Raw genomic sequence first — 55,913 nt, 5'->3', positions numbered from 1 at the left:
GGGCGGCGCCTTGTCGGGGGCGACCGGCGACATCTGGGCGATCATCTTCTCGATGAGGTCGCGCCGGCGCCAGAACAGCCGGAAAGCCTCGGCGAACAGGGCCGAATGCTCGCGCCGGCGCACCAGCACGGCGTGCAGCGTCCAGTAGAGATCCTCGCGGGTACCGATGGCGGCGGCGTCGACCGCCGCGACGGCGTCGATCACGTCGCCGGGCCCGACCGGCACCCCGGCCGCGCGCAGGGCCCGGGCGAAGTAGGCTATGTTGTCCGGGAGCCGGCCGGAGCCCGCTTGCGCCTCGCTCATCCGGCGGAGGACCGCACCTCGTCGAGGAGCGCCTTCGCCCGCCCGCCCTGCATCGCCTGGATGTCGTCCTGGTACTTCAGGAGAACGCCGAGCGTGTCGATGACGAGCGCCGGATCGAGGGCGACGGCGTCGAGTTCCACGAGGGCGGTCGCCCAGTCCAGCGTCTCGGCGACGCCCGGCGCCTTGAACAGGTCCTCCTTGCGGATCGCCTGCACGAAGGCGACGACCTGGCGCGACAAGGCCTCCGGCGCATGCGGCAGGCGGGTGCGCAGGATCTGCAATTCACGCTCCGCGTCCGGGTAGTCGACCCAGTGGTAGAGGCAGCGGCGCTTCAGCGCGTCGTGGATCTCGCGGGTGCGGTTCGAGGTCAGGATCACCAGCGGCGGCTCGGGCGCGCGGATCGTCCCGAGCTCGGGGATTGTGACCTGGAAGTCGGACAGCACCTCCAGCAGGAACGCCTCGAAGGCCTCGTCGGTGCGGTCGAGCTCGTCGATCAGCAGCACCGGCGCCCCGCCCTCGCCGGGCTCCAGCGCCCGGAGCAGCGGCCGGCGGATCAGGTAGCGCTCGGAGAAGAGGTCGGATTCGAGCCGCTCGCGGTCGACGCCGCCGCCGGCCTCGGCCAGCCGAATCGCCATCATCTGGCCGGCATAGTTCCACTCGTAGACCGCGGCCGCGACGTCCAGCCCCTCGTAGCATTGCAGGCGGATCAGCGGCCGGCCGAGAGATTTGGCCAGCACCTTGGCGATCTCGGTCTTGCCGACGCCCGCCTCGCCTTCGAGGAAGAGCGGACGCTGCAGCTTGAGCGACAGAAAAACCACCGTGGAGAGCGCCCGGTCGGCGACGTAGCCGGCCGACGTGAGCATCGCCTGGGTGGCGTCGATGGAGGGGGGCAGGGTCATTCGGCGGAGGGGGCTTCTCGCGGGTGATGGATGGCTTCCGCCAGCTTGCTTTGACGATAGCTATTTGGAGCGGAACGCCGCCGATCAAACCCTCCCCCCTCTGCGGGGGAGGATGGCCCCCGCGTCAGCGGGGATCGGGAGAGAGGACGCCGCTTCCGGAGAGGCCGCGCGCTTCATGACAGTCGCCCGCTGGAGCAGCGTCGCGCTGCCCCTCTCGGCGGGACTGCGTCCCGCTGCGCCTACTCCGTAGGCCGCCCTCCCCCGCAGAGGAGGGAGGGTTGGGGTGGTGCCCTACCGATCCGCCGCCTTCTGCACCGCGCGGCGCGCCATCACGCCGATCAGGTGGGCCCGGTAATCGGCGTCCGCGTGGATGTCGCTGTTGAGCCCGCTCGCGGACGGCGACATCCCCTCCAGCGACTTCGCGGCGAAGCGCTTGCCCAAAGCCTCCTCGGCCTCGGTCCAGCGAAACACGCCGTTGGACCCGGAGCCGGTCACCGTGACGCGGATGTCGCTCGGGCGCTTGGCCACGAACACGCCGACGAGGGCGTAGCGCGAGGCCGGGTTGCGGAATTTTTCGTACGCCGCCTTGTGGGGGATCGGGAACGAGACGCCGGTGACGATCTCGCCCTCCTCGAGCGCGGTCTCGAACAGGCCGGTGAAGAACTCTTCCGCGGCGAGCTTGCGCTTGTTGGTGCTGATCGTGGCGCCGAGCGCGAGGCAGGCCGCGGGATAGTCGGCCGCCGGGTCGTTGTTGGCGACCGAGCCGCCGATCGTGCCGCGGTGGCGCACCGCCGGGTCGCCGATCAGCGCCGCGAGTTCGGCGAGCGCGGGGATCGCCTCCTTCACGTCGGCCGAATCGGCCACCGCGCCGTGGGTGGTCATCGCCCCGATGGTGATCGAGCGCGGGCTGCGCTCGATGCCGACGAGGTCCGGCACCTTGCCGAGGTCGATCAGCGTGCCGGGGGCGGCGAGGCGCTGCTTCATCGTCGGGATTAGGGTGTGGCCGCCGGCGACGAGCTTGGCGTCCTCGCCAGCGAGCAGGCTCGCGGCGTCCTTGAGGCTGGTCGGCTGGTGATAGGCGAAAGCGTACATGATGCTCTCCAGACTTGATCTTATTCGGCGGCTTCCGGGCGCAGGTGGGGGCTGGCCTGCGCCGCCCGCCACACCGCCAGCGGGGTCGCCGGCATCGCGATGTTCTCGTGGCCGAGCGCGTCGGTGAGCGCGTTCATCACGGCGGCAGGCGCCGCGATGGCGCCGGCCTCGCCGCAGCCCTTGATGCCGAGCGGATTCGACGGGCACGGCGTCACCGTCATGCCGACCTCGAACGAGGGCAGGTCGGCCGCCCGCGGCATGCGGTAGTCCATGAAACTCGCGGTGACGAGCTGGCCGTCGGAATCGTACAGCGCGCCCTCGAACAGGGCCTGGCCGACGCCTTGCGCGATGCCGCCATGGACCTGGCCCTCGACGATCATCGGGTTGATGACGTTGCCGAAATCGTCCACCGCCGTGAACTTCTCGATGGTGACGACACCGGTATCGGGATCGACCTCGAGCTCGCAGATGTGCATGCCGGCCGGGAAGGTGAAGTTGGTGGGATCGTAGAACGCTCCCTCCTTCAGCCCGGGCTCGAGCTGCGCACCGCTGAACTTGTGGGCGACGTAGGCCTGCAGCGCCACTTCCCCGAAGGCGAGCGACTTGTCGGTGCCGGCGACCGAGAAGCGGCCGTCCTTGAACTCGATGTCGTCCTCGCCCGCTTCCATCGCGTAGGCCGCGACCTTGCGGCCCTTGGCCACCACCTTGTCGATCGCCTTGGCGATGGCCGACATGCCGACCGCGCCGGAGCGCGAGCCGTAGGTGCCCATGCCGAACTGCACCTTGTCGGTGTCGCCGTGCACGATGGTGACGCTCTCGATCGGCACGCCGAGCCGGTCGGAGACGAGCTGGGCGAAGGTGGTCTCGTGCCCTTGCCCGTGGCTATGCGAGCCGGTCAGCACCTCGATCGACCCGGTCGGGTTCACCCGCACCTCGGCCGATTCCCATAAGCCGACGCCGGCACCCAGCGACCCCACCGCCTGCGACGGGGCGATGCCGCAGGCCTCGATGTAGGACGAGAAGCCGATGCCGCGTAAGCGGCCGTTGCGGGCGCTCTCGCGCCGCCGCCGCGCGAAGCCCTTGTGGTCGGCGATCTCGAGTGCCTTGTCGAGGGAGGCGGAATAGTCGCCGCCATCGTACATCATGATGACGGGCGTCTGGTGCGGGAAGCTCTTGACGTAGTTCTTGCGCCGGAACTTCGCCGGGTCCTGGTTCAGCTCGCGCGCCGCGACCTCGACCAGCCGCTCGATGACGAAGGTCGCTTCCGGCCGCCCGGCGCCGCGATAGGCGTCGACCGGCGCGGTGTTGGTGTAGACCCCGTCCACCTCGCAGTAGATCGCCGGGATGTTGTACTGGCCCGACAGGAGCGGCGCGTAGAGGTAGGTCGGCACCGACGACGAGAAGGTCGAGAGATAGGCGCCGAGATTGGCGATGGTATGGACCTTGAGGGCCAGAATCTTGCCGCCCTCGTCCATCGCGAGTTCGGCATGGGTGACGTGGTCGCGGCCATGGGCGTCGCACAGGAACGCCTCGGTGCGGTCGCTGGTCCATTTCACCGGCCGGCCGACCTTCTTCGCCGCCCAGACGCAGACCGTCTCCTCGGCATAGATGAAGATCTTGGAGCCGAAGCCGCCGCCGACATCCGGCGCCACCACCCGGAGCTTGTTCTCCGGCGCGATGCCGATGAAGGCCGAGAGGACGAGGCGGGCGACGTGCGGGTTCTGGCTCGTGGTGTAGAGGGTGAAGGCTTCCTCTGCCTCGTCGTACTCGCCCACCGCCGCGCGGGGCTCGATCGGGTTCGGCACCAGGCGGTTGTTGACGATGTCGAGCTTCGTCACATGCGCCGCCCGGGCGAAGGCCGCCTCGACGTCGGATTGGTTGCCCAGATGCCAGTTGAAGACGGTGTTGTCCGGGGCGACATCGTGGACGACCGTGCCGGCGCCCGCGGCCTTGGCGGTCTCGACCACCGCGGGCAGCACGTCGTAATCGACGCTGATCGCCTCGGCGGCGTCCTTGGCCTGGGCCAGAGTCTCGGCGATCACCACCGCGACGTGGTCGCCGACATAGCGCACCTTGCCCTGGGCGAGAGCCGGATGCGCCCCGGCCTTCATCGGCGTGCCGTCCTTGGAATGGATCATCCAGCCGCAGATCAGGCCGCCGACCTTGTCGGACGCCAGGTCCTCGCCGGTCAGGATGCCGACGACGCCCGGCATCGCCGCGGCGGCGGCCGTGTCGATGCCCCGGATGGTGGCGTGGGCGTGGGGGGAGCGCAGGAAGTAGGCATAGGCCTGGCCCGGACGATTGTAGTCGTCGACGTAGCGGCCCTTGCCGGTGATGAAGCGCTGATCTTCCTTGCGGCGCACCGAGGCGCCGATACCCGTGGCGGTCATGGCGTTGAGTCTCCCGGATCTGGCCTCATGGGCTGGCGCGTCGGGGCCGGCCTCGTTCTTGGTGTTTTGTTATGGGTCCGTATGGCGCGGACGGTCTTTTCGTAGAGCGCAGGCCTTCAACCCTCCCCCCTCTGCGGGGGAGGGTGGCGAGCGTAAGCGAGCCGGGAGAGGGGCAGCGCAACGCCGATTCAGGTGGCTGCCTTCATGAAGCGCGCGACATCTCCGGAAGCGGCGTCCCCTCTCCCGCCCCGCATCCGCGGGGCACCCTCCCCCGCAGAGGGGGGAGGGTTCACAGCGGCGCTACTCCGCCGCGACCTTCTGCGGCTCGCCCGCCATGTTCTCGGCCCCCGCGGCGATCGCCTTGACGATGTTGTGGTAGCCGGTGCAGCGGCAGATGTTGCCTTCGAGCTCGTCGCGGATGGTGTGCTCGTCGAGGGAATTGCCCTTGCGGCGCACCAGGTCCACGGCGGTCATGATCATGCCGGGGGTGCAGTAGCCGCACTGGAGGCCGTGGTGCTCGCGGAAGGCCGCCTGCATCGGGTGCAGTTCGCCGCCGGAGGCCAGGCCCTCGATGGTGGTGACCGACCGGCCGTCGCACTGCACGGCGAGCACGGTGCAGGCCTTGATCGCCTCGCCGTCGAGGTGGACCACGCAGGCGCCGCACTGGCTGGTATCGCAGCCGACATGGGTGCCGGTGAGGCGAAGGGTCTCGCGCAGGTACTGCACCAGCAGCGTGCGCGGATCGATGTCGGCGGTCACGGCCTTGCCGTTCACCGTCAGGCTGACAGCGCTCATGGGTGACGTCCTCCTCCTGGACCAGGACACTTGGCCGAAGACCCGCGGGCCCTTCTGGTGGACCCTGTCGCTCGTGGTGGCCGGGCCGGCCGTGCCTCTCTGGAATCGCTCGAATTCGAGTGTCGACCGCCCGGAAGCGCCGGTCAAGGCGCGGCGCCCCGGCTTTTTGGCGCGCAAACCGGCCATTTCCGGCCGATTCCGGTCACGGTGCCCGTTCGCCTCGCAACAAGTTGATCGCGGACGATCGAAAACCGCCTCAGGCCGCCGAGGTCTCGTCCGCGGCGCCGCCCTGGACCTCCTTGGCGAACGTGTCGAAGAAGTTGTCGGCGTACTTCTTCGCCACGCCGTTGATCAGGCGTCCGCCGAGCTGGGCGATCTTGCCGCCGACGCTGGCCTCGACGTCGTAGGTCATCTTGGTCTGGCCGCCCTCGGCGGGCTCCAGCCGCACCACCGCCCCGCCCTTGGCGAAGCCCGCGACGCCGCCCTGGCCCTCGCCGCTGATGCGGTAGCCGTTCGGCGGGTCGATGTCGGTGAGCGTCACCTTGCCCTTGAAGGTCGCCTTGACCGGGCCGACCGCGATCTTGGCCGACGCCTGGAGCTCGTTGTCCCCAACCTTCTCGAGCGTCTCGCAGCCCGGAATGCAGCGCTTGAGCACGTCCGGATCGTTGAGCTTCTCCCAGACGGTCTGCTGGTCGGCGGGCAGCACGACCTCGCCGGTCATCGTCATCGCCATGGCGGCGTCCTCCTCCCCAATGTGGTTGCCGGTCTCGTGACCGGACGTCGCCGGGAAGGGTAGCGGAGCCGTAGCGTCAGGACCAGCCGATCAATCGCACACCTACCCGGCGGCACCGGATTGTAGAGTGGTGCGGTGCTTGCTAAGCCTCGCCGCAAGGGACGGCCGTGACACCCGGATGACGGGGCGCGGCTCGGGGAGGTCCGGGCCGCGAGGCCCGCGAACGGAGAACGTGACCGCATGGAGGTCTTCGCGCAGCAGCTCATCAACGGGCTGACGCTAGGGTCGATCTACGGCCTCATCGCCATCGGCTACACGATGGTGTTCGGCATCATCGGCATGATCAACTTCGCCCACGGCGACGTGTTCATGCTCTCGGCTTTCATCGCGCTGATCACCTTCCTGATCGTGACGACCTGGCTCGGCATCTCGTCGATCGCCCTGGCGCTTCTGATCGTGCTGATCGTCGCGATGGCGCTCACCGCCCTGTGGGGCTGGTCGATCGAACGGATCGCCTACCGGCCGCTGCGCGGCTCGTTCCGCCTGGCGCCGCTGATCTCGGCGATCGGCGTCTCGATCTTCCTGTCGAACTTCGTCCAGGTGGTGCAGGGCGCCCGCAACAAGCCGACCCCGCCGATGATGCGCGACGTGATCACGCTGTGGACCGGCGAGAACGGCTACGCCGTGGCCCTGTCCTACAAGCAGATCATCATCATGCTGACGACGGTCGTGCTGCTCGCCGGGTTCTGGTACCTGGTGCAGAAGACCCCGCTCGGCCGCGCGCAGCGCGCCTGCGAGCAGGACCGCAAGATGGCGGCGCTTCTCGGCATCGACGTCGACCGCACCATTTCGCTCACCTTCGTGCTCGGTGCGGCGCTGGCCGCGGTCGCCGGCACGATGTACCTCCTCTATTACGGCGTCGTCTCGTTCTCGGACGGCTTCACGCCCGGCGTGAAGGCCTTCACGGCCGCGGTGCTCGGCGGCATCGGCAGCCTGCCCGGCGCGGTGCTCGGCGGTCTCCTCATCGGCCTGATCGAGACCTTCTGGTCGGCGTACTTCTCCATCGAGTACAAGGACGTCGCGGCGTTCTCGATCCTCGCGATCGTGCTCATCTTCATGCCCTCCGGCATCCTTGGCCGGCCCGAGGTCGAGAAGGTCTGATGGCGAACCCGGCCAACACCCTGGCGGCCACGCCCGCCGCCGACCGCTCCGCCCCCGACATGGCGGCGATCGTCAAGGACGCGGCGCTGTTCGCGCTCGTCACCTTCGGCCTGTGCGTGCCGATCATCGCCTTCCGCACCGATCTGAGCCAGACGGCGGCCCTCGACCTCGTGCCGCGCTGGGGCCTCGTCGCGATCCTGTGCGGGCTCGTGTTCGCGGCGCGGCTCGCCCAACGGCTGATCGTCGCCAACCGCGACGCCCGACGGGCGCTGACCCCCTCGCCGACCCAGGCGACGGAGGCGGTCCACGCCGAGCCGAACGCCTCGCAGAAGGTCTCGTCCTACGCGCTGCCCGCCTTCCTCGGCGTGACGCTCGCCTTCCCGCTGCTGGCGGTGCTCGGCACCGGAGGCCTCGGCGAGTCGCGCTACTGGATCGATCTCGGCATCCTGATCCTCACCTACGTGATGCTGGGCTGGGGCCTCAACATCGTGGTCGGGCTCGCGGGCCTCCTCGATCTCGGCTACGTCGCGTTCTACGCGGTGGGCGCGTATTCCTACGCCCTGCTGTCGACGGTGTTCGGTCTGTCGTTCTGGGTCTGCCTGCCGCTCGCCGGCCTGTTCGCGGGCCTGTGGGGCATGGTGCTGGGCTTCCCGGTCCTGCGCCTGCGCGGCGACTACCTCGCCATCGTGACGCTCGCCTTCGGCGAGATCATCCGGCTGGTGCTCATCAACTGGACCGATTTTTCCGGGGGCGCCGCCGGCATCTCGTCGATCCCGCGCGCCACCTTCTTCGGGGTCCCGTTCACGGCGGACGAGGACGGGTTCGCGGCCAAGTTCGGGCTCGACTTCAGCCCGATGCACCGGGTGATCTTCCTCTACTACCTGATCCTGGCGCTGGCGCTGATCACCAACGGCGTCACCCTGCGGCTGCGCCGCCTGCCGATCGGCCGGGCCTGGGAGGCGCTGCGCGAGGACGAGATCGCCTGCCGCTCGCTCGGCATCAACACCACCAACACCAAGCTCACGGCCTTCGCGCTCGGCGCGATGTTCGGCGGCTTCGCCGGCTCGTTCTTCGCCGTGCGCCAGGGCTTCGTCAGCCCGGAGAGCTTCAACTTCCTCGAGAGCGCGATCATCCTGGCGATCGTGGTGCTCGGCGGCATGGGCTCGCAGATCGGCGTCGCCATCGCCGCGGTGGCGATGGTCGGCGGTCCCGAGCTCCTGCGCAACCTCGGCTTCCTCAAGGCGGTGTTCGGCGACGGATTCGATCCGAGCGAGTACCGCCTGCTCCTGTTCGGCCTCGCCATGGTGGTGATGATGATCTGGCGCCCCCGCGGCCTGATCTCGGAACGCGCGCCCTCGATCGTCCTCAAGGAGCGCAAGCGCATCTCGGGCTCCCTCGTGAAGGAGGGCCACGGCTGATGTCGGCCCCGATGTCCTCCTCGTCCCTCGCCTCCCCCCGCATGGCCGACCTGGTCCTGACGGTGGACCACGTCACCATGCGGTTCGGCGGCCTCGTCGCCGTCAACGACCTGTCGTTCAAGGTCGGCCGCGGCGACATCACGGCCTTGATCGGCCCGAACGGCGCCGGCAAGACCACGGTGTTCAACTGCATCACCGGCTTCTACAAGCCGACGGAAGGCATGATGACCCTGCGCCACCGCGACGGGTCGGAATACCTCCTGGAGCAGCTGCCGGGCTACGCGGTGAACCGGACGGCGCGGGTCGCCCGCACCTTCCAGAACATCCGGCTGTTCACCGGCATGACCGTGCTGGAGAACCTGCTGGTGGCCCAGCACAACCCGCTGATGGTCTCGTCGGGCTTCACGATCGGCGGGCTGCTCGGCCTGCCGTCGTACCGGCGGGCCGAGGCGGCGGCGGTGGAGCGGGCCAAGGACTGGCTGACGCGCATCCACCTGATGGACCGGGCCGACGATCCGGCCGGCGCCCTGCCCTACGGCGACCAGCGCCGGCTCGAGATCGCCCGCGCCATGTGCACCGACCCGGTCCTGCTCTGCCTCGACGAGCCGGCCGCCGGCCTCAACCCGCGGGAATCGCTGCTGCTCAACGACCTGCTGCGGGCGATCCGCGACGACCACGACACCTCGGTCCTGCTGATCGAGCACGACATGTCGGTGGTGATGGAGATCTCCGACCACGTCGTGGTGCTCGATTACGGCACCAAGATCGCCGATGGTACGCCGTCGGAGATCCAGAGCGACCAGAGCGTGATCGCCGCCTATCTCGGCGTCGAGGACGACGAGGTGGAGCAGGTCGAGGCGGAGGTGGGAGTATGAGCGTCGCCGGCATCAACGTCCTTCAGGACGAGACCCGCGCCCGGGCCGCCGGCACCCGGGCCCCGCTCCTCACGGTGCGGGGGGTCAAGACCTATTACGGCAACATCATCGCGCTCAAGGGCGTCGACCTCGACGTCAACGAGGGCGAGATCGTCACGCTGATCGGCGCCAACGGCGCCGGCAAGTCGACCCTGATGATGACGATCTTCGGCAGCCCCCGGGCGCGCGAGGGCACGATCACCTATGCGGGCCGGGACATCACGAAGATGCCGACCCACGAGATCGCCCGCCTCAACCTGGCGCAGTCGCCGGAAGGGCGGCGGATCTTCCCGCGGATGACCGTCTACGAGAACCTGCAGATGGGGGCGGCCGTCAATGGCGGCGCGCATTTCGAGCAGGACCTGGAGCGGGTCTGCGTGATGTTCCCGCGCCTCAAGGAGCGGCTCTACCAGCGCGGCGGCACCATGTCGGGCGGCGAGCAGCAGATGCTGGCCATCGCCCGTGCGCTGATGAGCCGGCCGCGGCTGCTCCTCCTCGACGAGCCGTCGCTGGGGCTGGCCCCGCTCATCGTCAAGCAGATCTTCTCCGCCATCAAGGAGCTCAACGAGCGCGACGGCATGACGGTGTTCCTCGTCGAGCAGAACGCCTACCACGCCCTCAAGCTCGCGCATCGCGGCTACGTCATGGTGACGGGCACCATCACCATGTCGGGCACCGGCAAGCAGCTCCTCGACGACCCGTCGGTGAAGGCCGCCTATCTCGAGGGAGGACGGCACTGATGCAGGGGATCCTCTACGAGGAGAGCACGATCTGGCTCTTCCTCCTCGTCACGGTGGTGATGGGCGGCTGGATGGCCTGGATGATCGGGCGCGGCATCGCGCTCGGCTGGAAGCCGTACTGGCAGGCGATCCTGTCGCTGCTGCTGCTGGGCGTCGCCGTGCGCTTCATCCACCACGCCCTGTTCGAGGGCTCATTCCTGTCGCCGCACTACTATGTGGTCGACACGATCGTGCTCCTGCTCATCGGCTCGGCCGGCTACCGCGCCACCCGCGCCCGGCAGATGACGACCCAGTACCGCTGGCTCTACGAGCGCAGCAGCCCCTTCTCCTGGCGGGCGAAGGCGGGAGCCTGACCCCCAGGCGTCCACGCCCGAGCGCGTCCGCGCCACCTTCCGCGCGCCCGGCACCGGGCGCGCCACAGATCCGGGACGACGTCCCGGTACCGATCCGGGGCCCCACGCCCCGGTCTCCCGGCCGAAAGGGCCCGCGAGCCCGACCTTGGTTGTTCCAGAGGAGTACTGAGATGAAGCGCACGCTGTTGGCCGGCTTCGCCCTCGCGGCCACCTTCGCCTTTGCCGGATCGGCGCAGGCGCAGATCAAGATCGGCGTGGCCGGCCCGATCACCGGCAACAACGCCGCCTTCGGCGCCCAGCTCAAGAACGGTGCCGAGCAGGCGGTCGCCGACATCAACAAGGCCGGCGGCATCAACGGCCAGAAGATCGTCCTCGTCATCGGCGACGACGCCTCCGACCCCAAGCAGGGCGTCTCGGTCGCCAACAAGTTCGCCGCCGACGGCGTGAAGGCCGTGGTCGGCCACTTCAACTCCGGCGTCTCGATCCCGGCCTCCGACGTCTACGCCGAGTCCGGCATCGTCGAGATCACCCCGGCCTCGACCAACCCGAAATACACCGACCGCAAGCTGTGGAACACCTTCCGCACCTGCGGCCGCGACGACCAGCAGGGCGCGGTCGCCGGCGCCTGGCTTGCCGAGAAGTTCAAGGGCAAGAACATCGCCTTCGTCCACGACAAGACCCCGTACGGCCGCGGCCTCGCCGACGAGACCCTCAAGGCCCTGAAGGCCAAGGGCGGCAAGGACGTGGTGTTCGAGGGCATCAACCCGGGCGAGAAGGACTATTCGGCCCTGGTGTCGAAGCTGAAGCAGGCCAAGGCCGACGTGGTCTATTACGGCGGCCTGCACACCGAGGCCGGCCTGATCGTGCGCCAGATGCGCGACCAGGGCCTCAACGCCCCGCTGATGAGCGGCGACGGCATCACCGACAAGGAGTTCGCCCAGATCGCTGGCCCGGGCGCCGACGGCACGCTCATGACCTTCTCGCCGGACGCCCGCAAGAATCCGAACGCCAAGGACGTGGTCGCGGCCTTCAAGGCCAAGAACATCGATCCCGAGGCCTACACCCTCTACTCCTACGCCGCCGTCCAGATCCTGAAGGCCGCGATGGAGGCCACCAAGTCGACCGACGGCAAGAAGGTCGCCGGCTACATGCTCGAGGGCAAGCCGTTCAAGACCGTGATCGGCGACATCTCGTACGACAAGAAGGGTGACATCACCCGTCCCGACTACGTCATGTACATGTGGAAGAAGGGTGCCGACGGCCGGATCGACTACACCGGCAACGAGCAGACCCAGTAAAGTCCGGTCTCTCCGGACCGGCCCGGCGCGCCCGCGCGCCGGGCCTTTTTCCGTTGACGAAGCCGTGCGTTCGTCACGTCCACGGCTTGCGCGTCCCAACGCCTCACCTTACATGCACGGGTAAGCGTTAGAAGGCCATCAGCGCGCCCGGCACCTCGGCCGAGCACCCGTACGGCCGGCCGCGTCGCGACCCAGTTTCGAAGATGTGCTCCCGGCGGCGCCGACCGCGACGGCGACCCGGGTGGAGAGTGTGAATGGCGAAAGAAGAGTTGATGCAGTTCGACGGTCTCGTGCTCGAGATCCTGCCGGACGCGCGTTACCGCGTGCAGCTCGACCAGGGCCACGAGATCGTGGCCTACACGGCCGGCAAGATGAAGAAGAACCGCATCAAGACTCTGGCCGGCGACCGCGTCACCGTCGAGATGTCGCCCTACGACCTCGAGAAGGGCCGTCTGGTGTTTCGCCACAAGGACGAGCGTTCCTCGGGCCCGCGTCCGCCCTTCCGCGGCGGCAGCCAGTTCCGCCGGCGCTGATCCGTCCGTCCATAGACCTGTGTCTGCGCTGGGCTGGGGTGTGAACCCTGGCCTTTTGCGCGTTTGCGTCCCTGCGTCCCTACCCTTGCGAGGCCCGCCATGACTCGTCCCCTGGTGATCGCCCCCTCGATCCTCTCGGCCGACTTCGCGCGGCTCGGCGAGGAGGTCCGCGACGTGGTCGCGGCCGGGGCCGACTGGGTCCATATCGACGTGATGGACGGGCATTTCGTGCCCAACCTCACCTTCGGCCCGGTCGTGGTGAAGGCTCTGCGCCCGCACACCAGCGCGGTGTTCGACGTCCACCTGATGATCGCCCCGGCCGATCCCTATCTCGCGGCCTTCGCGGAGGCCGGCGCCGACATCATCACGGTCCATGCCGAGGCCGGCCCCCACCTGCATCGCTCGCTGCAGACCATCCGGGCGCTCGGCAAGAAGGCGGGCGTGGCCATCAATCCGGGCTCGCCGGCGAGCCTGGTCGAGCCGGTGCTCGACATGGTCGACCTCGTGCTGTGCATGACCGTCAATCCCGGCTTCGGCGGCCAGAGCTTCATCGGCTCGGTCTGCGAGACCGTCTCGCGCGTGCGCGCGATGGTCGGCGGCCGGGACATCGACATCGAGGTCGATGGCGGCGTGACCGCGGAGACCGCGCCGGCCGTCGTGAAGGCGGGCGCGAACGCGCTGGTCGCCGGCTCGGCCACCTTCAAGGGCGGGCGCGAGGCCTACGGCCCCAACATCGCCGCGATCCGCCGAGCGGCGGAGGGGGCCATGGGGCAGTGGGTGTGAAGCCGGCTCGCGGGCGGATCGTCACTGGCCGCAGGTAATCGCCGGCTCTCGGTTTCGGACTGCGACTTGACGATCCGGTTCATCGCACTCGATGCCGTGGCGGAATGTCCGCCTGGCATGCTCGATCGAATCGTCGGGTGCCTGGACGCCGCAGCCGCCGGGATCGTCCCACGTCTCGGCCTCGACCGGGTTGATGTCGTCGTCGCTGCGACCCACTGGCTCATCCCGGGCTGGAACCTCAATGCCTACGCGCATGGCATCGCGGGCCTGACGATCGGCGTCGATACGGCGGACCTGGACGCCTGGACTCCCTCCTGATCGGAACAGCTGACGACGACGCTGGCCCATGAACGGCATCACATGAGCCGATTCCCTGGGCCGGGTCCGCACGGCATGCTCGGCGCCAATCTCCTGGCCGAAGGGCTGGCGCAATGCTTTCAGGAGGAGGTCGGTTGCCCGACACAACTACGCCCTCGCAGTGCGCGGTCCTCGCCTGGCGGCACATGCCGGCCTCGCACGCGAGGGGTGGGCCAGGTCCAGGCACGATTACGACCCTAACCGCTGCTTCTCCGGCGACCGTTCCGATCCCGCCCGGCCGTGGAGCGGCGGCTACTCGCTCGGCTACGAGCTTGGTCCGGCGGTACCTCGCTACCCGAGGCATGACCGCCTCGGAGGCCGCGACGCTATCGGCCGAGGAGGCGTGGCCGGTGCTCGCGCCGATCTTGGTGCTCGTGCCGATCTTGGAAACGCTGGCGGTGGAGCAGCGGGACCTGCACTGGCTGCATCGTGAACGGTGCTGAGACGGACGAAGATTCGACTACGCCGACGATGCCTTGGTCCGCTGCCAGCGTCGCGCGAGTCCGGCTAGCAGGAGCGGCGTGAGGAGCAATGCCGCGGCCGTCGCTCCGCTCTCCCAAAGCAGGGCCAGCTCCCCTTCCCGCCTGATCTCGCCGGACCATTCCCAAACCGTCCAGAACACGATCGAGCTCCAGATCGCGGTGACCGGCCATAGCAGCAACGCCCGGCGCCATCCGCTCGCTGCCGCAACCACGGTCATCGCGAGAAGGGCCCAAGTGACGTTCCACTGACCCGCGCGTGTCTCCTCAACTTTGTCCGAGACTTCGGCGAATGCCGTCGCGACCGGAAGGACGACGGCCAGGACGGCCGCTGCGGGACGGGCCGTCCGCATCCCGACGGTCAGCGCCCGATCGCCCGCCGGACCGCCCCCGGATTCACCCGCGGGGTCCGGGGCGGGGCGGCCTCCACCGCGACCTTTGCCGCCCGCCGGTCGAGCCGGGCGGCGGAGCGGCGGAGCGTCATCAGGCCGAGCGCCGCGGTGCCCGCAACGAGGCACGGCACCAGGACCAGGGCGTAGGTCGTCAGGCTCATCATCGCAGGGTCGTCAACGTCAGCCTCGCACCGAAGTGTAGACCAACGCCGAGCACGAACCAAACGGCCATCAGCGCCAGGGCGGGCGCAGTGACGCGGCCCGTCGCCGCCATGGCGGCGGTGAGCGGGGCGACGATGCCCGTGATGGTGAAGCCCGCCGCTCCGATATTCATCAGGTTGGCGGTCAGCTTCACCTGCTCGTTGTGGACGAGGATGTCGCGGGCGAGCTCGGCCCTCTCGCGCGCCTCGTCGGATTCCGGGTCACCCTCCCGGTCGCCGTCCCCTCGGGGTCGCGGTCCACCCACCATGCGCGATCCGGGCCTCCGTCACGGACGACCGGCCTTGCTCGGATCGACCTTGGGATAGCCCCGGGGCGCCATCGTCCCGGCGCCCCCGCGATGGCCGATCCACTTCGCCAGCTCCTCGCCCGCCACAGTCCGGGTGCGCCCGGCGCTGTCGGGCCAGGTGAGGCCGTCGGCGAGGCGGAAGATGACGACGGAGTCGAGGGCGCCGTCGCGGTACTTCTGCAGCCGCACGCCCTTGCCGCGGACCATCTCGGGAATTTCCGCCAGCGGGAACACCGTCATGAGCCGGTTGGTGCCGCAGGCGGCGACGTGGTCGCCCTCCCCCACCTCGACGACGAGGCTCGCGGTGGCCGGCTCGTCGAGGCCGATCACCTGCTTGCCCTTGCGGGTGTTGGCGACGAGCCCGTCTGCCGGGGTGACGAAGCCGCGCCCGTCGGTGGTGCAGAGCAGGAGCTTCACCCCGGGCTTGTGGGCCCAGACGGTGACGATCTCCGAGCCCTCGTCCATGTCGACCATCAGGCGGACCGGATCGCCGAAGCCGCGCCCGCCCGGAAGCTTGGCGGCCTCCAGCGTGAACACCTTGCCGTTCGAGGCCAGCACCAGGATCTTGGCGGTGGTCTCGGTCGGGAAGCTCACCTTCAGGGTGTCGTCACCCTTGAACTGCACCGCCGAGAGGTCGGCGACGTGGCCCTTGAGCGCGCGGATCCAGCCCTTCTGCGACACGATCACGGTGATCGGCTCGCGCTCGACCATCGCCTCGGAGAAGTCGATGCCCGAGGTGTCGGGCGGGTTTTCGAGCGTGGTGCGGCGCCGGCCGAGTGGGGTCTCGGGACCGTAGGTCTTGCGCACGCCGCGGATCTGCTTGGTGATCGCCTTCCACTGCAGGTCGTCGGAACCGAGCAGGCCGTCGAGGTCGGCCTTCTCGGCGGTCAGCGTGTCGAACTCACGCTTCAGCTCCATCTCCTCGAGCTTGCGCAAGCTGCGCAGGCGGGTGTCGAGGATGGCGTTGGCCTGCAGCTCGGTGAGTTCGAAGACCCGCATCAGCTCGGCCTTCGGCTCGTCCTCCTCGCGGATGATCTGGATCACCCGGTCGAGGTCGAGATAGACGATGAGCAGGCCGCCGAGGATCTCGAGCCGCCGCTCGATCTGGGCGAGGCGGTGGCGCGAGCGGCGCTGCAGCACGACACGGCGATGGTCGAGCCACTCGCGCAGCGCCTCGGCGAGGCCGATCACCCGCGGCACCGTCCCGCCGACGAGCACGTTCATGTTGAGCGAGATACGGCTCTCCAGCTCGGTGAGCCGGAACAGCGATTCCATCAGCACCACGGGGTCGACGGTGCGCGAGCGCGGCTCGAGCACCACCCGCACGTCCTCGGCCGATTCGTCGCGTACGTCGGCGAGCAGCGGCAGCTTCTTCTCGTGGAGAAGCTCGGCCATCTTCTCGATCAGCCGGGCCTTCGGCACGCCGTAGGGAATCTCGGTGACGACCACCACCCAGGTGCCGCGGCCGAGATCCTCCTTCTGCCAGCGCGCCCGGACCCGAAAACCCCCGCGCCCGGTGCGGTAGGCCTCGGAGATCGAGGCGGCGGAATCGATGACGATGCCGCCGGTCGGGAAGTCCGGTCCCTTGACGAAGGTAGTCAGCTGCTCCGACGTCGCGTCGCGGTGGCCGATGAGGTAGAGCGCCGCGTCGCACAGCTCCGCCACGTTGTGGGGCGGGATCGAGGTCGCCATGCCGACCGCGATGCCCTGCGAGCCGTTGGCGAGCAGGTTCGGGAAGGCCGCCGGCAGGACCACCGGCTCCTCTTCCTGCCCGTCGTAGTTCGGGCGGAAATCGACCGCGTCCTCGTCCATCCCCTCGAGGAGGAGGCGGGCAACCTCGGTCATCCGGCACTCGGTGTACCGCTGCGCCGCCGGGTTGTCGCCGTCGATGTTGCCGAAATTGCCCTGGCCGTCGACCAGCGGGTAGCGCTGGGCGAAGTCCTGCGCGAGGCGCACGAGCGCGTCGTAGACCGCGACGTCGCCGTGGGGATGGTACTTGCCGATCACGTCGCCGACGACGCGGGCGCACTTCTTGTAGGCGCTACCGGGATCGAGGCGCAGCAGCCGCATCGCGTGCAGGATGCGCCGGTGCACGGGCTTGAGGCCGTCGCGGGCGTCGGGCAGCGCCCGGTGCATGATGGTCGAGAGCGCGTAGGCGAGGTAGCGCTCCTCGAGCGCCGCCTTCAGGTCGACGTTCTCGATCCCGTCGCGATCGGAGGGTGGCTCGAAGGGCTTTCCCATGGGCGCAGATCAACTCACGATTTCGGCGGTCTCAAGACCAGAACATAACACGAACATCGACCGATGGCCAGGAACGCGACCAGGAACGCGGCCCGCGGCCGGGACCGCGGGTCAGTCCGCCCCGGCGGTCCCCAGGGCCACGAACCGCACCCGCTCCTCCGGCTCGGCGAGATCGTTCGGCCTCCAGATGTGCTGGTCGAGGAAATAAGCCGTTAAGGTAAAGCCTTGCTTGACCTCCCGGGGCGTCGGCACGTTGAGGCCGCGCCGGTCCGGCCGGTCGACCAGGAAGTCGGGCAGCGCCAGGAGCCGGTCGCGCCAGGGCTCGCCGGCCGCGGCGCTCACCGCCCGCCCGCTCCGCGGCGAGACGTAGGCGAGGTACTCGTTGGTGCCGGTGGCGGCGCAGGCCGACAGGTCGAGACCGAAGCCGAGCTCGGCGAGCATCGCCAGCTCGAAGCGGACCATCAGGGCGGGGGCCAGCTCGGGCTCGTGCAGATGCTCGATCAGCACGCGCGCGGCGGCGAACAGGGCCGGGTGCGGATCGCGCTCGGGCAGGAGCCGCATCAGCCCGGCGGCGTAGCCGATGCCATAGAGGGCGATCCGCGAGCCGATCAGCCGGGCACTGGCGCTCTCGATCGGCTCGACCGCGTAGGCGCCGAGCGACTCATCGAGCCGCGCCCGCCACACCGCCCGCACGAGGTTGCCGGGCTGGAGCACCGGCTGCATCCGCCGCGAGCGCCCGCCATGGACGAGCCCGAGATGGCGGCCGTGCTCGGCCGTCATCAGTTCGAGGACGACGCCGGTCTCGCCGTGCCGCCGCGCCCCGAGGACCAGCCCGTCATCCGTCCATTGCATGGGCTGGTCAATAGCCGCTCGGAGACCGGAATTGAACCGGGTTTCGCCACCGGGGCTCGACCCGTCTCGCGCCAGCCGGCACATCGCCTTCGACGCGATGCCTACTTCGAGAATTGTGCCTCGCTCATTCGAGCATTCGTCGCACGTCGTGCAGATCGGACACGACGCGATGGCAGAGACGCCACATCTCGTCGGTGGCAGGAAGCAAGTCGGGAACCATCACGGTGCGCATGCCCGCCGCCGAGGCCGATCGCACGCCATTGTGGGAGTCTTCGAGAGCCAGGCACTCTTCGGGCTTTACGCCCAGCACCTCGGCGGCTCGCAGGAAAGGATCCGGGGCCGGCTTGCCATGCACGTAGTCGCCAGCGGCGACGATCGCCTGGAAGCGTCCAGTCAAGCCATGCAGTGCCAGATTGTAGTCCACATCGACCCGACTCGACGATGTGCAAATGGCGCGAGGCAAACCCAGATCGTCAAGCTGCGCCAGCAGATCCATCACCCCCGGCTTCAAGGTGAGCGCACTTCTCAGGCCGACGCAATGGCGTTCCCACACCGCTTCGAACATGTCCACGTCACCCTGCGAACCGAGACGCGCCTGCAGCAACGCGCGGTTGGCGGACGATGGTCGTCCGACCAGCGTCAGGAAATCCTCCGTCGTGAACCCGCCCCCCAACTCCTTCGACGCAGCCATCATGGCGTCGTGAGCGAGCACCTCACTGTCGAACAAGAGCCCGTCCATGTCGAAGATCACGGCGGCTGGCAATGTCGACACACCGGTTGCTCTCATCGGAATGTCGCCCGCATCTTGGTGCACCTCACAAAACTCCCGCCGCAATGTCGCCACCACAGCAAGCCGAGGCGGTGATCGGGAGTTTTGTGAGAGACACTTAATCAGCCCTCGCACAGCATAACTCGAGGACCACCCTGCACGACCGGCGGTCCTTCGCATCGACACATCGATAGGATTCGACGCTGCACCGGCTCCGACCCCAAATCGGCACCGGCCCTCAGGCCGGCGGCAGCATCACGGCGAACCAGATCCGCGTGCCGCGCCCGGGTTCGCTCGCGACGTCGATCCGCCCGCCCATCAGTTCGACGAGGTGGCGGCAGATCACCAGGCCGAGGCCGCTGCCGCCGTAGCGGCGCCGGATCGACTCGTCGCCCTGGCCGAAGGGCACGAACAATCGCTCCTGCTGCGCCGCCGACATGCCGATTCCGGTGTCGCTGACCGCGAACAGGATCCGCCCCTCCCCGCTCCGCCCGGTCTCCGGGCTCACCGACAGGACGACCCGCCCGGCCGGCGTGAACTTGACCGCGTTGGTCAGGAGGTTGAGCAGCACCTGGCGCAGGCGCCCGACATCGCCGAGCACCATGGGTGGGGTCGCGGGGTCGCGCACCACCTCCACCGCCACGCCCTTGCGGGCGGCGGCGCCCCGAGCCACGGCGGCGGTGCCCTCCAGCAGGTCGGCGAGCAGGAAGGCTTCCGGGTCGAGGACGACCTGGCCGGCCTCGATCTGCGCGACGTCGAGCACGTCGTCGACGACCCGGATCAGGATCTCGCCGGCCTCCTGCACGGCGGCGAGGTGGCGCAGGGTCTCGGGCTCGCGCGAGCGGGTGAGCATGTGCTCGGTGTAGCCGAGGACCGCGTTGAGCGGGTTGCGGATCTCGTGGCTCATCATCGCCAGGAAATCCGACTTGGCGCGGTTGGCCTGCTCGGCGCCCTCCTTGGCGGTCGAGAGGGCCTGCTCGGCCCGCTTGCGCGGGGTGATGTCGAGGGTGAGGCCGACGATGCGCCCGCTCATGCCGTGGGCGTCGTCGAGAACGCGGCCGAGGCTCTGGATCCAGCGGGTGCCGCCGAGCTCCGAGGTCACCCGCACGTCGACCGAGAACGGGGTGCGGGTGGTGACCGCCCGGGTCACCGCGTCCCACAGCATGGCGCGGTCGTCGGCGTGGACCAGCCCGGTCCAGGCCGAGGAGGTGATGGTGCAGGCCTGGGCCGAGAGGCCGTGCAGCCGGGCGCCCTCGGCCGAGAGGGAGAGCGCGCCGGTGCGCATGTTCCAGTCCCACAGTCCGACGCCGGCGGCCTTGTGGGTGAGGAGCAGCAGGTTGGTGGTGGCCTCGAGCGCCTGGTTGTCGGCCACGACGTCGTCGACGTCGGCGGCGGTCATCATCCAGCCGGTGACGGCGGCGCCCTCGCGGATCGGCACCAGGTCGGTCTGGTGCCAGTGCCAGCGCCCGCTGGCGTCGCGCAGGCGGATCGTGAGGTCGTAGGGCTGGCCGGAGCGGATCGCCGAGGCGCGGGCCGCCGCGACCCGGTGGCGGTCCTTGGGATGGACGGCGCCGTCCCAACCGTCGGGCTCGCCGTGGCCGGACCCGATCTCCCGCGCCGCCCGGTTGGCGAAGCTGACCGCGCCGGCCTGATCGAGCACCCAGACCTTCTGCGGCAGGGCGTCGAGCAGCGCGTGCGACGCCGGTGAGGCGGGTCCCGGCGGGCGCTCCGGCGGCGCACGGCCGAGGGCGTCGTCCGGTCCGGCGACCGGTACGCCCTCGATCGGATGCGCGGTGCGCGCCGTCATCTGCTCTCCTCTCCGATCGCCCGCGGTGGGGAGACCGGCGTCCGCCTCGGCGGCTGCCACGCGGCCGGACGCCTTTCGCGTCCCGCCGAATCGGGTAAATCCCGACACAGGCTTCTGCTAACCTAGGGGCGCGTTTTGTCCAAGAGCATTACGGAGACTTCCAAAGCTTTCCCGGGTAAATTCGCCGCGATGTCATGACCTGTCGCCGGGGCTCCGACATCACGCGGGCACTTGCGGCCCTCCTGCCGGAAATAGCCTGGGCGAGCGAGGTCCGAACCGGGCTCTGCAGTCTCCGGGCGGCGCCCGGCAGGCAACGGCGCACCCGTTGAAGTAGAGGCGGGGCCTGTCATGGCCTCGCTGCTTGCATCCTGCCCGGTTACGGCGCGCGGGCGGCGAGCCCCGGGCAGGCGGCAGCCTCGATCCGCCCAGCGACGCGGTCGCGGGACCGCGCATCGAGGCCGAGATGGACCCCGTCCGGCGACAGCCGCATCCCGGCCGGGTCGCGCAGGTCCGCGAAGGCGTCGACGAACCGGCAGCCGGCCCGGCGGCACTCCTCCTCGATGATGCCCGAATAGGTGCCGGCGGCGGCGACGTCGTAGAAATGCGTCACGCCGGGGCGCCCGGCATCGAGGGGCGGGATCGGCGTCGCCACGACGGCCTGCGCCCGGGGCACCAGCTCGGCGAACAGCGCCCGCACCTCCGCCCGGAACTGCTCGGCCGCCCCGGGATGGCCGGCGCGCTGGCGCTCGGTGAGGTCGTTGGTGCCGATCGTCACCACGATCGCGTCCGGAGGCCGCGGCAGCGTGATCCAGCCGGCCACGGCCCGCAGGCCCGAGGTCCGCGTGCCCGCGATGGCGCCGTTGACGGCGGGGTGCCCGCACAGGGTCGGCAAGTAGAGCCGCTCCATCTGCGAATCCCCGAGGAGCAGGCTGTAGGGCCCCACGATCTGCTTGAGCACCCCGGAGACCGCGAAGGCCCGCGCCTCCCGGAACGCGGCCACGCCCTGGCCGCCATCGGACCGATGGCCGACCAGCAGGTATCCGCCGAGCCCCACCGCCACCAGGACGGCCGCCGCGGCGACTCCCAAAATTCTTTTTCGCACCCGCCGCGTCCGATCCCGACGCCCCCGATGCGGGCGCACAAGCGCTGACGGACGCGGGCCTGTCAATCGCGACGCACGCCGGCTGCCGGCTCGTCATCCGCCGGTTATCCACAGGCACGGCGTTTTCCCCCGACATCTTCACGCCTGATTCGGTGGTTCTGATCATGGTTGAGGGCAGGTCAACGGAGAGCCCGCGCCATGAAGCCTGTGGAGATCGACCCGTCCGAGGTGCGCGCACCCCGCCAGGACGCGTCCGAGCGCGCGACGCCGCGCCTCGGGCGTCCGGCGGTGCTGGCCGCCCTGGCCGTGGCCGGGATCGGCGGCTGCGCGGGGCTGGCCGTCGCGGCCTATCCGACGGTCAGCGCGCTGCTGCGGCCCAAGCCGACCGAGGTCCATTTCGGCCGCGTCGCCGACATGCCCGAGATCAAGGACGGCATCCCGGCCCTGCGGACGGGCCCGGCTCCGACCGTGCGCAAGGTCGAGATCCCGCCGGCGACGCCGCCGGCCGCAGCCGTCGCCCTGCTCGATCCGAAGCCGGCCGCGCCGCCGGCCTCCCTGTCCGTTCCGGCGCCTTCCGCCGACGTGGCCGCGACCGGAACCGCCCTGGTCGCGCCGCCCCCGCCCCCCGCCAAGGTCCCGGAGACGCCCCGTCCGGCGCCGGCGGCCAAGCAGGTCGTCGCGGCCCGGGAGGTGGCGACGCCCCGCGAGACCCCGGCGCCGGTGCGCCCGCGCGCCACCGAGCCCGCGCCGCTGCCCCCGGCCCGCGCGGTGCAGGCCAAGCCCGCCGCCCCGCGCGAGAAGACCGCCGAGGAGAAATCCGCGAAGGGCGAGACGTCCGCAAAGCCCGCCCATGCCCGGGAGGCCAGAGCGGAGACGCCGCGGCCCGCGCCGGCCAAGCCGGCGTCCGAGAAGGCCGCGGCCGAGAAGCGCCCGGCCGAGCGCACCGCCGAGAAGCCAGCCACCCGGCGCGAGAAGACCGACGCCGCGCAACGCACGGCCTCCGCTCAAGTCCCGGCTGCCGCGCCGCCGGAGGAGCCGACCCGCTTCCTGGGCGTGCCGCTCCCGGACCTCGCGCCGGCCGGCCGGGCGATCAAGGACACCGTGAAGGATACGGTGGACGCCGTGATCGCGTTCCCGAGCCGGCTCTGACCGGATTGCACGGGAACCGCCGGCTCGGGTGAGCCGGCGGCGTTCGTGATCGTGACGCGGTCGTCGGTCGTCCCGGGCGCTATCCCGCCCGGGCCGCGCCGTCGAGGAGTTCGAGCACCAGCCCGTCGCGATGCGGCCGGCCGTACTCGTCGATGGCCTCAACGGTGAGGCGATGGGTGCCTGCGCGCAGGTCCCGCGGCAGGCGCGCGGTCCAGAGATGCGAGCACGGCTCGGCCTTCACCCACGATTTCTTGGTCGCGGCGTTGCGGGCGTAGAGCGCGGCGACGAACGGGTCCGGCCGGCGCGTCCGGGTCATCGGGATGAGCGGCCCGTCGCCGATGCGGAACGCCACCATGCTGCGCGGCCCGCCATCGAACAGGTTGACCACCACGTTCGTGCCGCCCGCGCTCTCGGCCGGGATCGTCGCGCCGAGGAGCTCGTAGAGGCGCGTGTCCGGCAGCCGGGCGAGGTCGTCGCCGTGGAACTGGCTCTCCAGCACGATCCGCATCTGGCGGCCCGCATCGTCGCTCGCCGGGACGTAGCGGGTCGTGTAGGTCCGCCCGCCGGCGATGCTCAGCACGTGGAAGCCGTGCGGGGTGCCGTCGCGGCTGTCGGCGGTGGCGATGCCGCGCCGGTCCGGCGGGCCGCTCCACCACGAGCCCGAGACCGCGGTGAGGACGTGGTGGTGATGAGCGTCCCCACCCTCGGCGCCGGCCCGGCCGTCGGGCCCGAGGTAATGGTGCTCGGTGGTGTGGGTGTGGCCCGAGACGCTGACGGACGGGCGTCCGGCCAGCAGCCGCAGCAGCTGCGCCCGGTCGGCGGTGCTGTTGGCCGGATCGTCGGGCCCGAGATCGTTCGTCAGCGGGATATGCATCGCCACCACCACGAGGCGGTCGGCGGGCACCTGCTTCAGCAGGTTCTCCACGAAGGCGAGCTGGCGCTCGCCGATCCGGCCCTCGTAGCGCCCGCCCCGGCTCGCCGTGGCGGTGCGGGCACCGAGATAGTTTACGTTGTCGAGCATCAGGAACAGCACGCCGCCGTGTTCCAGCGCGTAGTACGGCGCCCCGAAGGTGCGCTTGAAGGTCTCGCGGGAATGGCGGGCGTCGGGCGCCTCGAAGTTGAGGTCGTGGTTGCCGCCGAGATGGAACCACGGCACGCCGATCTGCGCCATGATGCGGTTCTGGCGCGGATAGAGCGAGAGGTCGTCGAACAGCACGTCGCCGGTCGTCATGCCGAATGCGACCTTGCCGAATGCGACCTTGCCGAACGCACCCCGCGTGCCGAGCACCCGGGCGACCGCGGTGTCGCGCACGAAGGTCAGCTCGGCGTGGCTCTCCGGCTGGGGATCGGTGAACAGCACGACGTCGAAGTCGCCGCTCTCGGGGCTCCGCGTCAGGCCGAAATCGACGGATGCGGGCAGCGGTCCGGTCGGCGCGATGCCGGGATAGCGCAGGGCGAGGTCCGGCGGCGTGCCGGCCGGCTGGTGCAGGTAGGAGAAATGCGGCAATCCGTCGGGTCCGGGCGGCAGGGAAAATCCCGTCGGCTTGATCACGAAGATCACCGCCTCGTCGCCGATCGGCAGGGCGTAGCGCCCCTGCGCGTCGGTGCGGACCACCTCGCGACCGTTCGAGACCAGCACGTCGGGCAGGCCCGGATCGTCGGGCCCGCGCCGACCCTTGGCACCGCGATCCTCGTAGACGATGCCGGTGGCCTGGCCGGCGGCTCGACCGTCCCCTTGGCCGACGCTCGGCCCGCCGGTTCCGCTCCCCTGGGCCCGGGCCGCGAGGGGAGCCAGGGCCAGGGCCGTCGCTCCGGCCAGGGTGGTGCGACGGGTGAGGGTGTGGTGGTCCGTCATCGTGGCCTCGTCCTCCCGGCCGCCCTGCCCGCCGGGGCGGAGCGAGGCGACGCGCTGGTGCGGCCCGGAGGCAACCACGGCTCCTTGACGGTTCGGTGACGGCAGGGCTCAAGCCGCCCGCACGTGCTCCAGGAAGCGGGCGACGCCCCGACGGAGGTCCTCGGACTGGTGCGACAGGGCGGACGCGGCGGCGAGCACCTGGTCGGCGGCCACGCCGGTCTCGCCCGCCGTGCCGGCAACGCTGTCGACGGTCTGCGTCACCACCCGGGCGCCGTTCGCGGCGTGCGAGGCGTTATCGACGATGTCGCGCGTGGCGGCCCCCTGCGCGTCGACCGCCGTGGCGATCGCACTCGTCATCCGGCTGACCTCCCGGATACGGTCGGCGATGCCGCCGATCGCCGCCACCGCCTGGCCGGTGGCGCCCTGGATGCGGCCGATCTGGCCGCCGATCTCCTCCGTCGCCCGGCCGGTCTGGCTGGCGAGCTCCTTGACCTCGGCGGCGACGACGGAGAAGCCGCGCCCCGCCTCGCCGGCCCGGGCGGCCTCGATGGTGGCGTTGAGCGCGGGAAGGTTGGTCTGGCTCGCGATGGCATCGACGATGCCCACGACGTCGCCGATCTTGGCGACAGCCCCGTTCACCTGCTGCACCAGGGCGGCGGTGCGGCCCGCCTCGTCGGTGGCCGTGCGGGCAAGGTCCGCGAAGGCCGCGGCGCGCTGCCCGATCTCGGCGACCGAGGTGCCCAGACGGCCCGCCGCCTCGGCGACGACGCCGCCGACCGGCGCCTCGAAGCGGTCGGCCATCTCGCGCGACCCGGCGCGCCGCTGCGCCTCGGCCGGGGCGAGGTGCGAACGCAGTGAGCCTCGGAGGAGGGATCCAGTGATCTCGGAGGCTTCTGGAGCCCTCCTTCGAGGTCAGTCGATCAGAAATCGCGTGCGATCTCTGATCGCCGACACCTCAGGATGAGGTTGCTGGTGGGATAGGCTATATGGATCGGTCGAACAGTCTCTACCAGTTCTCAACCGACCATTACGGCAGGACTATCAGCGCTCCTCAATCGAACCCGGTCTTGCCGCCACGCAGCTTCTTCACGTCGCCGCGGCGGCCCTTGTCCTCCAGCCGGCGCTTCTTCGAGGCGAGGGTCGGGCGGGTCGGGCGGCGCGGCGTCGGCGGCACGGCGGCCTCGCGCACGAGGTCGACGAGGCGCTCGCGCGCCTCGGCGCGGTTGCGCTCCTGGGTGCGGTGGTTCTGCGCCGTGATGACCAGGACGCCGTCCGAGGTGAGACGCCGCCCGGCGAGCTTCATCAGGCGGATCGCCACGGCGTTCGGCAGCGAGGGCGAGCGGCGCACGTCGAAGCGCAGCTGAACCGCTGACGACACCTTGTTGACGTTCTGCCCGCCCGGGCCGGAGGCGCGCACGAAGCTCTCGTCGAGCTCGGACTCGTCGAGGGTGATCCAGGGCGTGCATTCGAGACCCAACGACCGGCGCTCCCGAGAACCTGTGCGAGACGATAATTCCCGCCGCCATCCCACGAAACCGGCGCGCGCGCTACATCCCGGTCGTGCCCAGACCCTCCGCCCCCGCCGCACCGACCCGCAAGGCCCGCTCGCGCAAGGCCCCTTCGCGCAAGGCGCCCTCCGACGAGGTGACCTCCGGCGAGGCGCCCGTTCCCGCGCCGGCCGCTCCCGAGCCGTCTCCCGCCTCGCCAACGGCCTTGCCGCCCGCCTTCGCGGAGTGGTTCGCGGCGCGCGGCTGGGCGCCGCGGCCGCACCAGCTCGCGCTGCTGGCGACGGCGCAAGACGGGCGCTCGGCCCTGCTGGTGGCGCCGACCGGGGCCGGCAAGACGCTCGCCGGCTTCCTGCCGACCCTGGTCGAGCTGGCCGAGGGCGGCGGCAAGGGCGGCCTGCACACCCTCTACATCTCGCCGCTGAAGGCGCTGGCGGTCGACATCGCCCGCAACCTCGAGGCGCCGGTCGCCGGGATCGGGCTGGAACAGACGATCCGGATCGAGACCCGCACCGGCGATACCCCGTCGCACAAGCGGACCCGGCAGGTTGCGCGCCCGCCCCACATCCTGCTGACCACCCCCGAGCAGCTGGCGCTGCTGATCGCCCACCGGGAGGCCGCCGCGCTCTTCCGCGGCCTCAAGCGGGTGGTGCTCGACGAATTGCACGCCCTCGTCACCTCGAAGCGCGGCGACCTCCTGAGCCTCGGCCTCGCCCGGCTGCACCGCCTCGCTCCGGGGCTCGCCACCACCGGCCTGTCGGCGACGGTGCGCGAGCCCGACGCGCTGCGGCGCTACCTGGTGCCGCAAGTCGCCGAGCGAGGCTCCGAGCCGGCGATGGCCGACCTGATCACCGTCGAGGGCGGGGCCCGCGCCGACCTGCACATGCTGGAGACCGGCCGCACCCTGCCGCTCGCCGGGCATACCGCCTGGCAATCGATGCCGGCCGTCTACGACCTGATCCGGGGCCACAAGCTGGTGCTGGTCTTCGTCAACACCCGGCTCCAGGCCGAGTACACCTTCCAGGAACTCTGGAACCTCAACGACGACGGGCTGCCGATCGCGCTGCATCACGGCTCCCTCGATGCGACGCAGCGCCGGAAGGTCGAGGCCGCGATGGCGGCCGGCGTGCTCCGCGCCGTGGTCTGCACCGCGACCCTCGACCTCGGCATCGACTGGGGCGATGTCGACCTCGTGATCAACATCGGCGCGCCGAAGGGCGCGAGCCGGATCATGCAGCGGATCGGCCGGGCCAACCACCGGATGGACGAGCCCTCGAAGGCCTATCTGGTGCCCGCCAACCGCTTCGAGATGCTGGAATGCCGCGCCGCCCTCGACGCGGTCGAGGAGGCGGCGCAGGACACGCCCGATCCCCGCATCGGCGCCCTCGACGTGCTGGCCCAGCACGTGCTCGGCATGGCCTGCGCCGGGCCGTTTTCCGAGGACGAGCTCTACGAGGAGGTCCGGGCTGCCTCGCCCTACGCCGACCTGACCCGCGAGGATTTCGCCCTCGTCCTCGATTACGTCGCCACCGGCGGCTACGCGCTCAGGGCCTACGAGCGCTTCGCCAAGATCCTGCGCGGGCCGGACGGGCTGTGGCGGGTGCGCGACGCCCGCACCGCGCAGCAGTACCGGATGAATGTCGGCACGATCATCGAATCGACCAAGGTCAAGGTGCGGCTCGCCCGGCGCAACCGGACGAAACCCGGCGCCGTTCTGCCCGCGGGCGGCCGGGTGCTCGGCGAGATCGAGGAGGATTTCGCCGAGACGCTGACGGTCGGCGACACCTTCCTGTTCGCGGGCGAGATCCTGCGCTTCGAGGGCCTGCACGAGGACGAGGCGCTGGTCACCCGCGGGCCACCCGGCACCGATCCGGCGATCCCGAGCTATGCCGGCTCGAAGTTCCCGCTCTCGACCTTCCTCGCCGCCCGGGTGCGGGCGCTGATCGCCGACCCGTTCGAGTGGGACCGGCTCCCGGCCCAGGTCGCCGACTACCTGGTGCAGCAGCGCCGCCGCTCGGTGCTGCCGGGCCCCCGTGACCTCCTGGTCGAGACGTTTCCGCGGGCCAACCGCCACTACCTCGCCTGCTTCCCGTTCGAGGGCCGCCTCGCCCACCAGACCCTCGGCATGCTGCTGACCCGCCGCCTGGAGCGGGCCGGGATGCGGCCCCTGGGGTTCGCCGCCAACGATTACGGCCTCGCGGTGTTCGGCACCCGCGATTTGTCGGACCGCATCGCCCGCGAGCCCGGCTTCCTCGATGGGCTGTTCGCCGAGGACATGCTCGGCGACGACCTCGAGGAATGGCTCGACGAATCCGCGATGATGAAGCGCACGTTCCGCCAATGCGCCGTCATCGCCGGCCTGATCGAGCGCCGGCATCCGGGCCAGCGCAAGACCGGGCGCCAGGTCACGATCTCGACCGACCTGATCTACGACGTGCTGCGCAAGCACCAGCCCGGCCACCTGCTGTTGCGGGCGGCGCGCCAGGATGCGGCAACCGGACTCCTCGACGTGACCCGCCTCGGTATGATGCTTGCGCGCATCCAGGGGCGAATCATCCACCAGGCCCTCGACCGGGTCTCGCCGCTCGCCGTCAACGTCATGCTCGAGATCGGGCGTGAGCGGGTCTACGGCGAGGGGGCGGACGAGATCCTGGCCGAGGCCGAGGCCGCTCTCCTCGGCGAGGCGCTGGCATGACGGAACAGAGACCGGAGGGCGCCCCGCTCCGGCACAGGAAGACGATCACCGTGGCCGTGTCGCTGAAGCTCGAGAAGACCCACAAGACCCCCGGCGTGGCGCTCGCCGGCGAAACCCTCGTCCTCGACCTCAGCGGCGCCCTGTGGCTGCCCGAGCACCGGACGCTCGTCGTCTCCGATCTCCACCTCGAGAAGGGCTCGGCGTTCGCCGCCCGCTCGGGCCAGTTCCTGCCGCCCTACGACACCCGCGAGACCCTCGCGAACCTGCACGAGGCGGTGGCCCGCCTCGACCCGGCCCGCGTGGTGTGCTTGGGCGATTCCTTCCACGACGCGCAGGGGCCGGCCCGCCTCGACGTCGCCGACCGGGCGCTGATCGCAGCGCTGCAGGAGGGCCGCGACTGGGTCTGGATCTCAGGCAACCACGACCGGGCGGTGCAGGACGGTGTCGGCGGCCGCTTCGCCGACACCCTGGCGGTCGGCGGCCTGACGCTCCGGCACGAGCCCGCGGCGGCGCGTGAGCCCGGCGAGGTCGCGGGCCACTTCCACCCGGTCGGCAGAGTGGCGATGCGCGGCCGCGCGGTGCGCCGGCGCTGCTTCGTCCTCGACGGCACCCGCCTGGTGATGCCGGCCTTCGGGACGCTGACCGGGGGGCTCAACGTCCGCGACAAGGTCTTCGACGAGCTGTTTCCCGGCGGGTTCACTGCGCACCTGATCGGGGACGGGCGGGTCTTCGCGATCAGCCGGACGATGCTGACGCGGGAGTGAGCTACGGCGAGCCGAGAAACCCCGCCGCCAGCAGCGCCAGCCCAGCCACGCCCGAGAGCGCCAGCCGCAGCCGCCCGAGCCAGGCCGGCACCAGCCCGCGCCGCGGCAGGTCCTGGTCGACGAGGCCCCAGGCGAGGACCAGGGCGCCCAGCGCCCTGAGGTCCCAGGGGGCCGGCGCGAACAACGCCGCCCAGGCGACGAGCGAGGGCACGATCGCCACGGCGTAGTCGGCGCCCCGCCCCGCCGGCGAAGCGGCGGCCGCGCCCCAGCGCAGGCCGCCGAGGAACGAGGCGATCACGGCGCCGTAGGCGGCCAGCAGCGGGCGCGGCGACACCCCGAACAGCGACTGGCCGAGGATCACCAGGGCGGAGAGACCCAGGAACGGGATCAGGCCCCCGGCCCCGAGGACGAGGGCGGCGGGGGGAGCGGTGCGGGGCATCAGTCTCTCCGGAAGATCACGCTGGCGAGCCAGCCGGAGATGAGCGCCAGCGCCCCGACGGCAAGCCCGTAGGCCAGCGACCAATCGCGGGCGGCATCGGCGAGCCCCTGCTCGATGCCGGATTTCACCAGGTCGAACCGCGCCTCGTGGCGCGCGAGCGGCACGCCGCCGGCGAGCAGCACCACCTCGACGTCGTAGGCGCCGACCGGCGCGGTGGCCGGCAGCGGCGCGGTGGCGCGAAACACCGTCGGCGCCAGGAAGCGCACGCCGGATGCGGTCTCGGTGAACAGCCGCTCGCGCCGGCGCAGGCGCAGCAGCGCCTCGCGGAACGGATCGTCCGGCACCGGCGCCGCCAGGGTGAGGTCCGGCGCGGCGACGATCGCCGAGAGCCCGAGCCGCAGGCGCCGGCGCGTCGCCTCGTCGGCGAGGTCGGGCAGGGCCCGCGAGGACAGGACCGCCAGGAAGCTCGGCACCTCGGCGAATTTCTGCTGCGCGCGGTTGACCCAGACCGGGCCGAGGGCCTCCTTCTCGCGCACCGTCAGCGACTGGCGCGGCCCCCGGATCGTCACCACCACGTCGTAGCCGCCGGACCGCGCCGCCGCCTGGCCGTCGCGCTCGACCGCGCCGAACACCGCGACCGACGTGCCGGTATAGGTTGAGGTGACGGCGAGCCGGTTGAACGACAGGCTGACGACCAGGGATTCGGCCCGGGCCGGGCCAATGGAGAGCAGGCCGAGCAGGAGCAGGTGCGCGCGTGCCGGCACTTTGTTCGGACCGTGCCCGGGGCGCATTCAGCGCGCCTCCTGGACCACGATCGAGAACGGCTCCGCGGGCCGTAAGCCCAGCTCGACCGCGAAGCGCAGGCCGACCGCCAGGACCAGGATGGCGAGCAGGAACCGGAAGTACTCCGAGCGCAGGTTGCGCCCGGCCCGTGCGCCGAACTGCGCGCCGAACACCCCGCCGACGATCAGGATCACCGCCAGCACGACGTCGACCGCCTGGTTCTGCGTCGCGTGCAGCACCAGGGCGACGAAGCTGGTGCACAGGATCTGGAACTGCGAGGTGCCCACCACCACGCTCGTCGGCACCCGCATCAGGTAGAGGAGCGCCGGGACCAGGATGAAGCCGCCGCCGATGCCGAGCACCGCGCCGGCAAAGCCCACGAACAGCGCGAGGCCGAGGATCGGGATCACGCTGGCGTAGAGCCGCGAGCGGGGAAACCGCACCCGCAGCGGCCAGGCCATGTAGGCGGCATGATCCCCGCCGAGCCGCGCGGGCCGCGCCCGGCCGTGCCGGCTCGCCCAGAAGCCGCGCACGGATTCCGTGAGCATCAGCCCGCCCACCACCGTGAACAGCGTGACGTAGGCGACGGTGATGACGAGATCGAGCTGGCCCGCCCGCCGCATGGCGGCGAAGAACCAGACGCCGAGGCTCGTCCCGGCGAAGCCCCCCAGCACCAGGACGAGGCCGAGACGCCGGTCGAGGGCGTTGCGGCGGAGCGCCGCCAGCACGCTGGTGGTCGAGGAGGCGACGATCGGCGCGGTCTGGGTCGCGACGGCGACGGCCGGCGGGATGCCCATCACGATCAGGATCGGCGTCATCAGGAAGCCGCCGCCGATGCCGAACAGGCCCGAGATGAACCCCACCGCCGCGCCGAGCCCGATGAGGACGAGGACGCTGACCGGCATCTCGGCGATCGGGAGGTAGATCTGCAACGGAGGAGCGGTCCGGGACGGCGCGGGACCCCGATCCTAGACCATGTTTTCGCCGCTGGGGAAACCGGGCGGCAGGAAGGGCAATGAGTCCCTGTCCCGGAACGACGAAGGGCGCGGATCGCTCCGCGCCCTTCGTCGTTCCTCGGTCCGTTCAGACCTTGCCGGTGCTCCGGCCCGCTGCGAGCGGCGGCGGCGCGCCGATCAGCGACATGCCGCCGGCCGGCGAGGCGGTCTCGACCCGCATCGGCGGGGGATCGTTCGCCACCGGATCCGGCGTCTTCGCCTTCCAGGCCTCGGCGGCGGCGCGGGCGGCGGCGAGGTCCTTCGGAGCCAGCTTGGCCGCGACCTCGTCGCGCTTGCGGCCGGCATCGTCGTCGCCCTGCGCGGCAGCGGCGGCGAACCAGCCATAGGCCTGGGCCAGGTCCTGGTTGACCCCGAGCCCGCGGGCAAGGAGCACCGCGAGGTTGTACTGGCTGTCGCGCACGCCGTACTCGGCCGCCTTGCGGAACCAGTTCGACGCGGAGGCGTAGTCGGGCTTGCCGCCGGCGGCCCCCGACTCGGCCAGCATCACCGCGAGGTTGTGCATCGCCCGGACGTGACCCTGGATCGCCGCGCGGCCGTACCACAGCCGGGCCTTGTCCTGGTCGCGGACGAGGCCGAGGCCCTTCTCGTACTGGCTGCCGAGGCGGTACTGCGCGGGGGCGTAGCCGGCATTCGCCAGACGGTCGAACAGCTTGGCGGCGAGTGCGGCGTCCCGCGGCAGGCCGCGGCCATCGACGGTGCGGCTGGCGAGCTCGTAGATCGCGGCGCCGTCGCCCTCGAGCGCCGCCTGGCGCAGGGAGGACGCGCCGGCCGGGATGCCGGAGAGGTCGCCGCTCAGGGACGCCATGTCGGCGACCCGCGGCAGCGCCGGCTTCGCCGGCTCCAGCGGCTTGCCGAGATCGGAGACCTTGCCGAGATCGGCCGCCTTGGAGGGTTCCGAGGCCTTGGCCGCCTCCCCGGCCTTGGCGGCGTCGCCGGGCTTTGCCGCGACGTCCGGCTTGCCGGAAGCTTCGGCCTCGGGCTTGGCGGGGGCGGCCTTCGCGGTCGACGCATCGCCCGGGACGGCGAGCGCCTTCGGGCCGGCATTGGCGACCGACTGGGTCGTGGCCGGGTCGACCGGCGCGGAGGCCTCGCGGGAGGTCGTTGCGCCGCCGAGCCGCGGACCGGAGGTCTGCAGGGCCTGCAGCGTCCCGAGCGCCAGCACGATCGCCGCGATACCGAGGAGGAGCGGCCGCCGGCGACGCTCGATCGCGCTCCGCAGCCGCTCGACCAGGCTGCCACGGACCTCGCCGTCCCGCTCGGCCGCCGGCATGGCGGCGGCGGTGCCCGAGGCTTCGGCGGCGGCGGCCTGAGCGGCCCGGCGGGCGGCGGCGATGAAGCTCGCCTTGATGTCGCCGGCCGGCATCTCGGGCGCGGGCGCCTCGGCCGGCGCGGCCTGCGGCTGGCGCGGGCGCGAGGCGCCGGGCTCCAGCATCTCGTCGGCGGGGCTCGCCGGTCCGGTCCGGAGGGCGGGGCGCTCCGCCGGGGCGGCGCTCTCGCGCAGCGTGTCGCGCAGGTTGCGGGCCGCGCGGCGCGGCGGCGCGGCGAGTGCCGGCGCCGCCTCCTCGGCGCGGATCTCGGCGGGCGCCAACCGGGCGACCAGCTGCTCGAGGGCCGCGTGCACGCCCTCCATCGTCGCCTGCATGCGCTTGTCGGACGCGGCCTGCTGGGCGCGCATGTCGGCGAGCGCGGACTGGAGGCCGCCCAGCCCCTCGGCGGCGACCGCGCCCTTGCGCTCGGCCCCGAGCGAGTCGGCGACGCTGCGGGCGGCGCGCTCCGCCGCGGCCTGGATCGGCGCCTCGTCGCGCAGGAGCGCGACCTGGGCGAGGAGGTCGCCCATCGTCCGCTCGAGGCCGGCGAGCGCCGGGTCGCTGCCGCGGGTGTCGATGCGGCCGGCCAGCGCCAGGACCTGGCGCTCGAGCCCGTCCAGGGTCTCGCCGCCGGCGCCCGGGCCGACCCGGTCGAGCTTGTCGGCGAGGCTGCGCAGCATGCCGTGGATCGACGCGAGGTCGCTGCTCGGCAGCGCCGGCTGGCGCAGGGCCTCGCCGATCTGCTCGAGGCGCTCCATCACGTCGCCGACGGTGTTCACCGCCGCGACCTGGTCGACCTTGGCCGAGAGGGCGTCGATGCGCCCGAGGATGTCGCCGGCCGCGTTCGGCTGGTCGCGCCGCTCGGCCCGGAGGTCGTCGATCTTGCGGTCGAGGTCGGCGATGCCCTGGACGAGGGCCGGCGCATCCGCGGCCGGGGCGCGCACGCCCTCACGGATCTCCTCGAGCAGCGGCCGCAGCTCGTTCATCAGCGCCGGGCTGTCGAGCATGCCGTCGCCGAGCCGGGTCACCGTCTCGGTCAGCTCGTCGACGGACCGGGCGAGGTTCTGCACCCGGGCGGGCTCGGCGAGGATCGCGATCTGGGCGCGGATCTCGTCGAGCTCTCCGAACAGCTTGGCGAGCGCGTCGCGGTCGGCGAGGCCGGCGCGGTCGGGGTCGAGCGCGCCGTCGGCCTGGCGGGCCAGACGCTCGACGTCCTGCGCGACCCGTGCATGCACGTCGGCGGCGACCTCCTCGGCGAGGCGGCCGACCTGGACCCGCATCAGGTCGATGGGACCGGCGACCGCCACGAGGTCGGCCGGATCGCGGGCCCGCTGCACCTCGTCGGCGAGGGTGCGGACCGCCTGCTCCAGCGTCACGAGGTCGCCGCTGGTCGCGAGCGAGCCGATGGATTCGCGCAGGCGGGAGGTCTCGGCCTGCAGGCCGGCGATGGCCGGCGAGAGGGCGTCGGCGGCGGCTTCCGTGCTCTCGACCACCCGGGCGAGGTCGCGCCGCAGGCCGTCGACCAGGATCTCGCCCTCCTCCTCGGGAGAGCCTTCGTCCAGCTGCTGCTGGCGCTGGCGGATCTCCGCCACCGCGGCGGCGAGGCTGTCGGGGACCGGGCGGCCGCGCCGGCCGACCGGGCGCGGGGCCGGCTCGCGCGTGACGGTCTCGGACAGGCGGGTCTCGATGCCCTTCACCGCCTTGGCGACAACCTCGTCCGTTGCCTCGCGGCCCTCGGTGATGCGCCGGTCGATCGCGTCGAGGCGCCGGCCGATCGCCGCCACGGCCTCGATAAGCGCGGCGTCGCCCGAAATCGTCGCCGGGATCGAAGCGGACGGAATCGCCGTGGCCGTGACCGGAGCCTGGGCCGGGACCGGCTGCGCGGGCGCCGGCGGGGAACGGACGGGCTCGGCGACCGGGCCGCGCGCCGCGCGGGGGCGCTGGTGGCGCGGTCCGTCATGATGCCACGAGCGGTCGCCCCGACGGGTCTCCTCGGGATCGGCCGGGAGATAGGCCTGAGCCTGGAACGCATCGTTGCGGGTGCGGCGGGAACCCGCGGCCGCACGGCGTGGTTGCTGACGCACCCCGGCTCGGGCCGACCCCTGGCTGATCGCTTCCGCCAGCCACTCATCCACCGACAGGCCGGCGCGCCGTGCCGCCTCGCGGGCGGCGTCGCGCAGCTCCGGATCGAAGGCGTCGAGGGTAGGAGCGGTCCGTCGCATGGCGGGCTCTGCGCAAGGGTGGCCGAAGGGTCTCGCGGATAGGCACCGGCCGGGGCCGGTCGAAACCCGGCACCCTGCTCGATCGTGAAGATCCGGTCAGCGGCCGCGGCCTGAAAGGTTTCTCCGGGCACTTTCGTTCGACACGGTAAACAAGTGGTTAAGGACCCGCCCGAGCGGCCGCCAGGGAATGGAATCGCTGCCATACGGTTGCGCACGCAACATGATTTTGAGCGATTTATGTTCACAACCACAGCGCGTTATCCGGGTTCGCGCCGGGCGGATTTGGGCGATTTTTGCCGACGATCCGGAACGTAACGGTAAGCCGTTTTTCGCTATAAGCTGTTAATACATAAGCCTTTTTACCGTAAGTAACACACGCCCAAGTTGGCCTTACCTTTCCCTAAGGGAGGTCATTTGACCTTCTTTGTGTCATCACGGTGCCGATTGGTGCTGGTGGTTTCGGACGCGTCTCGCGGCCCAACGGGGGAAGACGGCATGGCTTATGATCGGCAGACCGAGAGCGGCAGGGGGGCGTCGGTCCGCTCCGGCGGATCCGCGTCGCGCACCGGCCGTCCCTCGGGGCGCTCGACCGCGCCGGCGACCCTGACCATCGGCGACCTCGCCGAGGAGTTCGGCGTCACCCTGCGGGCGCTGCGCTTCTACGAGGCGAAGGGCCTGCTGCATCCGCAGCGCCGCGGGACGACCCGCCTCTACACCGAGGACGATCGCTCGCGCCTCGCCACCATCCTGCGCGGCAAGGAACTCGGCTTCACGCTGCGGGAGATCGCCGCGATGGTCGACGGCGACGAGCTGGCGGAGACCGGGACCGGCGGCGCGCTCGCCCTCAGCCCGGCCCAGGTCGCCGAGCAGATTACCCATCTGGAGAACCAGAAGGCCGAGATCGAGCGTGCGCTCGAGGCCCTGCGCGGCTACGGCAAGGCCGTCGCCAGCGCCTGACGACCGCCCGGCGGCGCCTTGCGGGGGCAGGCGCCGCCCGGAACCGTGACCCGACGATCCGACACCACGATACGCCGTTCCGGCCGCGTCTTGCCGGCGACGTCTTGCCGGCCGTTTCACCCGTGACACCTTGGCCGACGCGTCGCCCCCCTTCCGTTCCCCACCGAGATAGTTTAGATATGAACTATCTCGCCGCGGCCGACGCCGTGCGCGGGGAAGGATCTGATCCTGGGAGCGGGGGAAACATGCCGAGCTACAAGGCGCCGGTGGAGGACGTGCTGTTCCTCCTCAACGACGTGTTCGGATTCGCGCGCTACAGCAACCTTCCGGGCTTCGCCGACGCGACGCCCGACGTGGTGGAGGCGGTGATCGCCGAGGGCGCGAAGCTCTGCGAAGAGGTGCTGGCGCCGCTCAACCGCGTCGGCGACACGGAGGGCTGCACCCGCCACCCGGATGGCAGCGTGACGACGCCGAAGGGCTTCAAGGCCGGCTACGACGCCTACGCGGGCGGCGGCTGGATGGGCCTCTCGATGCCGGCCGAATATGGCGGCCAGGGCCTGCCCCATACCCTCAACAGCGTGATGCAGGAATTCGTCTCCGGCGCCAACATCGCGCTCGGCATGTATCCGGGCCTGACGCAAGGCGCCATGGCCGCCCTCCTGGAGCACGGCTCCGAGGAGCAGAAGCAGACCTACCTCCCCAAGATGGTCGAGGGCACCTGGACCGGGACGATGAACCTGACCGAGCCGCATTGCGGCACGGATCTCGGCCTCCTGAAGACCAAGGCCGTGCCGAACGGCGACGGCTCCTACGCGCTCACCGGCACCAAGATCTTCATCTCGGCGGGCGACCACGACCTGTCGGAGAACATCATCCACCTGGTGCTCGCCCGGATCGAGGGCGCGCCGGCCGGCACCAAGGGCATCTCGCTCTTCGTGGTGCCGAAGTTCCTGGTCGGGCCCGACGGGACGGTGGGCGCCCGCAACGGGGTGTCGTGCGGCGCCATCGAGCACAAGATGGGCATCCACGGCAACGCCACCTGCGTGATGAACTACGACGGCGCCACGGGCTGGCTCGTCGGCGAGGCCAATCGCGGTCTCAACGCGATGTTCGTGATGATGAACGAGGCGCGGCTGGCCGTCGGCATCCAGGGCCTCGGCCAATCCGAGGTCGCCTACCAGAATGCTGTCGCCTACGCCCGCGACCGGCTCCAGGGCCGTTCGCTCACCGGCGCCAAGGCGCCCGAGAAGGCCGCCGACCCGATCATCGTCCACCCGGACGTGCGCCGGACGCTCATGACCATCCGGTCCTTCAACGAGGCGGCCCGGGCCCTGGTCATCTGGACGGCGCTCCAGGCCGACATCGCCCACCGCTCCGAGGATCCGGCCGCCCGCCAGGCGGCGGAGGACCACATGGGCCTGCTGACCCCGGTGGTGAAGGGCGTGTTGACCGACCGGGGCTTCGCCAACGCGGTCGACGCCCAGCAGATGTTCGGCGGCCACGGCTACATCGAGGAATGGGGGATGTCGCAATTCGTGCGCGACGCCCGCATCGCCCAGATCTACGAGGGCGCGAACGGCATCCAGGCGATGGACCTCGTCGGCCGTAAATTGCCGCGCGACGGCGGCCGGGCGATGATGCGCTTCCTCGCCGAGGTCGAGGGCTTCTGCAAGGAGAACGCCGAGGACGAGAGCCTCAAGGTGTTCACCGCCCCCCTGATGAAGAGCCTCGGCCACCTGCAGCAGGCCACGATGTGGCTGATGCAGAACGCCATGGCCAAGCCCGACAACGCGGGCGCCGCGGCGACCGACTACATGCACCTGATGGGCCTCGTCGCCATGGGCTACATGTGGGGCCGGATCGCGAAGGCGACCGCCGAGAAGAAGACCTCCGGCGAGGGCATCGCCGAGCGCCTCGACGCGCGGCTGGCCACCGGCCGCTTCTACGTCGAGCGCGTGCTGCCCGAGACCGGCACGCGGCTCGCCCGGATCTCGGCCGGGTCGGACGCCGTGATGGCGGTGCCGGCGGAGCTGTTCTAGGCGCTGCGGTCGACCATGGGTGCCTGGGGGCTGGGAGCTTTCGAGAACGACGGCGCTTTCGAGAGTTTCTGTCGTGTGCGGGACGGCAAGATCGACGCGATTGCGCAAGCTTTCGCGTCGGCCCTGGCGCAAGCGGACTATCTGGAGGTCGACGCAGGGCAAAATGCCGTTGCTGCAGCCGAGATGGTCGCGACCGCCTATGATCGACCGGATCGGAAACTGCCCGACGACATACGAGACATCATCGCGGCTCAAGCGGCGAGGATTCGCGACGTTCCTGAGCTGATCGGACAAGCCCGCGCCTCCCTCGCGCGGGTCTTGACGGACGGTTCGGAGATCGCGGAACTCTGGGACGAAGTGGGCGAAAGTGCCGAGTGGCGTGAACGAGTCACCGATCTCGATCGACGCCTGAACGACATCAAGGGTGCGTAGCACCATCGGGCACTCTCGAGTGCCCAACATTCGCGATATGCGGCGAAGCATGCCAGAGCCTCCCCCCAGAAGGGGCGGCCTGAGGAGGACGAGATGCCCGACGCCTACATCTACGACCACGTCCGCACGCCCCGCGGCCGCGGCAAGCCCGACGGCTCGCTGCATGAGGTGACGGCGCTCCGCCTCGCCGAAACCGCCTTGCGCGCCCTCAAGGACCGCAACTCCCTCGACACCAAGCTCGTCGACGACGTGGTGCTGGGCTGCGTCGATCCGGTCGGCGAGGCCGGCGGCGACATCGCGCGCGCCGCGGCGCTCGTGGCCGATTACGGCATCCACGTCCCGGGCGTGCAGATCAACCGGTTCTGCGCCTCGGGCCTCGACGCGGTGAACTTCGCCGCCGCCCAGGTGATGAGCGGCCAGCACGACATGGCGGTCGGCGGCGGCGTCGAATCGATGAGCCGCATCGGTATCGGCGCGTCGGGCGGCGCCTGGCCGGTCGACCCGGCCATTGCCATCAAATCGTACTTCATGCCGCAGGGCGTCTCGGCCGACCTGATCGCCACCAAGTACGGCTTTTCCCGCGACGAGTGCGACGCCTACGCGGTCGAATCGCAGAAGCGCGCCGCCCGCTCCTGGGAGGACGGCCGGTTCAGGAACTCGGTCGTGCCGGTGCGCGACGTCAACGGCCTGACGCTGCTGGACCACGACGAGCACCGCCGGCCGAGCACCGACATGCAGTCGCTGGGATCGCTCAAGCCCTCCTTCGTGCAGATGGGCCAGATGGGCGGCTTCGACGCCGTCGCCATCGACGCGCATCCGGACGTCGAGGCGGTCGAGCACGTCCACCATGCCGGCAACTCGTCGGGCATCGTCGACGGCGCCGCCGCGGTGCTGATCGGCTCGCAGGAAGCCGGCGAGAAGGCGGGCCTGAAGCCCCGCGCCCGCATCCGGGCGTTCGCCAATATCGGCTCGGACCCGGCCCTGATGCTGACCGGCCCGGTCGACGTGACCCGCAAGGTGCTGGCGCGCGCCGGGATGAGCGTCAGTGACATCGACCTGTTCGAGGTCAACGAGGCCTTCGCGGCGGTGGTGCTTCGCTTCCTCCAGGCCTTCGACGTCGATCCGGCCAAGGTCAACGTCAACGGCGGCGCCATCGCGCTCGGCCACCCGCTCGGCGCCACCGGCGCGATGATCCTCGGCACCGTGCTCGACGAGCTGGAGCGGACGGGCAAGCGGACCGCCCTCGTCACCCTCTGCATCGGCGCCGGCATGGGCACCGCCACCATCATCGAGCGGGTGTGAGCCTGATGCGTCCCCTCCCCCGCCTCGCCGCCGGGCTCGCCCTCGCCCTCGTGCTGGCCGGCACCGCCCGGGCCGACGACGAGCGCCTGACGCTCGCCCGCGACATCGTCACCAAGACGGTGACGCGCAACCTCACGGCCGCCTTCAAGCAGGCCGAGGAAAAAACCCTCTCGGCGATGACCGCCGAGCAATCGGCCAAGCTGCGCCCGGACCTGGAGAAGACCTTCGCGCAGGAGCGCGACGGCCTCGTCGACGGGCTCGCGAAGGAATACGCGCAGAAGTTCGATGCGGCCGAGCTGAAGCGGCTGGCGGCGATCTACGACGACCCGGTCTACCAGAAGTTCCAGGCGCTCAACGCCGATCCGACCTCGATGGTCACCACGATCACCAAGGACGCGGTGACCAAGATGATGAACCTGCTCTCGCTGGCGGCCCTGTCGCAGCAGGGCAACGGCCAGGCCCCCGCGCCCGGGGCGGCTCCCGCCCCCGCTCCGATGCCCGCACCGGCCCCGGTGCCCGCCCCGGCCAAGCCGTAATCGCTCTCACGAGGCCTTCGCCATGAACCTCACGAATTTCCGCTTCGAGACCGATGCCGACGGCGTGGCGCTCGCCACCTGGGACATGCCCGGCCGCTCGATGAACGTCGTCACCCCGGAGGTGATGGACGAGCTCAACCAGATCGTCGACGCCGTGGTGGCGGACGCCGCCATCAAGGGCTGCGTGATCACCTCGGGCAAGGACACCTTCTCGGGCGGCGCCGACCTGACGATGCTCCAGGGCCTCGGCGTCGAGCACGCCCGGCTGTCGCGCGAGCGCGGCGAGGAGGAGGCGATGCGCTTCTTCTTCGAGGAATCGCGCCGGCTGACGCTCCTCTACCGCAAGCTCGAGACCTGCGGGAAGCCGTTCGCGGCGGCCGTGCACGGCACCTGCCTCGGCGGCGCCTTCGAGCTGGCGCTGGCCTGCCACCACCGGGTGCTGTCGGATGACGACAAGACCCGCGTCGGCCTGCCGGAGATCAAGGTCGGGCTGTTTCCGGGCGCCGGCGGCACTCAGCGCGTCGCCCGCCTGATGCAGACCGGCGACGCCCTGCAGATGCTGTTCAAGGGCGAGCAGATCCGCCCGCTGATGGCCCGCAACATGGGCCTCGCCCACGCGGTGGCGCCCCGCGCCGAGATCGTCGCGAAGGCGAGTGAGTGGATCAAGGCCGGCGGCTCGGCCGTCGCGCCCTGGGACCAGCCGAAGTTCAAGGCGCCGTCCGGCAAAGTCTACTCCCCCGCCGGGATGATGACCTGGCCGCCGGCCAACGCCATCTACCGCCGCGAGACCCACGACAACTACCCCGCCGCCAAGGCGATCCTGCACGCCGTCTACGAGGGCCTGCAGCTGCCGATGGACTTGGCGCTCAAGGTCGAGAGCCGGTACTTCGCCAAGATCCTGCGCTCGCCGGAAGCGGCCGCGATGATCCGCACCCTGTTCCTGTCGATGGGCGAGCTCAACAAGGGCGCCCGCCGGCCGAAGGGCGTCGGTGCGGTCTCGCTCAAGAAGGTCGGTGTCGTCGGCGCCGGCTTCATGGGGGCGGGCATCGCCTACGTCTCGGCCAATGCCGGGCTCGAGGTCGTGCTGGTCGACCAGTCGGCGGAAGCGGCCGAGAAGGGCAAGGCCTACGCCCACAAGCTCGTCTCCGACCAGATCATGAAGGGCCGCGCCAAGACCGCCGACCGCGACGCGCTCTTGTCCCGCATCACCGCGACCAGCGATTACGCGGCGCTCGCCGGATGCGACCTCGTGGTCGAGGCGGTGTTCGAGGACCCGAAGGTCAAGGCCGAGGTGATCGCCAAAGTCGAGGCGGTGATCGGGCCCGACGCGATCTTCGCCTCCAACACCTCGACCCTGCCGATCAGCGGACTCGCCAAGGCCTCGTCGCGATCCGCGCAGTTCATCGGCATCCACTTCTTCTCGCCGGTCGAGAAGATGATGCTGGTCGAGATCATCATGGGAGAGGCGACCGGCGAGCGCGCGCTGGCGGTGGCCCTCGACTACGTCCGGGCAATCAAGAAGACCCCGATCGTCGTCAACGACGCCCGCGGCTTCTTCGCCAACCGCTGCGTCGGCGCCTACATCCTCGAAGGCCACCTGATGCTGGCCGAGGGCGTGCCGGCGGCGATGATCGAGAATGCCGGGCGCCAGGCCGGCATGCCGGTGGGCCCGCTCTCGCTCAACGACGAGGTCGGCGTCGACCTCGCCCTCAAGATCGTCAAGGCGACGAAGGCACAGGTCGGCGAGGCTGCCGTCAATCCGCACCAGGAGCGTCTGCTCACGGCGCTGGTCGAGGGCGAGGGCCGGCTCGGGCGCAAGAACCGCAAGGGCTTCTACGATTATCCCGAGCAGGGTTCGAAGAAGCTGTGGCCGGGGCTGCGCGACCTGCAGGAGACGAAGGTCGACCCGGATTCGGTGGACTTCTCGGAGCTGAAGCAGCGCCTCCTCGTCACCCAGGCGCTGGAGGCGGCCCGCACCGTCGGCGAGGGCGTCGTCACCGATCCGCGCGAGGCCGATGTCGGCTCGATCCTCGGCTTCGGCTTCGCGCCGTTCACCGGAGGCGCCCTGTCCTACATCGACTTCATGGGCGCGGCGCGGTTCGTCGAGCTGTGCCGCACGCTGGAGGCCAAGCACGGAGCCCGCTTCGCCCCGCCGGCGACCCTGGTGGCGATGGCCGAGCGCGGCGGCACCTTCTACGGCGAGGCGGCGAAGAAGGCCGCGTGACAGGCGCGCGGCGCGAAAGCCGGGTCGACCTGCTTGCCCGGCTCGCCCCATTCAACACCTCATCCTGAGGCGTCAGTCCATCGAAGATGGACTGACCTCGAAGGAGGGTTCCAGTGATCGCGAGACGTCTGGAGCCCTCCTTCGAGGCTCCCTTCGGTCGCACCTCAGGATGAGGCGGGGGGTTGGGATGGGCGAGGGCATGAGATCAGAGCGAACGCGAGACGATCCCGCCCTGCCATCTGCCTGAGATGCATCACGGGCATCCTGTCCGGGCGGCGCCTTCGCCGTCTGGAACGACCGTGTGACGAATCAGAACACTCCTTCGCCCGCCCGCCGGATCGTGCTGGTGGCGAATGTCGCGGCGGGCTCGCTGGTCGATGGAGGATTGACGCCGGAGGTCCTCGGCAAGCGCCTGGAGGCGGCGGGCCTGGACGTGGTGGCCGAGCCGCGCCCGGATGCGCCCCTGCCCGAACGGCTGGAAGCCGCGGCGACCATGCCCGATATCGACGCCGTGGCGGTGGCCGGCGGCGACGGGACCCTGGCCTGCGCCGCGCAGGCCCTGACCGGCAAGCAAGTCCCCCTCGGCATCCTGCCGCTCGGCACCATGAACCTGCTGGCGAAGGACCTCGGGCTGCCCCTCGACCTCGACGCGGCGGTGCAGGTGCTGGCGACCGGCACGGTGCGGGCGATCGATGCCGGCGAGGTCAACGGCCACGTCTTCCTGATCAACTCGGTGCTCGGCCTGCCGGCCCGGATGGCCCGCCACCGCGAGGCGAAGCGCGGGCGGATGGGCGTGCTCGACGTGGTCAGGATGGGGGCCAGCCTCCTGCGCCATCTCGGGCGCTACCCGCGGGACCGCGCCGTGCTCACCCTCGCGGGCGAGAGCCGGCGCGTGCGCTTCCGGACGCTGGCGGTGGTCTGCGGCGACTACCGGGAAGGATTGGGCCAGGTTCTCTCGCGCGCGGGCGTCGACGGCGGGCACCTCACGCTCTACCTCGTCGAGAACCTGTCGGCGGCGCGGCTCGTGCGGCTCGGGCTCGGCTTCGCTGTCGGCGAGTGGCGCCGCCTGCCCGACCTCGAACGGCACGAGACCGACGCCCTGACGCTCGACGCCCGCAAGGCCCTGCGGGTCATGAACGACGGAGAGGTCGTGCTGATCGCCCCACCCCTGCACTACCGCCTTCGCGCGTCCGCCCTGCGGGTCCTCGTACCGGCGGAGGATCCCCGGTGAAGCGGATCGCCCATATCTCGGACCTGCATTTCGGCCGCACCGACCCGGCCGTGGTGGAAGGCCTGGTGGCGGAGCTGAACCGCGACGGCCCGGACCTGATCATCATCTCGGGCGACTTCACCATGCGGGCCCGCACCCGGGAATACCTGGAGGCCAAGGCCTTCCTCGACCGGCTGCCGCATCCCTGGATCGCCGTGCCGGGCAACCACGACATCTCGCCGTTCCGGCTCTGGCAGCGCTTCTTCCATCCGTTCCGGCGCTACAAGCGCTACGTCGCGCCCGAGACCGAGCCGGTCTTCCAGGACGACGAGATCGCGGTGATCTGCCTCAACACCGTGCGGACCTGGGCGCCGGAGACCGACTGGTCGCAGGGCAAGATCACCCGGGCGCAGATCCGCCGCACGGAAGCCAAGCTCGACGCCCTGCCGCCGGGGCTGTTTCGCATCGTGGTCGGCCACCACCCGTTCATGCCGCCGCCCTGGGACGAGGAGGCGCGCCTGGTCGGCCGGGCCGACGAGGCGCTCGACGCCTTCCAGCGCCACGATGTCGGCCTGACGCTCGCCGGCCATCTCCACCGCGGCTACGCCCGCTTCGCCGAGCCGACCCCGGACGGCCCGAAGGCCGAGCTCGACCGGCCGGTAGCCGAGGCGAGCGCCCGGCGCCTGCTCGCGGTCCAGGCCGGCTCTGCCACCTCGACGCGGCTGCGCGGCAACGAGCCCAACGCCTACAACCGGATCACGGTGGAGAACGGGGTCGCCACCGTGCAGGTGCGGCTGTGGACCGGCACGGATTGGTGCGACGCCGCCGAATCGGGCGCGGCGCGGTGCGCGGCCCCCGAGTGACGAATCAGGCGGCCGGCGGCAGGGCCGCCGTCACCTCGATCTCGACCTTCATCTCCGGTCGCAGCAGGCCGGCCACCACCACCAGGGTCGCGGCCGGCCGGATCTCCCGCAGCACCCGGCCGCAGACGGTGAGCACCGCCTCGGCGTCCGTGCGGTCGGTGACGTAGTAGGTGGCGCGCACGACCTGCTCCAGCGACGATCCCGCTTCGTCGAGCACGCCCGCGATGGTGCGCCAGCACGCCTCCGCCTGCGCCCCGGCCTCCTCCGGCAGGGTCATCGCGGCATAGTCGTAGCCGGTGGTGCCGGCGACGAACACGAAGCCGTTCTGCACCACCGCGCGGGAATAGCCGTAGTCGCGCTCGAAGCTGGAGCCGCCGTCGATCCGCCGCCGCATGTCCCCTGCCCTCCCGATTCGGCACGCGGACAGCATGGCGCGTCAGCCGGCCTCGCTCCAGCCCGCGAAGCCGGCGAGCGGCTCCTGGTCGTAAACCGCCATCAGGGCCCGCATCGCGGGCTCATCCCGCAGGCGGCCCTCCCTGGCCAATGCCGCCAGCCCCTCGAAGAAGCCCTCGCGACGGAGCGCCGGGGTGAAGGTCAGGGTGAAGCGCACCGGGGCATCGCCGCGATTGGCGAAGGCATGCGGCTCGCCGGGGCGCACCAGCACGAACTCGCCGGGGCCCGCCGTCACGTCGCGGTCGTTCAACCGCAGGGTGAGCGCGCCCTCATGCACCTCGAACGCCTCGGTCAACCGGGCGTGGCGGTGCAGCCCCGCCCCGGGCGAGCGCGCCGCCAGGGTGACGGCGTAGATGCCGATCGCGTCGCCGGTGGCGTCGCTGCGAGCGAGGTAGCGCACCCGCATCCCGCCGATCGTGACGCCGGTGCCGGGTTCGGGGCTCGTGTCCATGGCGGGGCTCCTCGTCCGGGGGCGGACCTGAAACAACGCCGGGTCAGGGCTTCAGGATGCGGACCGGGGTGATCACCGCGCCGATGATGACCAAGGTCTGCAAGCCGATCGCCCCGACGACCAGTTGATGACGTCGGTCTTCGCTTCGGCCACCTGTGACTTGATCTCGGATCGGAGCGTCGCATCCATCGTCCGGATGTCGCTGGCGACCACCTTGACCTTTGCGCGAAGGCTGGTCTCGACCGTCGTTATGTCCGTCCGCAGGGCCGATTCGGACGCCTTCACGTCGGCCTTAACCGCGAGATCACCCTGTACCGCCTCCAAGATCGCTTCGGCGAAGCCCTCAGCCTGATCCGGCGACAGCTTCTCCTTGTCCCGCAGGGTGCGAGCCAGCTTCAGGGTGTCGAAAGCGACGGCGGTCATGCAGCGCGTCCGGGCACGCGATCATGCCTCGATCGAGGGTAGCCCCTCGACCGTTCCACCGCCATCCTTTCCCTAAGTAAAAACCCCGCCCGGATCGCTCCGGGCGGGGTTCGTCACTTACTCAAGTCGTTGAGGTTTCGGCCTTACTCGGCCGCGACCTTGTGGGCCTGCGAGCCGTCGGTGTAGGTCTCGGGCTTCAGGCGCTGGCCCGGGGCGGCGCGGCCCGGCAGCGGCGGCAGGGCCTTGGCCTTCTCGAGGTCGATGCCGGCGCCCTCCGCGACGCGGCGGCCGTAATCCTCGTCGGCGTGCCAGAAGTGCCAGACCATCCGAAGCTGGATCGCCTCGGGGCACTCCTTCATGTCGGCCACGAGGTTGGCGATCAGGTCGTCGCGCTCCCAATCCTCGAAGGAGCGGTAGCGCACGCCGGCCTGGGTGTAGTCGTCCTCGGTGCGGCTGGTCTGGTAGCGGCCGAGCTTGCCCTCGACCGGCTGGTGGTACTCGCGCGCGGGCTTGGGCGCCTCGCGCAGGCCCTGAGCGAGGGTGCTCGGCTCGTAGTTGATGTGCTTGTTCTCGCCGACGCCGTCGACGTAGAACGTCATCTGGCCGTCGCGCTGGTTGGTCGCGGTCTTCACGCCCGGAGCCGGCGCGTTGATCGGCAGCTGCAGGTAGTTCGGGCCGACGCGGTAGCGCTGCGTGTCCGAATAGGACAGGGTGCGCCCCTGAAGCATCTTGTCGTCCGAGAAGTCGATCCCGTCGACCAGCACGCCGGTCCCGAAGGCCGACTGCTCGACATCGGCGAAGAAGTTGTCCGGCACCCGGTCGAGCACCATGCGACCGCAGGGCAGCAGCGGGAACTGGTCCACCGGCCACAGCTTGGTGTCGTCGAGCGGATCGAACGACAGCTGGTCGTTGGGGCCGTCCGGCATGATCTGCACCGCGAACTCCCACTCGGGGAAGTTGCCGGCGGCGATGTTGTCGTACAGGTCCTTGGTCGCGTGACCGACGTCACGGCCCTGGATCTCGGCGGCCTGAGCCGAGGTCAGGTTGCGCACGCCCTGCTTCGGGATGAAGTGGAACTTGCACAGATGCGCCACGCCCTGGTCGTTGACCAGCTTGTAGGTGTTGACGCCCGAGCCCTCCATCTCGCGATAGTTGGCGGGGATACCCCACGGCGACTTCAGGTGGGTCACCATGTGGATCGACTCGGGGTGCGCCGCCACGAAGTCGAAGAAGCGCCAGGCCTCCTGGCGGTTGGTCACCGGGTCGGGCTTGAAGGCGTGGATCATGTCCGGGAACTTGATCGCGTCCCGGATGAAGAAGACCTTCAGGTTGTTGCCGACGAGGTCCCAGTTGCCGTCGACGGTCTTGAACTTCACCGCGAAGCCGCGCGGGTCGCGGGCGGTCTCCGGGCTCTCCTTGGCGCCGGCCACGGTCGAGAAGCGCACGAACATCGGCGTCTTCACGCCGGTCTCGTTGAGGACTCGGGCGCGGGTGTACTTGGAGGCCGGCTCGCCGCCGATCGTGCCGTAGGCCTCGAAGTAGCCGTGGGCGCCGGCGCCGCGGGCGTGCACGACGCGCTCGGGGATCCGCTCACGGTCGAAATGGGTGATCTTCTCGATGAACTGGTAGTTCTCGAGGGTCGCCGGGCCACGCTCGCCGACCGTGCGCAGGCTCTGATTGTCGCGGACCGGATGGCCCTGGCGGGTCGTCAGGATCGGGCGTTGGTCGCTCATGGAAACTCCTTTGACGTGCAGGCACGGGGTGCCCGGACGGATCACCGCGGGGACACCGTGCGAGAGACCGCTCACATGGGGTCGGTGGGCGGGCAGCCCAACACCCTCGAACTGGTCTCGCTCCAACCTATGACCCCTGCGTGACCCGAAAACAAATGCATCGTTGCGAAGTTTGCGATAGATGCAGCCTATGAATGTCTCCGGCCTGTCCCTGCGCGATCTCGAATACGTCGTGGCGGTGGCCGAGGAAGGCCATTTCGGCCGCGCCGCCGAACGCTGCGCCGTCAGCCAGCCGACCCTGAGCGTCCAGGTGCGCAAGCTCGAGGAGTTTCTCGGCGTCGCCCTGTTCGAGCGCTCGAATCGCCGGGTGCTGCTCACGCCCGGCGGACAGGCGGTGGTTCGCCAGGCCCGGGCGGTGCTGGCGGAGGCGCGGGCGCTGCTGCTCGTCGCCCGCGAGGGGCGCGACGACGGAACCCTGCGCGGCCGCCTCGTCCTCGCGGCGATCCAGACGCTCGGCCCCTACCTGTTTCCCAAGGTGCTGCGGGACCTGCGCGAGGCCTTCCCGCACCTCGCCCTCGCGCTCAGCGAAGGGCGCACCGCCGAGATCCTGGATGCCCTGCGCGAGGGCAGGGCCGACGCGGCGCTCGTCTCCCTGCCGGTTCCCGAGACCGGGCTCGCGGTCGCGCCGCTGTTCGACGAGCCGTTCCTGCTCGCCTGTCCGGCCGAGCACGCCTTCGCCGCCGGCCCGGCGCCGCGGGCCGGCGACCTCGCGGGCACGGACCTGCTGCTCCTCGACGAGGGCAACTGCCTGCGCGACCAGGCGGCGGCGGCCTGCGGCGCCGGGCCGGCGAGCGGGCGCCACGCCACCAGCCTCGAGACCCTGCGCTCGATGGTGGCGGCGGGCGCCGGCTATACCCTGCTGCCGGCCCTCGCCGCTCCGCCCGGGCCGGACCCGACCGGCCTCACGGTCTGCCGCGGCTTCGGCCCGGACGGGCCGCGGCGCACCATCGCGCTCGCCTGGCGGGCGAGCGACCCCCGCGCGGAAGGACTGGCCGAGCTCGCCGGCTTCTTCCGCCGACATGCGCCTCACGCAACGCTGCCCCTCGGTCACCCGGTCGCGACCGCCCCGCGCGGCGACAGGACGGCGATTTCCGTATAGCGGCTCGTGCACAACGATTCCTCCAGCGCGACCCGATCCGCGCTCCCGTGCCCGATTCCCCCGCCGCCATGGATGCCAGGCCCCCCGCCCCTCCGCTCTCGCGCCGCCCGCTCGCGCGGATGGCGATCCTGTGGGCGGGCCTCGTCCTCGCCTCCGGCGCACTGGCGGGGCTGTTCCAGCTCGCCGGCTTCCCGGCCGCCCTGCTGCTCGGCCCGATGCTCGCGGCGATCGCCTTCGGGGTGCGGGGCGCCCCGATCCGGGTGCCGAAGGTCGGCTTCCAGGCCGCGCAGGCGATGATCGGCTGCCTCGTCGCCCACGCCGTCAACGCCTCGATCGTCGCGACGCTGATGGAGGACGGACTGCTGATCCTGGCGGTGGTCGGCGTCACCGTGGTGGCCTCGGCGATGACCGGCTGGATCCTCACCCGCATCCGCCTCCTGCCCGGCACCACCGCGGCCTGGGGCTCGTCGCCGGGCGGGGCCTCCGCCATGGTGGCGATGGCCGAGGAATTCGGCGCCGATCCGCGTCTCGTCGCCTTCATGCAGTACGTCCGGGTCGCCTGCGTGGCGCTCACCGCCTCGGTGGTCGCCCGCCTGCTGGCCGGGAGCGGCGGGACCGTGCCGGGCGGCGACATGGCGCCGGGGCCGCCGGCGGTCCTCGCCACCCTGGCGGTCGCGGGTGTCGGCGCCTGGGCGGGCCTGCGGCTGCGCGTGCCGGCCGGCGCGATGATCGGCCCGCTCGTCCTCGGCGCCGCGCTCCACGCCACCGGGCTCGCCGCGATGGCGCTGCCGTCCTGGCTCCTCGCGCTGGCCTATGCGGGCATCGGCTGGACGGTGGGCCTGCGCTTCACCCCCGCCACCGTGCGGGCGACGATCCACGCCCTGCCGGCGGTTCTGGTCGCGACCTTCGGGCTGATCGGGCTCTGCGGCCTGTGGGCCTGGGGCCTGACCTTCCTGCTGCCGATCGACTTCCTGACCGCCTACCTGGCGACGAGTCCGGGCGGGCTCGATTCGGTGGCGATCATCGCCGTCGGCACCCATTCCGACGTCTCGTTCGTGCTGGCGGTGCAGACCCTGCGGCTCCTCGTCGTCATCGTCACCGGCCCTCTGGTGGCGAAGTGGATCTCCCGGGGCGCCGCCCCCGCTGCCTGAGACGTTCGCGCACCTGTCAAGCTCGCATTCCGCTGCGAAACCCGCTATCCCGGCGCTGGAGGGCTCGAGCCCCGGCGCGACGCCCTCGCCCGTTCCGGACATGTTTGAAGCCGTGCACGACTACATCAAGAAGATCCTCGGCGCCCGCGTCTACGACGTCGCCGTCGAGAGCCCGCTGGATCCGATGCCGCGCCTGTCGCAGCGCCTCGGCGCCCAGGTGCTGCTCAAGCGCGAGGACCTGCAGCCGGTCTTCTCGTTCAAGATCCGGGGCGCCTACAACAAGATGGCGAGCTTGGGCGCGGACGCGCTCGCCCGCGGCGTGATCTGCGCCTCGGCCGGCAACCACGCGCAGGGCGTGGCGCTCGCCGCCAAGCGGCTCGGCGTCACCGCGGTGATCGTGATGCCGCGCACCACCCCGGCGATCAAGGTCGAGGGCGTGAAGTCCCGCGGCGGCCAGGTCGTCCTGCACGGCGACGCCTTCGACGAGGCCTATGCCCACGCCAAGACGCTGGAGGCCGAGCAGGGCCTGACCTTCATCCACCCCTACGACGATCCCGACGTGATCGCCGGCCAGGGCACGATCGGCCTCGAGATCCTGCGCCAGCACGGCGCCCCGATCGAGGCGGTGTTCGTGCCGGTCGGCGGCGGCGGCCTCGCGGCGGGTGTGGCCACCTTCGTCAAGTTCATGCGGCCCGAGACCAAGGTCATCGGCGTCGAGCCCGCCGACGCCGCCAGCATGAAGGCGGCGATCGAGGCCGACGAGCGGGTGATCCTCGACTCGGTCGGTCTGTTCGCCGACGGCGTCGCCGTGCGCCAGGCCGGGGAGGAGACGTTCCGGCTCTGCCGCCAGTACCTCGACGAGGTGATCACCGTCGACACCGACGCGATCTGCGCCGCGGTCAAGGACGTGTTCGACGACACCCGCGCCATGTCCGAGCCGTCGGGCGCGCTGGCGCTCGCCGGCCTCAAGGAATACGCCGCCCGCGGCAGCCTCGGGGCCGGGTCGCTGGTGGCGATCAACAGCGGCGCCAACCTCAACTTCGACCGGCTGCGCCACATCGCCGAGCGGGCCGAGATCGGCGAGCGGCGCGAGGCCCTGCTCGCCGTCACCATCCCGGAGCGGGCCGGCAGCTACCGCGCCTTCATCCGGGCGCTCGGCCGGCGCGCCATCACCGAATTCAACTACCGCTACGCGCCCGGCGCAGAGGCGCAGATCTTCGTCGGCGTGCAGCTCTCCGGCGGCCGGCCCGAGAAGGAGGCCCTGGTCGAGGAGCTGCGCCGTCTCGGCTACGCCGTGACGGACCTCACCGACAACGAGGTGGCCAAGCTCCACGTCCGCTACATGGTCGGCGGCCGGGTGACGGGCCTCGCCGACGAGCGGCTCCTGCGCTTCGAGTTCCCGGAGCGCCCGGGCGCGCTGCTCAAGTTCCTCGACAGCCTCGGCGTGACCTGGAACATCTCGCTGTTCCACTACCGCAACCACGGCGCCGATTACGGCCGGGTGCTCGCCGGCATCCAGGTGCCCGAATCGGAACGCGGCCGGTTCGCCGCGGCGCTCGCCGAGCTCGGCTACGAGCACGTCGACGAGACCGACAACGCGGCCTACCGGCTGTTCCTCGACGGTCAGCCGAGGGCGGTGCCGTCGCCGGCCGCCGCAGTGGCGCCGGCGGCGTGAGGCGATCTCCGCTCGATTCGCCCGAAGAAAGTTAGAACGCACCTCCCCTCTCCCATGGGGAAAGGGGGGGGTGCGCTCAGGGGATCCTGGGACGGGGCGCGGCACTCGGATATTCCTGCGGGTGACGCCCCACCCTCGCCACGCTCGCGCGGCACGAGAGCCGCCTTGACGCCGCCGCGCCGCCGGTTCACCTCCCCCCGATGCCTCCGCTCCTCGCCCTGCCCTTCCCCGCCATCGACCCCGTCGCGGTCGCGATCGGGCCGCTGCAGATCAAGTGGTACGCCCTCGCCTACATCGTGGGCCTGGTGGGCGGCTGGTTCTACGCCAAGCGCCTGGTCTCGACGCCGTCTTTGTGGGGCGCGGTGCGCCGGCCCACCCCCCTCGACATCGACGACCTGATCGTCTGGGTCGCCCTCGGCGTCGTGATGGGCGGGCGGATCGGCTACGTGCTGTTCTACAACCTCGCCGCCTACCTCTCGCACCCGGCCGAGATCCTGGCGATCTGGCGCGGCGGCATGTCGTTCCACGGCGGCTTCCTCGGCGCGGTCCTGGCGCTGGTGCTGTTCTCCCGCCGACGCGGCCTCAACACCTACGCGATGCTCGACCTCGCCGCGGTGGTGGTGCCGATCGGGCTGTTCTTCGGGCGCATCGCCAACTTCGTGAACGGCGAGCTGTGGGGCCGGCCGGCGCCGGACTTTCCCTACGCCATCGTCTTCCCGAACGGCGGGCCGCTGCCGCGCCACCCGAGCCAGCTCTACGAGGCCGTCGCCGAGGGCCTGGTGCTGTTCGTCCTGATGGCGCTCGCGGTGCGCCGCGTCGGCTTCCGCCGGCCCGGGCTGCTCGGCGGCCTGTTCGTCGTCGGCTACGCCGTCGCCCGCACCACCTGCGAGTTCTTCCGCGAGCCCGACCCGCAGCTCGGCTTCCTGTTCGGCACCCATGTCGAGGCGTTCGGCGGCGGCATCACCATGGGGATGCTGCTGTGCGTGCCGATGGTGATCGTCGGCGCGATCTTCATCGTGCGGGCTTTGCGCGGCGACACGCGGCCCCGGCCACGGCTCGACGGGAACGCGGTCGAGGCCGAGTCCTCCGGGATGACGTCGACGTGAGCGAGACGCCGCTCCTCGGCGAGCTGCGCCGCCTGATCGCCCTCGACGGGCCGATCTCCGTCGAGCGCTACATGGCGCTCTGCCTCGGCCACCCGGTCCACGGCTACTACCGCACCCGCGACCCCCTCGGCGCGAACGGCGACTTCACCACCGCGCCGGAGATCAGCCAGATCTTCGGCGAGCTTCTCGGCCTGTGGACCGCGGAGGTCTGGCACGGCCTCGGCCGGCCGGGCGCGTTCCACCTCGTCGAGCTCGGCCCAGGACGCGGCACGCTGATGGCCGACGCCCTGCGCGCCCTGCGCGCCGCCGCGCCCGACTGCCTGGCGGCGGCCGACCTCCACCTCGTCGAGACGAGCCCAGTGCTGCGGGCGGCCCAGGCCCGGGCACTCCCGGGCTCCGCCCCGACCTGGCACGAGAGCATCGACACCCTGCCGGCCGGTCCGATGATCGCGCTCGCCAACGAGTTCTTCGACGCCCTGCCGGTGCGCCAGTACCAGCGCACCGAGCGCGGCTGGTGCGAGCGCCGGATCGGCCTCGGGCCCGACGATGCCCTCGCCTTCGGCCTGAGCCCGGACCCGACGCCCGAGATCGCCGCGGACGGGGCGCCCGGCGCGGTCCTGACCCTGCCGGCGGTCGCCCTCGACCTCGCGCGCCACCTCGCCGGCCGGCTCGCCCGCGAGGGCGGCGCGCTCCTCGCCATCGATTACGGCGACCTCTTCGGCGGCACCGCCGACACGCTCCAGGCGGTGGTCCGCCACCGCTTCGCCGACCCCCTGGCCGCCCCCGGCGAGGCCGATCTCACCGCCCAGGTCGATTTCGCCGCCCTCGCCCGCGCCGCCGCCGGGGAAGGCGCCGTGGTGCACGGACCCGCGACGCAGGCCGACTTTCTCCTGGCCCTCGGCCTCGCCCAGCGGGCGGAGCGCCTCGCCGCCCGGGCGAATCCCGAGCAGGCCGCCGCCGTCAGGGCCGGGGCCGACCGCCTGACCGACCGCGCCACCCGCGGCATGGGCCACCTGTTCAAGGTGATGGGGCTCGCCGGACCGAACCAGCCCGCGCTTCCCGGCTTCTAGAGAGCCCCACGATCGCGTTGCACTCGCGAAGCGCTCCAGGTCTTTGATTTCGCCGCATTGTCTTCGACGACCGGCATCCGCTTCATCGGAAAATGCCCTCGATTCCCGCTTTCGACACGATTGCCGGGCGAAGGTGCGGGATGCTCCCCGAGGACGATTCCGCCATGGTCATCGACGCGCCCGCCCTGCAGCTCCCCGGCATCCGCCACGCCTTCTTCACCCGGCAAGGCGGGGTGTCGGAGGGGCTCTACGCCTCGCTCAACGGCGGCCTCGGCTCCGGCGACGACCCCGAGCATGTCCGCGAGAACCGCCGCCGCATGACGGAGCGGCTCGGGCTGGCGCCGGGCAATCTCGTCAGCCTCTACCAGATCCACTCGGCGGAGGCCGTGGTCGTCGAGGCGCCCTTCCCCGAGCGTCCCCGCGCCGACGCGATGGCGACCCGGGTGCCGGGCCTGGGCCTCGGCATCCTGACCGCCGATTGCGGACCGATCCTGTTCGCCGATGCGGAAAACCGCGTCGTCGGCGCGGCCCATGCCGGCTGGAAGGGCGCGCTCACCGGCGTGATCGAGGCGACGCTCTCGGCCATGGAAAGCCTCGGCGCCGACCGGGCCCGGACCGTCGCGGTGCTCGGCCCGACGATCGGCGCCTCCGCCTACGAGGTCGGGCCCGAGTTCCGCGAGCGCTTCGAGGCCGAGGACGCGGCGAATGCCCGCTACTTCGCCGTGAGCCCGGAGCGGCCGACCCACAGCCTGTTCAATCTTCCCTCCTACATCGTCGCGCGGCTGCAACGCGCCGGAATCGGCACGGTGGCCAATCTCGGCCTGTGCACCTACGCCGACCCGGAGCGATTCTTCAGCTACCGCCGCACCACCCACCGCCAGGAGGCCGATTACGGCCGCCTCGTCTCGGCGATCGCCCTCGCGCCCTGACGCTGCTCCAGCCCCCTCCCCAGGTGCGATTCCGCACGCGAACCGCCCGCCTTAGGGCGCCGTTCGGCTTTCGTTAGGATTGCTGGGGCAAGCGTAGAAAAAAAATATGTGCGCCGATGAACCTTGGCCGTTCGCGCGCGTTAAGGGGGATAAGGAGCCAAGGGAATGCTCGCGATGAACAGCCGTTAAGGCCGCGGTGAAACTCACCAGCGTTGTCGCGAGGACACAGCTTTCACCGGGCTACCGGGGTATGTCGTGGACACTGCTTCGGACGGCCACCGACCCGAAAACGGGCGCGGCCTCCGCCGCATAGTAGGAAGGACCAGTTTCCCATGAAGTCGCTTCTCAAGAGCGCTACCGCCCTCGCCGGCGTCCTCGTTGCCGGTTCGGCTCTCGCCGCCGACCTGCCGCGTCGCGTCGCCCCGCCGCCGGTCTTCACCCCGGTGCCGGTCTTCACCTGGACGGGCTTCTACGCCGGTTTCAACGCCGGTTACGGCTTCAACACCGCTGACACCCGCGCCCCGACCGTGATCGGCGTGCCGGCCG

At 71.0% G+C, this 55,913-nt stretch carries 51 protein-coding genes and 2 pseudogenes (1 of these 53 running past the window's edge); 28 read left to right on the top strand and 25 right to left on the bottom strand.

Features of this window, described 5'->3' with window-relative positions:
* The 6 genes from V3T34_RS24585 to V3T34_RS24560 all read right to left on the bottom strand — a co-directional run.
* Nucleotides 1-303, bottom strand: partial view of a vWA domain-containing protein gene (locus tag V3T34_RS24585; protein ID WP_305077150.1) — the beginning only. Its footprint begins 906 nt before the window's first position; the window shows 303 of its 1,209 coding nt (coding positions 1-303); it begins with the start codon at nt 301-303; the stop codon falls past the left edge of the window.
* Entirely contained in the window at nt 300-1,202 is a 903-nt protein-coding gene (locus V3T34_RS24580; RefSeq protein WP_305077149.1) for an AAA family ATPase, read from the bottom strand. Before V3T34_RS24580 ends, V3T34_RS24585 begins: the two co-directional genes overlap by 4 nt.
* Before the next feature lie 291 nt (nt 1,203-1,493).
* A complete protein-coding gene (locus tag V3T34_RS24575) occupies nt 1,494-2,294 on the bottom strand; it encodes an FAD binding domain-containing protein (RefSeq protein WP_305077148.1) in 801 nt (266 codons plus the stop codon).
* A 20-nt stretch (nt 2,295-2,314) separates the two neighbouring features.
* A complete protein-coding gene (locus tag V3T34_RS24570; RefSeq protein WP_305077147.1) occupies nt 2,315-4,684 on the bottom strand; it encodes a xanthine dehydrogenase family protein molybdopterin-binding subunit in 2,370 nt (789 codons plus the stop codon).
* Nucleotides 4,685-4,984: 300 nt separating this feature from the next.
* Nucleotides 4,985-5,479, bottom strand: a complete 495-nt coding sequence (locus V3T34_RS24565; protein ID WP_060846583.1) for a (2Fe-2S)-binding protein — start codon at nt 5,477-5,479, stop codon at nt 4,985-4,987.
* A gap of 256 nt (nt 5,480-5,735) precedes the next feature.
* Nucleotides 5,736-6,212 (bottom strand): CoxG family protein, encoded by a 477-nt coding sequence (locus V3T34_RS24560; RefSeq protein ID WP_091888625.1) that lies wholly within the window; start codon nt 6,210-6,212, stop codon nt 5,736-5,738.
* 240 nt (nt 6,213-6,452) lie between these two features.
* Between V3T34_RS24560 and V3T34_RS24555 the strand changes: the two genes are divergently transcribed.
* The 10 genes from V3T34_RS24555 to V3T34_RS24510 all read left to right on the top strand — a co-directional run bounded on the left by V3T34_RS24555 (nt 6,453) and on the right by V3T34_RS24510 (nt 14,212).
* The gene (locus tag V3T34_RS24555) at nt 6,453-7,373 is read left to right on the top strand and encodes a branched-chain amino acid ABC transporter permease (RefSeq protein WP_048429299.1); all 921 of its coding nucleotides are present in this window, start codon (nt 6,453-6,455) and stop codon (nt 7,371-7,373) included.
* Complete coding sequence (gene livM, locus V3T34_RS24550) at nt 7,373-8,791, top strand: high-affinity branched-chain amino acid ABC transporter permease LivM (protein ID WP_099053390.1); 1,419 nt, start codon at nt 7,373-7,375, stop codon at nt 8,789-8,791. Before V3T34_RS24555 ends, livM begins: the two co-directional genes overlap by 1 nt.
* The gene (locus tag V3T34_RS24545) at nt 8,791-9,666 is read left to right on the top strand and encodes an ABC transporter ATP-binding protein (protein ID WP_407942766.1); all 876 of its coding nucleotides are present in this window, start codon (nt 8,791-8,793) and stop codon (nt 9,664-9,666) included. Before livM ends, V3T34_RS24545 begins: the two co-directional genes overlap by 1 nt.
* Nucleotides 9,663-10,445 carry an ABC transporter ATP-binding protein gene (locus tag V3T34_RS24540; protein ID WP_091888621.1) on the top strand — a complete coding sequence of 261 codons (783 nt, stop codon included), beginning with the start codon at nt 9,663-9,665 and terminating at the stop codon, nt 10,443-10,445. The genes V3T34_RS24545 and V3T34_RS24540 overlap by 4 nt, the downstream gene beginning before the upstream one ends.
* Nucleotides 10,445-10,798 carry a DUF6867 family protein gene (locus V3T34_RS24535; RefSeq protein ID WP_288582862.1) on the top strand — a complete coding sequence of 118 codons (354 nt, stop codon included), beginning with the start codon at nt 10,445-10,447 and terminating at the stop codon, nt 10,796-10,798. Before V3T34_RS24540 ends, V3T34_RS24535 begins: the two co-directional genes overlap by 1 nt.
* A gap of 170 nt (nt 10,799-10,968) precedes the next feature.
* Nucleotides 10,969-12,096 carry a branched-chain amino acid ABC transporter substrate-binding protein gene (locus tag V3T34_RS24530; RefSeq protein WP_060846587.1) on the top strand — a complete coding sequence of 376 codons (1,128 nt, stop codon included), beginning with the start codon at nt 10,969-10,971 and terminating at the stop codon, nt 12,094-12,096.
* 254 nt (nt 12,097-12,350) lie between these two features.
* Complete coding sequence (gene infA, locus V3T34_RS24525) at nt 12,351-12,629, top strand: translation initiation factor IF-1 (RefSeq protein ID WP_048429304.1); 279 nt, start codon at nt 12,351-12,353, stop codon at nt 12,627-12,629.
* A 99-nt stretch (nt 12,630-12,728) separates the two neighbouring features.
* Nucleotides 12,729-13,412 (top strand): ribulose-phosphate 3-epimerase, encoded by a 684-nt coding sequence (rpe, locus tag V3T34_RS24520; protein WP_060846588.1) that lies wholly within the window; start codon nt 12,729-12,731, stop codon nt 13,410-13,412.
* Nucleotides 13,413-13,478: 66 nt separating this feature from the next.
* Nucleotides 13,479-13,730 carry a hypothetical protein gene (locus tag V3T34_RS24515; RefSeq protein ID WP_305077146.1) on the top strand — a complete coding sequence of 84 codons (252 nt, stop codon included), beginning with the start codon at nt 13,479-13,481 and terminating at the stop codon, nt 13,728-13,730.
* A gap of 341 nt (nt 13,731-14,071) precedes the next feature.
* Entirely contained in the window at nt 14,072-14,212 is a 141-nt protein-coding gene (locus V3T34_RS24510; protein WP_305077145.1) for a hypothetical protein, read from the top strand.
* Nucleotides 14,213-14,229: 17 nt separating this feature from the next.
* Here the strand turns inward: V3T34_RS24510 and V3T34_RS24505 are convergent, their stop codons facing one another.
* From V3T34_RS24505 to V3T34_RS24470, 8 genes are all read right to left on the bottom strand, one after another.
* On the bottom strand, nt 14,230-14,601 hold the full coding sequence (locus V3T34_RS24505) for a hypothetical protein (RefSeq protein WP_305077144.1): 372 nt from the start codon (nt 14,599-14,601) through the stop codon (nt 14,230-14,232).
* A gap of 8 nt (nt 14,602-14,609) precedes the next feature.
* Nucleotides 14,610-14,804, bottom strand: a complete 195-nt coding sequence (locus V3T34_RS24500; RefSeq protein ID WP_060846591.1) for a hypothetical protein — start codon at nt 14,802-14,804, stop codon at nt 14,610-14,612.
* Nucleotides 14,801-15,109 (bottom strand): hypothetical protein, encoded by a 309-nt coding sequence (locus tag V3T34_RS24495; protein WP_060846592.1) that lies wholly within the window; start codon nt 15,107-15,109, stop codon nt 14,801-14,803. Before V3T34_RS24495 ends, V3T34_RS24500 begins: the two co-directional genes overlap by 4 nt.
* Nucleotides 15,110-15,127: 18 nt before the next feature.
* Nucleotides 15,128-17,389, bottom strand: coding sequence for a DNA topoisomerase IV subunit A (parC, locus tag V3T34_RS24490; RefSeq protein ID WP_060846593.1), 2,262 nt, complete (start codon nt 17,387-17,389; stop codon nt 15,128-15,130).
* Between the two features lie 111 nt (nt 17,390-17,500).
* Entirely contained in the window at nt 17,501-18,241 is a 741-nt protein-coding gene (gene recO / locus V3T34_RS24485; protein ID WP_305077143.1) for a DNA repair protein RecO, read from the bottom strand.
* 124 nt (nt 18,242-18,365) lie between these two features.
* Nucleotides 18,366-19,055 (bottom strand): HAD family hydrolase, encoded by a 690-nt coding sequence (locus V3T34_RS24480; protein ID WP_305077142.1) that lies wholly within the window; start codon nt 19,053-19,055, stop codon nt 18,366-18,368.
* A gap of 193 nt (nt 19,056-19,248) precedes the next feature.
* Nucleotides 19,249-20,817: a PAS domain-containing sensor histidine kinase gene (locus V3T34_RS24475; RefSeq protein WP_305077141.1), complete on the bottom strand. Its 1,569-nt coding sequence runs from the start codon at nt 20,815-20,817 to the stop codon at nt 19,249-19,251.
* Between the two features lie 376 nt (nt 20,818-21,193).
* Entirely contained in the window at nt 21,194-21,904 is a 711-nt protein-coding gene (locus V3T34_RS24470) for an SGNH/GDSL hydrolase family protein (protein ID WP_060846596.1), read from the bottom strand.
* A 213-nt stretch (nt 21,905-22,117) separates the two neighbouring features.
* On the opposite strand from V3T34_RS24470, the gene V3T34_RS24465 reads away from it, so the two are divergent.
* Nucleotides 22,118-23,068 (top strand): chemotaxis protein CheA, encoded by a 951-nt coding sequence (locus V3T34_RS24465; protein ID WP_305077140.1) that lies wholly within the window; start codon nt 22,118-22,120, stop codon nt 23,066-23,068.
* Nucleotides 23,069-23,147: 79 nt separating this feature from the next.
* On the opposite strand, the gene V3T34_RS24460 is transcribed toward V3T34_RS24465, so the two are convergent.
* The 3 genes and pseudogenes from V3T34_RS24460 to arfB all read right to left on the bottom strand — a co-directional run bounded on the left by V3T34_RS24460 (nt 23,148) and on the right by arfB (nt 26,400).
* Nucleotides 23,148-24,923 (bottom strand): calcineurin-like phosphoesterase family protein, encoded by a 1,776-nt coding sequence (locus tag V3T34_RS24460; protein ID WP_305077139.1) that lies wholly within the window; start codon nt 24,921-24,923, stop codon nt 23,148-23,150.
* A gap of 108 nt (nt 24,924-25,031) precedes the next feature.
* Nucleotides 25,032-25,763, bottom strand: a pseudogene (locus V3T34_RS24455) (methyl-accepting chemotaxis protein); the annotation flags it as partial.
* 211 nt (nt 25,764-25,974) lie between these two features.
* Entirely contained in the window at nt 25,975-26,400 is a 426-nt protein-coding gene (gene arfB / locus V3T34_RS24450; RefSeq protein WP_060846599.1) for an alternative ribosome rescue aminoacyl-tRNA hydrolase ArfB, read from the bottom strand.
* Nucleotides 26,401-26,636: 236 nt separating this feature from the next.
* On the opposite strand from arfB, the gene V3T34_RS24445 reads away from it, so the two are divergent.
* Together V3T34_RS24445 and pdeM are read left to right on the top strand one after the other, a co-directional pair.
* Nucleotides 26,637-29,123, top strand: a complete 2,487-nt coding sequence (locus V3T34_RS24445; protein WP_331369309.1) for a ligase-associated DNA damage response DEXH box helicase — start codon at nt 26,637-26,639, stop codon at nt 29,121-29,123.
* A 50-nt stretch (nt 29,124-29,173) separates the two neighbouring features.
* Nucleotides 29,174-29,887: a ligase-associated DNA damage response endonuclease PdeM gene (gene pdeM, locus V3T34_RS24440; RefSeq protein WP_305077199.1), complete on the top strand. Its 714-nt coding sequence runs from the start codon at nt 29,174-29,176 to the stop codon at nt 29,885-29,887.
* 1 nt (nt 29,888) lies between these two features.
* On the opposite strand, the gene V3T34_RS24435 is transcribed toward pdeM, so the two are convergent.
* The 4 genes from V3T34_RS24435 to V3T34_RS24420 all read right to left on the bottom strand — a co-directional run bounded on the left by V3T34_RS24435 (nt 29,889) and on the right by V3T34_RS24420 (nt 35,654).
* A complete protein-coding gene (locus V3T34_RS24435) occupies nt 29,889-30,326 on the bottom strand; it encodes a DUF3429 domain-containing protein (protein WP_091883313.1) in 438 nt (145 codons plus the stop codon).
* Entirely contained in the window at nt 30,326-31,090 is a 765-nt protein-coding gene (locus tag V3T34_RS24430) for a TIGR02186 family protein (RefSeq protein WP_244537506.1), read from the bottom strand. Before V3T34_RS24430 ends, V3T34_RS24435 begins: the two co-directional genes overlap by 1 nt.
* Nucleotides 31,091-31,117: 27 nt before the next feature.
* Entirely contained in the window at nt 31,118-32,041 is a 924-nt protein-coding gene (locus V3T34_RS24425) for a sulfite exporter TauE/SafE family protein (RefSeq protein ID WP_305077138.1), read from the bottom strand.
* A gap of 151 nt (nt 32,042-32,192) precedes the next feature.
* Nucleotides 32,193-35,654 carry a hypothetical protein gene (locus V3T34_RS24420; RefSeq protein WP_305077137.1) on the bottom strand — a complete coding sequence of 1,154 codons (3,462 nt, stop codon included), beginning with the start codon at nt 35,652-35,654 and terminating at the stop codon, nt 32,193-32,195.
* Between the two features lie 495 nt (nt 35,655-36,149).
* Here V3T34_RS24420 and V3T34_RS24415 point away from each other — a divergent pair, with 495 nt between their 5' ends.
* From V3T34_RS24415 to V3T34_RS24380, 8 genes are all read left to right on the top strand, one after another.
* The gene (locus V3T34_RS24415) at nt 36,150-36,611 is read left to right on the top strand and encodes a MerR family transcriptional regulator (protein ID WP_060846606.1); all 462 of its coding nucleotides are present in this window, start codon (nt 36,150-36,152) and stop codon (nt 36,609-36,611) included.
* A gap of 245 nt (nt 36,612-36,856) precedes the next feature.
* Complete coding sequence (locus V3T34_RS24410; RefSeq protein ID WP_305077136.1) at nt 36,857-38,650, top strand: acyl-CoA dehydrogenase C-terminal domain-containing protein; 1,794 nt, start codon at nt 36,857-36,859, stop codon at nt 38,648-38,650.
* Nucleotides 38,651-38,665: 15 nt separating this feature from the next.
* The gene (locus V3T34_RS24405; protein WP_048425943.1) at nt 38,666-39,082 is read left to right on the top strand and encodes a DUF4259 domain-containing protein; all 417 of its coding nucleotides are present in this window, start codon (nt 38,666-38,668) and stop codon (nt 39,080-39,082) included.
* Nucleotides 39,083-39,175: 93 nt separating this feature from the next.
* Nucleotides 39,176-40,384 (top strand): acetyl-CoA C-acetyltransferase, encoded by a 1,209-nt coding sequence (locus V3T34_RS24400; protein ID WP_305077135.1) that lies wholly within the window; start codon nt 39,176-39,178, stop codon nt 40,382-40,384.
* Between the two features lie 5 nt (nt 40,385-40,389).
* Complete coding sequence (locus tag V3T34_RS24395; protein WP_305077134.1) at nt 40,390-40,920, top strand: DUF2059 domain-containing protein; 531 nt, start codon at nt 40,390-40,392, stop codon at nt 40,918-40,920.
* A 22-nt stretch (nt 40,921-40,942) separates the two neighbouring features.
* Nucleotides 40,943-43,144, top strand: a complete 2,202-nt coding sequence (locus V3T34_RS24390; RefSeq protein ID WP_060846609.1) for a 3-hydroxyacyl-CoA dehydrogenase NAD-binding domain-containing protein — start codon at nt 40,943-40,945, stop codon at nt 43,142-43,144.
* A 301-nt stretch (nt 43,145-43,445) separates the two neighbouring features.
* The gene (locus tag V3T34_RS24385) at nt 43,446-44,375 is read left to right on the top strand and encodes a diacylglycerol/lipid kinase family protein (RefSeq protein WP_305077133.1); all 930 of its coding nucleotides are present in this window, start codon (nt 43,446-43,448) and stop codon (nt 44,373-44,375) included.
* The gene (locus tag V3T34_RS24380) at nt 44,372-45,217 is read left to right on the top strand and encodes a metallophosphoesterase family protein (protein WP_060846611.1); all 846 of its coding nucleotides are present in this window, start codon (nt 44,372-44,374) and stop codon (nt 45,215-45,217) included. Before V3T34_RS24385 ends, V3T34_RS24380 begins: the two co-directional genes overlap by 4 nt.
* A gap of 4 nt (nt 45,218-45,221) precedes the next feature.
* On the opposite strand, the gene V3T34_RS24375 is transcribed toward V3T34_RS24380, so the two are convergent.
* From V3T34_RS24375 to V3T34_RS24360, 4 genes are all read right to left on the bottom strand, one after another.
* Nucleotides 45,222-45,611, bottom strand: a complete 390-nt coding sequence (locus tag V3T34_RS24375) for a RidA family protein (protein ID WP_305077132.1) — start codon at nt 45,609-45,611, stop codon at nt 45,222-45,224.
* A 42-nt stretch (nt 45,612-45,653) separates the two neighbouring features.
* Complete coding sequence (locus tag V3T34_RS24370; RefSeq protein WP_305077131.1) at nt 45,654-46,121, bottom strand: cupin domain-containing protein; 468 nt, start codon at nt 46,119-46,121, stop codon at nt 45,654-45,656.
* 72 nt (nt 46,122-46,193) lie between these two features.
* Nucleotides 46,194-46,544, bottom strand: coding sequence for a DUF1640 domain-containing protein (locus V3T34_RS24365; RefSeq protein WP_305077130.1), 351 nt, complete (start codon nt 46,542-46,544; stop codon nt 46,194-46,196).
* A 143-nt stretch (nt 46,545-46,687) separates the two neighbouring features.
* Nucleotides 46,688-48,277: a catalase gene (locus V3T34_RS24360; RefSeq protein WP_305077129.1), complete on the bottom strand. Its 1,590-nt coding sequence runs from the start codon at nt 48,275-48,277 to the stop codon at nt 46,688-46,690.
* Between the two features lie 190 nt (nt 48,278-48,467).
* Here V3T34_RS24360 and V3T34_RS24355 point away from each other — a divergent pair, with 190 nt between their 5' ends.
* From V3T34_RS24355 to V3T34_RS24325, 7 genes and pseudogenes are all read left to right on the top strand, one after another.
* A complete protein-coding gene (locus V3T34_RS24355) occupies nt 48,468-49,436 on the top strand; it encodes a LysR substrate-binding domain-containing protein (RefSeq protein ID WP_305077198.1) in 969 nt (322 codons plus the stop codon).
* 68 nt (nt 49,437-49,504) lie between these two features.
* Nucleotides 49,505-50,587, top strand: a complete 1,083-nt coding sequence (locus V3T34_RS24350; RefSeq protein ID WP_407942771.1) for an AbrB family transcriptional regulator — start codon at nt 49,505-49,507, stop codon at nt 50,585-50,587.
* A gap of 112 nt (nt 50,588-50,699) precedes the next feature.
* Nucleotides 50,700-52,262, top strand: a complete 1,563-nt coding sequence (ilvA, locus tag V3T34_RS24345) for a threonine ammonia-lyase, biosynthetic (RefSeq protein ID WP_305077196.1) — start codon at nt 50,700-50,702, stop codon at nt 52,260-52,262.
* A 200-nt stretch (nt 52,263-52,462) separates the two neighbouring features.
* Nucleotides 52,463-53,368 carry a prolipoprotein diacylglyceryl transferase gene (lgt, locus tag V3T34_RS24340; RefSeq protein WP_305077128.1) on the top strand — a complete coding sequence of 302 codons (906 nt, stop codon included), beginning with the start codon at nt 52,463-52,465 and terminating at the stop codon, nt 53,366-53,368.
* Nucleotides 53,365-54,438: a class I SAM-dependent methyltransferase gene (locus tag V3T34_RS24335; RefSeq protein WP_305077127.1), complete on the top strand. Its 1,074-nt coding sequence runs from the start codon at nt 53,365-53,367 to the stop codon at nt 54,436-54,438. The genes lgt and V3T34_RS24335 overlap by 4 nt, the downstream gene beginning before the upstream one ends.
* A gap of 164 nt (nt 54,439-54,602) precedes the next feature.
* Nucleotides 54,603-55,367: a peptidoglycan editing factor PgeF gene (pgeF, locus tag V3T34_RS24330; RefSeq protein ID WP_305077195.1), complete on the top strand. Its 765-nt coding sequence runs from the start codon at nt 54,603-54,605 to the stop codon at nt 55,365-55,367.
* Nucleotides 55,368-55,699: 332 nt separating this feature from the next.
* A pseudogene (locus V3T34_RS24325) lies at nt 55,700-55,913 on the top strand (porin family protein); the annotation flags it as partial.

The organism is Methylobacterium ajmalii, from assembly GCF_036448855.1.
GTDB lineage: Bacteria > Pseudomonadota > Alphaproteobacteria > Rhizobiales > Beijerinckiaceae > Methylobacterium > Methylobacterium ajmalii.
Note: the sequence above shows the minus strand (reverse complement) of the source record. Positions and strands in the feature narration are given on the sequence as shown.

What these genes read in the sequence shown, in the direction of transcription:
- V3T34_RS24580 (WP_305077149.1), bottom strand. Translation starts at nt 1,202, where the DNA reads ATGACCCTGCCCCCCTCCATCGACGCCACCCAGGCGATGCTCACGTCG.
- V3T34_RS24575 (WP_305077148.1), bottom strand. Translation starts at nt 2,294, where the DNA reads ATGTACGCTTTCGCCTATCACCAGCCGACCAGCCTCAAGGACGCCGCG.
- V3T34_RS24570 (WP_305077147.1), bottom strand. Translation starts at nt 4,684, where the DNA reads ATGACCGCCACGGGTATCGGCGCCTCGGTGCGCCGCAAGGAAGATCAG.
- V3T34_RS24565 (WP_060846583.1), bottom strand. Translation starts at nt 5,479, where the DNA reads ATGAGCGCTGTCAGCCTGACGGTGAACGGCAAGGCCGTGACCGCCGAC.
- V3T34_RS24560 (WP_091888625.1), bottom strand. Translation starts at nt 6,212, where the DNA reads ATGGCGATGACGATGACCGGCGAGGTCGTGCTGCCCGCCGACCAGCAG.
- V3T34_RS24555 (WP_048429299.1), top strand. Translation starts at nt 6,453, where the DNA reads ATGGAGGTCTTCGCGCAGCAGCTCATCAACGGGCTGACGCTAGGGTCG.
- livM (WP_099053390.1), top strand. Translation starts at nt 7,373, where the DNA reads ATGGCGAACCCGGCCAACACCCTGGCGGCCACGCCCGCCGCCGACCGC.
- V3T34_RS24545 (WP_407942766.1), top strand. Translation starts at nt 8,791, where the DNA reads ATGTCGGCCCCGATGTCCTCCTCGTCCCTCGCCTCCCCCCGCATGGCC.
- V3T34_RS24540 (WP_091888621.1), top strand. Translation starts at nt 9,663, where the DNA reads ATGAGCGTCGCCGGCATCAACGTCCTTCAGGACGAGACCCGCGCCCGG.
- V3T34_RS24535 (WP_288582862.1), top strand. Translation starts at nt 10,445, where the DNA reads ATGCAGGGGATCCTCTACGAGGAGAGCACGATCTGGCTCTTCCTCCTC.
- V3T34_RS24530 (WP_060846587.1), top strand. Translation starts at nt 10,969, where the DNA reads ATGAAGCGCACGCTGTTGGCCGGCTTCGCCCTCGCGGCCACCTTCGCC.
- infA (WP_048429304.1), top strand. Translation starts at nt 12,351, where the DNA reads ATGGCGAAAGAAGAGTTGATGCAGTTCGACGGTCTCGTGCTCGAGATC.
- rpe (WP_060846588.1), top strand. Translation starts at nt 12,729, where the DNA reads ATGACTCGTCCCCTGGTGATCGCCCCCTCGATCCTCTCGGCCGACTTC.
- V3T34_RS24510 (WP_305077145.1), top strand. Translation starts at nt 14,072, where the DNA reads ATGACCGCCTCGGAGGCCGCGACGCTATCGGCCGAGGAGGCGTGGCCG.
- V3T34_RS24505 (WP_305077144.1), bottom strand. Translation starts at nt 14,601, where the DNA reads ATGCGGACGGCCCGTCCCGCAGCGGCCGTCCTGGCCGTCGTCCTTCCG.
- V3T34_RS24500 (WP_060846591.1), bottom strand. Translation starts at nt 14,804, where the DNA reads ATGATGAGCCTGACGACCTACGCCCTGGTCCTGGTGCCGTGCCTCGTT.
- V3T34_RS24495 (WP_060846592.1), bottom strand. Translation starts at nt 15,109, where the DNA reads ATGGTGGGTGGACCGCGACCCCGAGGGGACGGCGACCGGGAGGGTGAC.
- parC (WP_060846593.1), bottom strand. Translation starts at nt 17,389, where the DNA reads ATGGGAAAGCCCTTCGAGCCACCCTCCGATCGCGACGGGATCGAGAAC.
- recO (WP_305077143.1), bottom strand. Translation starts at nt 18,241, where the DNA reads ATGCAATGGACGGATGACGGGCTGGTCCTCGGGGCGCGGCGGCACGGC.
- V3T34_RS24475 (WP_305077141.1), bottom strand. Translation starts at nt 20,817, where the DNA reads ATGACGGCGCGCACCGCGCATCCGATCGAGGGCGTACCGGTCGCCGGA.
- V3T34_RS24465 (WP_305077140.1), top strand. Translation starts at nt 22,118, where the DNA reads ATGAAGCCTGTGGAGATCGACCCGTCCGAGGTGCGCGCACCCCGCCAG.
- V3T34_RS24460 (WP_305077139.1), bottom strand. Translation starts at nt 24,923, where the DNA reads ATGACGGACCACCACACCCTCACCCGTCGCACCACCCTGGCCGGAGCG.
- V3T34_RS24435 (WP_091883313.1), bottom strand. Translation starts at nt 30,326, where the DNA reads ATGCCCCGCACCGCTCCCCCCGCCGCCCTCGTCCTCGGGGCCGGGGGC.
- V3T34_RS24420 (WP_305077137.1), bottom strand. Translation starts at nt 35,654, where the DNA reads ATGCGACGGACCGCTCCTACCCTCGACGCCTTCGATCCGGAGCTGCGC.
- V3T34_RS24415 (WP_060846606.1), top strand. Translation starts at nt 36,150, where the DNA reads ATGGCTTATGATCGGCAGACCGAGAGCGGCAGGGGGGCGTCGGTCCGC.
- V3T34_RS24410 (WP_305077136.1), top strand. Translation starts at nt 36,857, where the DNA reads ATGCCGAGCTACAAGGCGCCGGTGGAGGACGTGCTGTTCCTCCTCAAC.
- V3T34_RS24405 (WP_048425943.1), top strand. Translation starts at nt 38,666, where the DNA reads ATGGGTGCCTGGGGGCTGGGAGCTTTCGAGAACGACGGCGCTTTCGAG.
- V3T34_RS24400 (WP_305077135.1), top strand. Translation starts at nt 39,176, where the DNA reads ATGCCCGACGCCTACATCTACGACCACGTCCGCACGCCCCGCGGCCGC.
- V3T34_RS24395 (WP_305077134.1), top strand. Translation starts at nt 40,390, where the DNA reads ATGCGTCCCCTCCCCCGCCTCGCCGCCGGGCTCGCCCTCGCCCTCGTG.
- V3T34_RS24390 (WP_060846609.1), top strand. Translation starts at nt 40,943, where the DNA reads ATGAACCTCACGAATTTCCGCTTCGAGACCGATGCCGACGGCGTGGCG.
- V3T34_RS24375 (WP_305077132.1), bottom strand. Translation starts at nt 45,611, where the DNA reads ATGCGGCGGCGGATCGACGGCGGCTCCAGCTTCGAGCGCGACTACGGC.
- V3T34_RS24370 (WP_305077131.1), bottom strand. Translation starts at nt 46,121, where the DNA reads ATGGACACGAGCCCCGAACCCGGCACCGGCGTCACGATCGGCGGGATG.
- V3T34_RS24365 (WP_305077130.1), bottom strand. Translation starts at nt 46,544, where the DNA reads ATGACCGCCGTCGCTTTCGACACCCTGAAGCTGGCTCGCACCCTGCGG.
- V3T34_RS24360 (WP_305077129.1), bottom strand. Translation starts at nt 48,277, where the DNA reads ATGAGCGACCAACGCCCGATCCTGACGACCCGCCAGGGCCATCCGGTC.
- V3T34_RS24355 (WP_305077198.1), top strand. Translation starts at nt 48,468, where the DNA reads ATGAATGTCTCCGGCCTGTCCCTGCGCGATCTCGAATACGTCGTGGCG.
- V3T34_RS24350 (WP_407942771.1), top strand. Translation starts at nt 49,505, where the DNA reads ATGGATGCCAGGCCCCCCGCCCCTCCGCTCTCGCGCCGCCCGCTCGCG.
- lgt (WP_305077128.1), top strand. Translation starts at nt 52,463, where the DNA reads ATGCCTCCGCTCCTCGCCCTGCCCTTCCCCGCCATCGACCCCGTCGCG.
- pgeF (WP_305077195.1), top strand. Translation starts at nt 54,603, where the DNA reads ATGGTCATCGACGCGCCCGCCCTGCAGCTCCCCGGCATCCGCCACGCC.